Raw genomic sequence first — 54793 nt, forward strand, 5'->3', positions numbered from 1 at the left:
GTGCTTGATGTCTTCCAGTGATGCCCCATCCTTGGCCCGGTGATCCACCACCCCCAGCACGCCACCCGGCTTCAACACCTTGAAGAACGCCTCGAACATCGCCGGCGCCGTATCCGCCATCACCCAGTTATGCACGTTGCGAAAAGTCAGCACAGTGTCCGCCGAGCCTGGCGTGCCCAGCACCGGCGCCTTGGGGTCGAACTCGGCAAAGCCTGCCTTGGAATAATGCACCGGGTCTGCGGCGAATTTCTTCTTCAGGTTTTCCTCTGACGTACGCGCATAGGCACTGCTGCTGGGGGCCTGCACAGCGGCGATGTAATGGCCGTTGTCCTTGAGCAATGGCGCCAGCACTTCACTGTACCAGCCGCCACCCGGGGTGATTTCGATCAGGGTCTGGTTAGCCCGCAAGCCAAAGAATTCCAGGGTCTGTTGCGGGTGACGATAAACATCGCGCGCGCTGTTGGCCGGCAGGCGCCAACTGCCGGCGAGCACGCTTGCGTACTGCTCGGCGGAAACCGGCGCTTCGGCTGCCTGGCTCAAGGCCGGGGCGAGGAGGGCTGCAAGGGAGAAGGCTGCAAGGGTCGCTTTCATGATCATCCTGTAATGGGCCGCTGGTGCCGTCGAGGCTAGCATGGGGCCCACAACGGCTGATCAAACTTTATTGAAGGTCGACCTCACCAACGGTTCTAAGCCCATCGCAATCATTGGCTTGTTACGTTTGTAACGCACCAGGCGCTCGGACAGAGACTGCGGCAGCAACGTGTCCTGGGTAAAACCCAGGCGTTGGTAAAAGCCTTCCAGGTCCGGATGGCACAGCAGCCATACCGTGCCTTCAACACCGGCCACCGAGGCTCGAACCAATTGCGCCGCCAGCCCCTGGCCACGCATCGCCGGGTCGACAAACAGCCCGGTCAACCATTGCCCGCCCACCACCGGCGTCAGGCACAGGCCCGCGATAATCTCGCTGCCTTTGGCCACCCACAACTGGCCGCCCTTGAGGGCCTTCATCGGTGAGTTATGGCTGCGGTAGAACTTGTTCAGCAGCGGCCACAGAGGCTCTGCCAGTCGGTCGATGTGCAACTCGGGCATGGTTTTCAAACACGCGAATTCAGGGGGCGAAGATTATAAGTCGGGCAAAGCGCCTTCTGTTGGGCAATCGGTGTTATACCCAGTGTTACATCCCCTGTAAGTGGAGCACGCATCATGGCCAAAGGTCTGAATTCCAAGAAAGCTGACAAGAAGAAACCGGCAAAGACCGCCGATGAAAAACGCGCCGAGAAAAAGGCCAAGAAAACCGACAGCAATCTGTTCGGTCATTAAGTTCTAAGCTAAGCACCAAACGATCTGCAAGATTTCCCCGCCTCATTGCACAGAGCAGGATGAAGCCGACTTTTTCGTCGGCCACGCCTGCCCTGAGCTGCCGATGTCCAACTATCTTGATGAAACCCACAGCCTCGAAATCGAAGCCCTGGCCCAGACCATTACCGCTCGCACCGAGTGGCCGACCTGGCTGCTGTTGATCGGTGTGTATGCCGGTTGGTTTACGGTGATGCTCGGCAGCCATTGGCTTGGCCTGTGGCTGAGTACCGCGCTGTTGATTCCGCTTGTGACGCTGTGGATGTCCCTGCAACACGAACTCCTGCACGGCCATCCCACCCGTTTCAATGCCCTGAACAAAGTCCTCGGCTACGCGCCGTTTGCCGTCTGGTACCCCTACACCCTGTACCGCAACTGCCACCTGGTGCACCACAACGACGAAGACTTGACGGTGCCGGGTGTCGATCCGGAAAGCCGCTACCTGAATCAATTGCAGTGGTCAGCGAGTTCACCCTTTGAGCGCACCCTGCATTGGCTGACCAAGACCGTCCTCGGGCGCTTCCTGCTGGGTTCGCCGCTGGCGCTGTGGAAACTGGCGCGCAACGAATTCAGGCGTCTGCGCCAAGGCCAGCGCCAAGCCTGGTTGATGTGGCTGAGCCATGGCACCGTGACCGTGCTGATGCTGACCTTCATTGCCCACTACAGCGTGTTGCCGGTGTGGCACTACGTGGTGCTGGTCAGCGTGCCGGCCTTGTCGGTGGCGGCGATCCGTTCCTACTATGAACACCGCCCGCACCCACAACCGGAACAGCGCACGGTGCTCAATGAAGCGGCCTGGCTGTGGACCTGGCTGTTCCTCAACAACAACCTGCACCTGGTGCATCACGATTTGCCGAAGTTGCCGTGGTACTTGCTGCCCACCGTCTATCGTGCGCGCCGGGAACAATGGGTGGCGCGCAGCGGCGGGTTCCTGGTGCAGGGTTACGGCCAGTTGATCGGCCGTCACGGGCTCAAGGCCATCGACAGCCCACGGCATCCCTTTGCTTGAGAGACGATCATGAGTGACCGCTACGCCGAACTGCTGATGTACGTGGCGCCACAAGAAGTGCAACAGGCCAATGAGCGCTGGCTTTCGCGCATCCTTGAACGCCTGGGCCTGACCCGCCGCAATGCCGAACATCTCGACCTGCGCAGCCTGTGGCGCGCCCCCGAATTGCTGCTGACGCAAACCTGCGGCTACCCGCTGATGACCGAGTTGCGCGGGCAAGTCCAGGTGATTGGCCGCCCGCGCTACGAACTGCCCCACAGCAGCGGCGGCCAGCATTGCAGCCTGCTGCTGACCCGCGACGACAATCCACGCACCGCCTTGGCCGACTTCCATAACAGCCGCGGCGTGATCAACGGCCATGACTCCAACAGCGGCATGAACCTGCTGCGTGAACGCCTGGCGCCGCTGCAGCAGGGCGGTCGGTTCTTTGCCGAAGTCGGCATCAGCGGCGCTCATCGCGAAAGCCTGCGCTGGCTGCGTGAAAACCGCGCCGACCTTGCCGCCATCGACAGCGTGACCTTCGACTACCTCGCGCGTTTTGCGCCGCAGGAAGTGGCCGGGCTGCGGATCGTCACCCGCAGTGCGCCCAGCCCGACGTTGCCGTACATCACCGCGCCGGGCTCAAGTGAACACCTGCGGGAGGCCATGAACCTGGCCTTGCAGGACCTGCCCGACGTGGTGCAAACCCTCGGCGTACACGCAGTGCTGCCCGCCAGCGAAGCGGATTACCAGATGCTGCTGGATTACCAGCAACAGGCCGAAGCCCTGGGTTATCCACTCCTCCAATGATCGTTCCCACGCTCCGCGTGGGAACGATAGGTTATATAAAAATGCCTTTTAAATATTATTAAAGAATAAGCAGCCTTGCTAGGATCGCTCCACCGGAACACCGGACATAACGCGCAACCTACTCAGATGGAGCCACTATGTCCGGCGCCGACACTTCTCACAGCGATTACGTGGGCGGATTATTCCGCAGTCATTACGACTGGCTGTGCGGCCGTTTGCACCGCCATCTCGATTCCCGTGCCCACGCCGAAGACATCGCCGCCGACACCTTCGTCCAACTGTTGAGTTCCCCGGGCGTGGCGCCGATCCGCCAGCCACGCGCCTTGCTCACCACCATCGCCCAACGCCTGATGTACCAGCTATGGCGCCGTCGAGACCTGGAGCGCGCCTACCTCGACGCCCTCGATCAGGACGAAACCTCGCCCGCGCCATCCCCGGAAGACCTCGCGCAAATGCTCGAAGCCCTGCAGGCCATCGACCAGTTGCTCGACGGCTTGCCGGCCAAGGTCAAGGCGACCTTCCTGTTGTCGCAACTCAACGGCTTGACCTACCCGGAAATCGCGGCCGAGCTGGGCATTTCCCAACGCTCGGTCAGCGACTACATGACCCGCGCCGTCAATCGCTGCCTGCGGCTGTGCCTGGAATGAGTGACGAACTGATCGACAGCGCCACTCGCTGGGTGGTGTTGCTGCGCTCCGGCGAGGCGAGTGCCACGGACTGGCAGCGTTATCACCAGTGGCGCGCCGCAGATCCGCGTCACGAAGCCTTGTGCCAACAACTGGAAACCCGCCTTGGTGTGTTTCAAATCCCGCAGGCCCAAGGCGTCAGCGGCAGGGTATTGCAGCAGGCACTGGACGCGCCATCCAGCCGCCGCACCGTGTTGCGCGGCGCCCTGGTGGGCGCTGGCCTGATGCTGGGCGCCGGTTGGCTGGCCCGGCCGGTGGTGGAGGATTTGACCGCCGATATCCGCACCGGCACCGGCGAACGGCGCACTGTAGAGCTGGCCGATGGCAGCGAGTTACTGCTCAACGCCCGCAGTGCCGCCGATATTCAATTCGACCCACAACGCCGCGTGGTGCGCCTGCGCGACGGTGAGTTGCTGGCGAAGATCGCCAAGGACAGCCACCGGCCGTTTTTCATCCAGACCGACCAGGCCCGAGTGCGCGCCGATGGCAATCGCCTGCTGTTGCGTGAGCGCGAGGGGCGGGGCCACGTGGTTGCGCTCAACGGCGCCCTGGAGATCGACGGCCAGAACGGCGAACGCCTGCAGCTGGAGGCCGGGCACGAGGTCACTTACGACCGCTTCGGCTTCGGCCCGGTGCTCGCCAGTTCCTCAGGCGCGACCGCCTGGATCGATGGCTTCCTGCAGGTGCGCGACCGCCCGCTGGTGGAGGTGATCGATGCACTGCGCCCGTATCACAACGGCGTGCTGCGCCTCGATCCGGCAGTAGCAGGGTTGCGGGTCAGCGGCCTGTACCGCCTCGACAATCCCGACCAGATCCTCGACACCCTGGCGCGCACCCTGCCGATCCACATCACCCGTCGGACCGGTTTGTGGGTGACCGTCAGTGCCACCTGAAAACGGTTCACCTCGATCAAGGTGGGAGCTGGCTTGCCTGCGATGCGAGCACCTCGGCCTCTCAGATGTACCGCAGAGACACCATCGCAGCCTCGCTAAAGCTCGACAGCTCCCACAGTTGACCGCGTCGTTTCCGAATGTCGGTTCTAACGACATAACCAAACGATCTGCAAGTTTTGCCCCGGCCATCCCACATCACTCCCGTAAGCGCTGCGGGGAGCAGCGCTCAGGAGTTTCCTTGGGGGGAGCCAACGTGAGCCCATTCAACCGTACACCGCTTCGAACCTTTGCCCTGGTGCCGTTGGCCAGTCTGTTCCTGTCTTTCGCTGCCAGCGCCGAAGACGCGCGACAGGTCTACCACATCGCGCCCGGCCCGCTGGACGAAGTGCTGCTGAACATCAGCCGCCAGAGCGGCCAAGTGATTTCCTTCACGCCGCAGCTGGGCAACTATTCCTCGGCCAGGGTCGACGGTTCACTGTCGGCGCAACAGGCCGTAGACGCCGCACTCAAGGGCACCGGCCTGCAAGTCCAGGTCAGCCCGGACGGTGCCTTCATCATCAAGGAAGGCGCCAAAGCCGCGCCCGCCAGCAACAACATCAAGGCGCAAACCGCCGAAGCCCAGGCGCCGACCCTCGACCGCGTGGTCGCCATCGGTACCCGTCGCAGCGATGCCACGGCCCTGACCAGCAGCGCCCCGGTAGACGTGATCAACGCCGAAGAACTCAAGCAAACCGGCGCCACCAGCCTTAACCAGGCGCTGTTCCAACTGCTGCCGTCGTTCAACTTTCCGCAGAACAACAGCGCCACCCGCGGCCAGGATCCGAAAGGCGCGTCCCTGCGCGGCTTGTCCCCGGACCAGACCCTGGTGCTGATCAACGGCAAGCGCCGGCACACCTCGGCGGTGGTGAACATTTCCGGCGGCGTGCCGTTCATTGGCGCGCAGCCGGTGGACCTGGACATGATCCCCATCAGCGCCATCGACCACGTCGAAGTGCTGCGCGATGGCGCCTCGGCGCAATACGGGTCTGACGCGGTGGCGGGGGTGGTCAACATCGTGCTCAAGGAGCGCGACAGCGGTGGCGGCATCAACACCCAACTGGGCAAATACGCCCAAGGCGACGGCTTCAGCAAAACCACCGATGGCTGGTACGGTATCGGCTTGCCAGGGGACGGTTTCCTGACCCTGAGCTTCAACACCCTGAACAACAAACCCGATGACATCGGCGACAAATACGTCGCCGATGGCCAGGTACAAGACCCGCGCTGGGGCGGTGCCGGGCGCGACAAATACAACCTGGCGGCCAACGCCGAGATCGGCCTGAATGACCAATGGCGTCTCTACAGCTTCGCCACCTTCGGCCAGGACACCTCGGTCAACAACACGCCGCCGCTACTGGCCAGCAGCCCTAACAACGTGGCCGGGATCTACCCCAACGGCACCATCCCGAAATACCGCTATCGCTATGAAGACGGCGCCGTCACCGTCGGCACCCGCTACGAAGACGAGAGCATCGGCCGCTTCGATTTGAGCGCCACCTATGGCCGCGACGAGCACGACGAACTGGCCTTCAACACCGTCAACCCGAGCTATGGACTCAACAGCCCGACCAAGTTCAACGTGGCCACGCTGGTCAACGACCAGACCAACATCACCCTGGATTACGCCAAGGATCTGAACGTCGACTGGTCGAGCCATCCCCTCACCGTGTCGGCGGGCGTTGCCTACCGGCATGAACAGTATCGGCTGGAGGCGGGCGACTACGATTCCTACTCCTACGGCGGCATCGACGGCGTGCAGGTTGGTGCGGTGCAAGCGTCGGGCCTGACCCCGGACGACGCCGGCACCTTCAAGCGTGATGTAGGCGGCGTGTACTTCGGCCTGGAAAACCAGGTCACCGACAAGCTCCAGGTGGGCATTGCCGGGCGTACCGAGCACTACTCGGACTTCGGCTCGGCCACCACCGGCAAGCTCTCGGCGCGCTATGACTTCACCCCGCAAGTCGGCCTGCGGGCCACGGTCAATAACGCCTACCACGCGCCGAGCCTGGGGCAGATCGGTACTTCCTGGACCACCACCACCAACCTCGACGCCAACGGCAACCCGGTGCTGACCCGCATGCTGCCGGCCGACAACCCGGCCGCCCGCGCCCTCGGTGCCCAGCCGCTGAAACCCGAGAAGTCCACCAACTATTCCCTGGGCCTGGTGCTGCGCCCAACCGAACAGGCCTCGCTGACCATCGACGCCTACCAGATCTCGATTCGTGACCGCCTGCTGTTCAGCGGCGGGATTTCCGGGCCACTGGCCGAGCAGATCCTCAAGGATGCCGGCTACGGCCAGTACTCCTGGGCGCAGTTCATGACCAACGCCGCCGACACCCGCACCCGTGGCGTCGACATCGTGGGCAAGTACAACCTGGACCTTGAGCAGTTCGGCAACCTGAACCTGTCGGCGGGCTACACCAAGGCCCGCACCACCATCGAAAAGGTCCACGAAAACCCCAATGGTTTCGAAGTGCTGACCCGCGAATCCCGTGGCTTCCTGGAGCACGGTTACCCGGAAGACAAGCTGGTGTTCGGCGCGGTCCACAAGCTCAACCAATGGACCATCGCCCTCAACGAAACCCGTTACGGCAAGTACCGCAAATATGCCTCGAGCGAAGCCAACGCCCAGTACGACCAGACCTTCAGCGCGCAATGGACCACCGACCTGGACGTGAACTACGCCTTCACCAAACAACTGCGGGTGTCGGTGGGCGTCAACAACCTGTTCGACAGCAAGCCTGATGACTACAACACACGTTTGCGCCAGACCCCGGGCCAGCAATACAGCTACCTGTCGCCGACGGCGCCGGAAGGGGCGTTTTACTACACGCGGCTCAGTTATGACTTTTAAACCCTGATCTAGAAAGGTGTGGAGATCAACTGTGGGAGCTGGCTTGCCTGCGATTGCATCACCTCGGTCTTCCTGAAAAACCGAGGTGTCTGCATCGCAGGCAAGCCAGCTCCCACACTGACACTGCCCACTCTGGATCTGTCTTGAATCTCCAAGAGGCTACTTATGAGAACACTCAAAAACCTGCTCGGTAGCTCGCTACTGGCACTGACCGTCCTGGCACAGTCCGCCACAGCCGCCGAACCTGCCAAACCGATCCACTTTGGTGACATCACCTGGGAAAGCGGCAGCCTCATCACCGAAGTGCTGCGCCTGATCGTCGAGAAAGGCTACGGCCTGCCCACCGACACCTTGCCCGGCAGCACCGTGAGCCTGGAAGCCGCCCTGGCCAAGGACGATATCCAGGTGATCGGCGAAGAGTGGGCCGGGCGCAGTCCGGCGTGGGTCAAGGCCGAAAGCGAAGGTAAAGTGTTCGGCCTGGGCGATACCGTCAAAGGCGCCACCGAAGGCTGGTGGGTGCCGGAATACGTGATCAAGGGCGACGCCGAACGCGGCATCAAACCCCTGGCCCCGGAGCTTAAATCCGTCGCCGACCTGGCCCGCTACAAGGATGTGTTCCGCGACCCCGAAGACCCCACCCGCGGGCGCTTCCTCAACAGCCCCACCGGCTGGACCTCGGAGATCGTCAACAGCCAGAAACTCAAGGCCTACGGCCTGACCGACACCTTCGTCAACTTCCGCACCGGCTCCGGCGCGGCGCTGGATGCCGAGGTCGCTTCGTCGATCCGACGCGGCAAACCTGTGCTGTTCTACTACTGGTCGCCGACGCCGCTGTTGGGGCGCTTCAAGCTGATCAAACTGGAAGAGCCACCGTTCAACGCCGAAGCCTGGAAGACCCTGGCCGACGCCAACAACCCGCACCCCATCGGTACTCGCTCGATGCCGGCGCACCTGGCGATTGGCGTGTCGGCGCCGTTCAAGGCGCAGTACCCGCAACTGGTGACGTTCTTTGAAAAGGTCGACCTGCCGATTGACCTGCTCAACGGCATCCTCGCGCAAATGGCCGAGAAACGCACCGCGCCGCGCCAAGTGGCCGAAGCCTTCCTGAAAGAACAACCGCAGGTCTGGCAGCAATGGGTGCCGGCGGACGTCGCAGCCAAGGTCAAGGAGAGTCTCTGATGCACAAGCTCATCGCTGCCACACTGTTGGCGCTGTGCGCCGGGCCTCTGCTGGCGGCAGACCCGGCCACCCTGCGCGTCGGGTACCAGAAAAGCTCGGTGAGCATGGTGCTCGCCCGTGAGCATCACCTGTTCGAAGAAGGGCTGCCGGGCACCAAGGTCGAGTGGATCGAATTCCTCGGCGGCCCGCCGCTGATCGAAGCCTTGAACGGCGGCAGCATCGACATCGGCAATATCGGCGACATCCCGCCGATCTTCGCCCAGGCTGCCGGCATCGACATCCGCTACATCGGCGTCGAACCCAATGACGGGCGCACCGAAGCGATCCTGCTGCCCAAGGACAGCACCGTGCAAAGCGTGGCCGAACTCAAGGGCAAGCGCGTTGCGCTGCTCAAGGGTTCCAGCGCCCACAACCTGTTCCTCAAAAGCCTGCTGCGTGCGGGCTTGCAGTGGAAGGATGTGAACGTGGTGTACCTGTCGCCCTCCGACGGCCGTGCCGCGTTTGAACAAGGCAAGGTCGACGCCTGGGTCGTGTGGGACCCGTACTACTCGGCGGCGGTGGTGGACGGTTCGGCGAAAGTGTTGGGGGATGGCCAGGGGCTGAACCCGGCGGGCAGTTTCTTCATCGCCAGCGGGCCGTTTGCCAAGCAGCACCCGCAGGCGATTGCTGCGATTCTCAAGGTGTTTGCCCAGGCGCAGCGGTTGTCCCTGGACCAGCACGACGAAAGCGTCGCGCTGATGGCCAAGACACTGGGCTTGCAGCCGGCGGTGGTGGAAAGCTACTTCCAGCATCGCTCGCCGACGCCGAGCCGGCCACTGAACGCGACGGACATCGCCACCCAACAAGGCACCGCCGACGCGTTTTTTGCCAATGGCCTGATCCCGAAAAAGGTCGATGTGCAGCAAGTTGTGTTCAAGGCCCCATAACAAGCTCCCTCGCCACATAAAAGCATCTTCAGCGTCGACCTTCGTAACCCATCAGTGAGCAGACCATGCAACCGATCTACATCGACTTCCTTAACGGCCTGGACATCGACGAACTGGCCCTGACCAACGACGAAATCCTCGACGCCATCGAATCCAGCCTGGCGATCCAGGGCCGCAGCGAGGCGGTGATCGAGCCGCGCATGCACCTGATTCCCGGCGGTGAAATCAACGGCCACTTCAACGTGTTGCGCGGTGTGTTGGGCGGCGCAATCGGCTACGCCGGGGTCAAGGTGGTGGGCGACTTTGTCGACAACTACCGCAAGGGCCTGCCCTCGGAACTGGCGATTCTCAACCTGCTGGACCCGGCCACTGGCATCCCCAAGGCTATCCTCGATGCCTCGGCGATCACCGACATGCGCACCGGCGCCGTCACTGCTATCGGCGCCAAATACCTGGCCCGGCCCGACAGTAAAATCCTCGCGCACATCGGCGCCCGTGGCACCGCGTATTGGAACGTGCGGCTGCTGGACCATCTGTTCGACTTCGACGAAATCCGCGTGCACTCGCGGCGCAGCGAAAGCCGCGAAGCCTTCGCCGAGCGCCTGCGCCGGGACCTCGGCAAACCGGTGATTGTCACCGACGATTGGGAGTCTACGGTGCGCGGCGCCGACATTGTGGTGGAGGCGTCACGCCTGGATCAGCCGCAACCCTTGCTGCGTACCGAGTGGATCAAGCCCGGCGCCTTCGTCGTGCCCTACGGCACCATGAGCGCAGTGGAATTGTCCTTGACCGACATCATGCACAAACGGGTGGTGGACGATTGGGGCCAGTGCAAGGACGGTATGTTTGGCGCATTGCGCGCCCATGTCGATGCCGGGAAACTCAGTGCCGAGACCTTGCATGCGGAGTTGGGGCAGATCGTCGCGGGGTTGAAGAACGGCCGCGAAACACCCGAAGAAACCATCCTGTTCTGGCACCGTGGGTTGAGCCTGAGCGACATCGCCTTGGGCTACGCACTGCTGGAAAAATCCAAGCGCCTGGGCATCGGCCAGCGGTTGCGCTGGGCATGATTCGCTTCGACCCCGATGGTTTGGCGATTGAGGATTTACTGTTGATTGCCCGGCAGGATGCACCGGCTGATTTCAGCGGTGCGGCCCGCCAGCGTATCGACGAAGGCCATCAACTGTTGCTGCGCCTGGTGGCTGAAGGCACGCCGATTTACGGGGTGACCACCGGCCTGGGTGCGGCGGTGGATACGCCGGTGTCGCCGGTGCAGGCAAACATTCCACTGGGGCGCGCAGTGGGCGTTGGGCGCCTGGCTAATCGACAGGAGTTACGCGCGATCACGGCAGCCCGGTTGGCCGGGTTGGCCCAGGGGCGCTCGGGCATTTCGCCAAGGGCGGCGCAGGCGCTGTTGGATTTGCTTAATAGCGGCCTCGAACCCGAGGTGCCGTTGCTCGGATCATTAGGTGAGAGTGACCTGGCGCCGTTGGCCCATTTGAGCCTGGCGCTGAACGTACCACTGACGGGCAAGGATGGCCTGGCGCTGGTGTCGGCCAACGCTGCGAGTATCGGCCTTGGGGCGTTGCTGGTGGCTGAGGCCGAACAGGCATTGCAGGCCGTGTTGGCGGGGCTGGCGTTGTCGTGTGAAGGCTATCGGGCCAACCTCAGTCCGTTCCAGCCGTGGGCTTCGCGGTTGCGCCCGGCGCCGGGGCAAAGCGGGCAATCAGCGGCGTTGCTGGAATTGCTGGCGGGCGGCGAATTGGCCGATAACCCGCGTCGGTTACAGGACCCGCTGAGCTTTCGCTGTGCCACGGTGATTCAAGGCGCGGCGCAACAGGCGGTGCAGGCGTTGCGCGAGTTGATCGAACTGGAACTGGCCAGCGGCGCGGACAATCCGGCGTTGATCAGCGAAGACGCGTTGGCGCTGGCCACGGCCAATTTCGACAGCACCCATCTCGCGCTGGCGGCCGAAGGCTTGGGCCTGGCGTTGAGCCGTGTGGCGGTGTGCAGCGCCGAGCGGATTGCCAAGTTGCTGTCGCCGGCCTCCAGTGAACTGCCACGCTTTTTGATCAAACAGCCCGGGCACGTAGGCATGGCCGCCTTGCAGCGCACCGGTTCGGCGTTGGTGGCGGAGATTGGGCATTTGGCCAATCCGATCCCGGCGGTGAGCGTGCCGGTGGCGGATCGAGTGGAAGATTATGCGGGGCAGGCGTTGGCGGTGGTCGAGAAAACCCGGCGGCTGGTGCAGCGCGTGGTGTGGCTGGGCAGCATTGAGTTGATCGTGGCGGCGCAGGCAGTGGACCTGCGCGGCACGGTTCAACTGGGGCAGGGCACCCGGCGTATTCATGAGGCAGTGCGCAGCCAGGTGGCGCATCTGGATCAGGATCGATCGGGGTCGGTGGATGTGCTGGCGTTAAGTGCATTCATCGAAAACGATGGCTTGAAACCCATTCTCTAAGACTATGAAGACCAAATGTGGGAGCTGGCTTGCCTGCGATAGCGGTATTGGATTCACCATCGCTATCGCAGGCAAGCCAGCTCCCACATTTTTGACTGCATTTCAGGTCATGGATTTTCAGCGGTCAGGGCGGCAATTACCGCCGGCCGCTCGCTGATCCGCTGCTGGAACTTCGCCAGCGCCGGCCATTGCTGCAAATCGATATCAAACAACCCCGCCCAGCGCAGCACCACAAACAGGTACGCATCCGCCACCGAATACTGCGCGCCCAGCAGGTAGTCCTGACGCTCCAGGGTCTGCACCAGAATCGCAAACCGCTTGAACAGCGTGGCCTTGAACAGCGCCTTCACCTCATCCGGAATCGCGTCCTTGAACAACACCCCCAGCCCGCCATGAATCTCGCTGGAGACAAAGTTCAGCCACTCCTGCAAACGCACCCGCTCCCAACTGCCATTGGCTGGCGCCAGTCTTGCTGCAGGCACCCGGTCGGCCAGGTATTGCAAGATCGCGGCGCCTTCGGTCAGCACCTCGCCGTTGTCCAGTTGCAGCGCCGCCACGTAGCCCTTGGGGTTGATTTGCAGGAAATCATCACCGTCAGCGGTGAGCTTTTTCTGGTTGTCGACGCGAATCAATTCAAACGGTAGGGCCAGTTCCCGCAGCACGATATGGGACGCGAGGGAACAGGCATTCGGGGAAAAATACAGCTTCATCGGGGCAACTCCGCAGGACAGTTGCCTTCAGTCTCGTGGGCATGGCACCTTGCGTAAAATTAATCTTTCAGAATCCTGCCATAAGGACAGCTACTGCCATGATGAACCTGATGCACTGGCGCCTGCTGGTGGCCGTGGCGGACAACGGCAGTATCACCGCGGCCTCCGAGCGGGTGGGCATGACCCAGTCCGCCGCCAGCCAGGCCATGGCGGCCATGGAGGCCAACCTCGGTGCGCAGTTGTTTGTACGTGAAGCACGCCAGACCTTGCCCACCGCCCTGGGCCTGCAAGTGATCGAGCAGGCGCGGGTGATGTTGGGAGCGTTGCAGGCGATTCGCACCACGGTGGACGAAGCGCGGCCGATGCTGCGTGGGACGATTCGCATCGCGAGTTTCCCCATGGTGCTGGCGGTGTTCCTGCCGCCGCTGCTGCGGCGGTTCAACCAGCTTTACCCGGGCATCGAGGTCACGGCCCTGGAAGTCACGGACGATGAAGTGAACACCTTGCTCGACGCAAATCTGATCGACTTGGGGGTGGTGCTCAACCCGCCTTCCGAGCGCAATGCTGCGGTGCTGGGGCGCGATAACTGGGTGGCGGTGCTGCCGATGGCCCACGGGTTTTCCCGGCGCCCGGCGCAGGCAACCGTGACGCTGGAAGAATTGGTGGAGCAACCCTTTGTGCTTGCCACCGGCGGCTGCACCGTCAACGCCCGCAGCCTGGCGCAGGAAGCCGGTCTGACATTGCGCGAGGTACGGGTGGAAGTGCGGGAATGGAACAGCGCCTTCAGCCTGGTGCGCGAAGGTGTCGGCGTCACCCTGGTACCCGAGATGACCCTGCCGGCCCAGCGCCACGGCTTGCGCATCATGCCGCTGGCGGAGCCGGTGCATCGCGAGTTTGCGTTGGTGACATCACGCCACCAACCGCCTTCCGCAGTGGTTAATGCTTTGTTGCAAATGCTGGCTGACTAGTGGCCTTGCATAGCGCCAACGCCTGTCTATGCTCACCCAGAACCGTTGATGACGCTCGGCATATAAAGCGTTTCGGATAGGTTCCCCCATAAAGGTCTGCGATCAAGATTCAAACCGTGAATGGAATGCGCCCGCGTGGGCGTCGGGAAAATAAAGGGTGATCCGCCATGTTCAACCGCCAACACAAATCCGACCTGCTGGAAATCGAACGTTTCTCCTGTGCGCTTACCGAAGCCAAAGCCAAATTGGCCGCCATCAGCCGTTCCATGGCAATGATCGAGTTTGATCGCGACGGCATCGTGCTGGATGCCAATGAAAACTTCTGCAGGACCATGGGCTACCGCGCCGAAGAAATTCGCGGCCAGCATCACCGGATTTTCTGCGAAGAGGCCTACACCCACACCGACGCCTACGCCAAGCTCTGGCGCGACCTGGCGCGGGGCGAGCCTCTCAGTGGCACCTTCATGCGGTTGAACAAGCATGGTCAGGAAGTGTGGCTGGAGGCCAGTTACATGCCGGTAATCGGTGCCGACAACCAGGTGCAGAGCGTGATCAAGGTGGCCTCTGACATCTCGGCGCGGATTCACCACGAGCATGAAAACCAAAGCTTGATCGACGCCATCGGCCGCTCCATGGCGGTGATTGAATTCACTCCGCAAGGCCAGATTCTGAATGCCAACGACAACTTCCTGAAGACAGTGAAGTATTCCCTCGGTGAAATCGTCGGCCAGCATCACAGTATGTTCTGCCATCGGGGTGAGACCGATTCGCCGGCCTACAAGGCATTCTGGGCCTCGCTCAATCGCGGCGAATATCACTCCCATCGGTTTGAGCGCAAAGACAAATTCGGCCAAACACTGTTTCTGGAAGCCTCCTACAACCCGATCTTCGATGCCAGCGGACGCCTGTACAAAGTGGTGAAGTTCGCCAGTGACATCACCGACCAGGTCACCACCTTGCGCACCGCCGCCGACTCGGCCCACGCCACCTCGGTGCAGAACGACGCCTGCGCCCGCAAGGGTTCGGAAGTGGTGCAGCAGACCGTGCAGATCATCGAAGAAATCTCTCGCGACCTGAATGAGGCTGCCGTGAGTATCGATGCGGTGAGCAAGCAGTCGGACATTATCGGCAGCATCGTCCAGACCATCCGGGGCATTGCCGACCAGACCAACCTGCTGGCACTCAACGCCGCGATCGAAGCGGCCCGGGCGGGTGAGCATGGGCGAGGTTTTGCGGTGGTGGCAGATGAGGTGCGCAGCCTTGCAGCACGTACCAGCCAGGCGACGATCGAGATTGTGGATGTGGTGCGCAAGAACCACGACCTGTCGATCAGCGCGGTGTCGAGCATGCAGTCGAGCTTGAGCCGCACGGGGCTTGGGGTGGAGCTGGCGAATGAAGCGGGGCAGGTGATCCTGGAGATTCAGGAAGGGTCACGGCATGTGGTGGATGCGATCAGTCAGTTCAACTCGACACTGCAACTGCAGTAACACCGCAGATCAAATGTGGAATGAGCTTGTGTGGGAGCGGGCTTGCTCGCGAATACGGTGTGTCAGTCAGCACATGGATTGACTGACACACCGCATTCGCGAGCAAGCCCGCTCCCACATTTGGTTTGTGGTGTTGCTTAGATCGCAGCCAGGGTCTCTTTCACCGTCTGCGCCTGCGGGTCAGCGGTTTTCGCTGCTACTTGCTGCGCCTGCTGGTCCTTCAGGCGTGCGGCCACTTCCTTGGAAATGGCGTCCTGCTTTTCCTGTGGCAGGTTTTTCACATCTTCTTCGGTCAAACCCTGTTCCTTGAGCAGTTGCTCGCGGATGCGCTCGGCCGGGCTTTTCTTCATGTAGTCGGTGAAGTCACTGCGGGCCGACGTGGTGGAGTCGGTCTTGGGCACATCGGTGCTCGACGTGGTCGCGGTGGTGGCCTGCAACTGCACGCGGGTCTTGGCAAAGGCTGCGTCGATGTTGTCAGCCTTGGCATCCGCGGCGGCCTGGGTGGTGGACACGCCGGCGGCACCTTGCGCGTTTTGCGCGGCACCGCTGTACAGCGCGCTGGCGGCAGCGTTGGCCGGGTCCATGTCTGCGCGCTTGATGCGTTGGATCGTCGACTGAGCCTGGGGATTGTTGTTGATCAGCATGATCAGGACACCTGTGGATGTGGGCGGTGCCACAGGTGGAGCAATTAGCGTGCCCAATGGTGTGGCCCCGTGTTTACGGGGCTTTTGGCCGCCACCGTCGGCAAGCCTTGGCATGCCGACGGCCAGGGTTTGCCGCTAGTGGGCAATGTTCTCCAGCGCCAGGTTGCGGGTGCGCGGGCCGAACCAACTGATGGTGATCATCACAATCAACATGCTGCTGGCGATAAACGCCAACACGCCGGGCGTGCCGAGGTGTTCGAGGATCACACCGATCAACAGGCTGCTGAACACCGTCGACAGCCGACTGAACGAATAGCAGAAACCTACCGCCCGGGCGCGGATATTGGTGGGGAACAGCTCACTCTGGTAGGAGTGATAACTGAAACTCAGCCAGGCGTTGCAGAAGGTGATCATCACCCCGCAGATCACCAGCCCCACGGCGGTGGTTTGCAGCGCGAACAAACTGCCAAAGATCACCGCCCCCAGGGCCGAGCCGACAATCTGCCATTTGTTTTCAAACCGGTTCGCCACCTTCACAAACAGCAGCGGCCCCAGCGGGTAGGCGAGGGTGATGATGAAGGCATAACCCAAGCTGTGAGTGACGCTCACGCCCTGGCCCGAGAGCAGCGCCGGCAGCCAGTTGCCGAAGCCGAAAAAGCCGATGGCCTGGAACACGTGAAACACAATCAGCATCAACGCCCGGCGCCGGTACGGCGGTTGCCAGATATCGGCAAAGCGCCCTTGGCCCTGCACGCTGACGGCTTCCGGCTCCGGTTCGTCCAGCGGCTTGCCGTGGTCTTTCTGGCAGCGCGCTTCGAGGCTGTCCATAATCTGCCCGGCCTCGTCGAAGCGGCCTTTTTGCGCGAGCCAGCGCGGTGACTCCGGCAGGCGCTTGCGCAGTTGCCAGATAAACAGCGCAAACACCGCACTGCTCAGCACCACCCAGCGCCAGCCGGAGATCCCGAACGGCGCCTGGGGCACCAGCCACCACGACATCAAGGCCACCGCCGGCACCGACAGGAACTGGATGAAAAACGCGAAGGCAAATGCCGAACTGCGCATGCGCTTGGGCACCAGTTCCGAGAGGTAGGCGTCGATGGTCACCAGCTCGATCCCCAAACCAATGCCCACCAAAAAGCGCATGCAGATGATGCCCAGTGCGGAGGTCTGGATGCCCATCAACACGGTGGCGACGGTGTACCAGATCAACGCAAAGGTGAAGATCGCCCGGCGCCCGTAACGGTCGGCAATCGGGCTGAGCAGGCTGGCGCCGAGGAACAGGCCGAGGAAGGTCGCCGAGGCAAAGGCCGCCTGGTCAGAGAAGCCGAATACACCCTGGCTGCCGGTGTGGAAAATTCCGTCACTGATCAGGCCGGGGCTGATATAGGCAGTCTGGAACAAGTCATACAGCTCGAAAAAACCGCCAATCGACAGCAGCGCCACCAAGCGCCAGACGGTGGCGACGGCGGGCAACCGATCAATGCGCGCGCTGATGTGCGCGGCGCGGATCGGGTCGATGCCGTCTGCGGTAGAAGGGAAAGACATGGGCAGAAGACTCAATAAGTGATCGGGATCTCGAATTCCTGGAACGCATCATCCACCGGTTGGTAACCCAGCACACGGGTTGTTTCGCTGAGGTCCAGGCGTTTGAAGCGGTTGTTGGAGATGCCGTGGGCGATCAGGTGTTTCACACCTTCGGTTTCTACCGAGCGTTGCAGCAATTGCACGGCATCCCGCGGACTGAGCCAGGCGCTGAGGTCGCGGGCGTTGTTCAGGTCGGGGGCTTCCGGGAATTCGAATGCACCAATACGCAGGGCGATGGTGGAGAGCGGGGTTTTGGCAGCGTAAAAACCGCACAGGGCTTCGCCGTAGCATTTGCTCACGCCGTACAGGTTGGCGGGCATCACCTGCATGCCGGGGGTGATTTGCCGGTCGACCGGGTAGCCTTCGATGGTCTGGGCGCTGCTGGCGAACACCAGGCGCTTCACGCCCGCAGCCACGGCGGCTTCGAACAGGTAGGTGGTGGCCAGGATGTTGTTGGGCAGCAACTCGTCGAAGGTGGCGCTGGCGTGAGGGATGCCGGACAGGTGCACGATCACGTCAATGCCGTCGAGCAGGGCGGCGAGGGCGGTTTTGTCGCTCAGGTCTGCGCGGATGAAACGGTGTTCGCCGAGGGCGAAATCCGGCTCGATGCGATCGGTGAGGGTGAAGCGGTAGCGGTCTTTCGACGCTTCGAAAAACGTCTTGCCAATGCGGCCGCAGGCGCCGGTGAGTAGTACGTTGAGTCCGTTCATTGTGTAGTCCTTGTTTTTAGTTATGGCCATCGAGGGCGAAGGTTTTGAAGCCGGGGCGCTGGCTGAGGGTTTCGTAGTAAGCGCTGACGGCCGGGTAGGACGGATGCTCCATGGGCGTCATCCACCAGCGGTGCATCGACAGGCCGATGAGGATGTCGGCGAGTGTGAAGTCATTACCGGCGACGTAGGCGCCGGTTTTGATCAATTGCTGTTCCAGTAGGCCCATCTTGTCGTTCCAGCTTTTTACCCCGGCTTTGATGCGTTGCGGGTCCTGGTAGTCCGGGTTCTTGCGCACCAGGGCGTGGAAGGCGTAGCCCCACGACGGGTTGAGTTCGGTGGCTTGCCAGTCCATCCATTGCTCGACCCTGGCACGGGCGGCCGGCTCGGTGGGCAACAGGTCGTGGCGTTGGTGCAGGCTCACGAGGTAGCGGCAGATGGTGTTGGATTCCCACAGCACGCCGTTGTCGTCGATGATCACCGGGACTTGGGCGTTTGGGTTCAGGGCCAGGAATTCGGCGGACTGGGTGGAGGCGAAGCCGATGCCCCAGTCTTCGCGGTCGTAGGGGATATCCAGTTCCTGGCAGGTCCACAGGACTTTTCGCACGTTGATGGAAGAAGTGCGACCGAGGATTTTCAGCGAATGGCCCATGGTGCTTTCCTGACGAGGGTGAGAAGGCAGGGGGCAATTTAGCAGGGGCCAGAAGGCACGGCGAGGTGTTAAGTGGGCAGGATCAAAAATGTGGGAGCGGGCTTGCTCGCGAATGCGGTGTATCAGTGATGGAACGGTCCGCTGACACACCGCATTCGCGAGCAAGCCCGCTCCCACAGTTTGACCGCGTGCGGTCTGTTAGATAAGTGGTGATTCCTGATCCATCAGCTTGCCCATCAGCAATACGCCCAACTCACTCAACTGGTGAATCGCCAATGCCGTGTCGCGGTCTTTGCCGGTGAGTTCATCAGACAGGTCGAGCAATAATGTGCTGACCGAGGAAAACGTCTCGTAGCTGTTGGCGATCAGGCTTTCGCTGTTGGCGTCGGGGCTGACGGTGAATAAGGCGGGGGGATTTGGAGTTGCTTTGAACATAGGTAGGATCTCTAACTGGGCCACCACCTGATCGCTACTAAACGAAAGGGTGGCGGCTGCACGCAGGTTAGTAGACCGGTAGACCCACACAAAAACCCGGCGCGCCACGAGGGCGCCCTGCGCACAGCCACCATCAAGCACAGACAGGTAAGTCCGACAGATGAAGCTCATGCACATTTGTATGGGGCTGCTCGGGCTACTAAACCCGATCACTGAGAAATTCAGCGACCGGGCAACCTTAGAGAGCCCTACCCAGGCGCACAAGCCGGCGGATTCTGACGTACCTGTAGGTAACGGAGCAAGGCGCTGCCATCAACACCAGCCACTTCCTACAGCTACCGCCTGTATGCGTTCGCGCAGTCTACTCAAGCTGTTTTGGCTTTTACGCTTAAGGGGCCAGTCTGAATATCGAAAGTACCCTTAAATTCCTGTTTCTCCGAGCCTGGCCAAGAACCCTGAAAGTGGAACTCTCCGTCCAGATCTCCAGCTCCTTTAATAAAGGTGGCTTTGTAATGACCGGACACTGAATGCCAATATTGTGGCCTGTCATTGGTTTCGCGGTTGTAATAGCCGGCGGCGTCGGGGTTGAAACCGCCGGAAAATGCACCTGCCTTGTCAGGCAGGACCAGTGTAATAAGCCGAGTTTTTCCTAATCCATCAACGTACTCACCCTGAAACCAGAGATCGTGCCGGCTATAATCAAACCTGATGCTGGTAGCTTCGAAAGGCCCATCTACGGATTGTTCAACCTTAAGTGTCCCTGTTACGGGTATTGCGTTAATTCTGTAATGGTCCATGGTCGAGATGCTCCATCTAACTTGCAGTTGCTATCTCTTATTGCTGGTTGCTGGATAGTTGCTTGATTAAATGAGCCTTTCACAGGTTCGTATACTGTCAGAAGTCACAGTGGATTTTCATACTCGCAAGGGCTAGCGTAGAGCGTTTTACCGATGGCCCGTATGAGTCTCTTCTTATAGGACCGGGCTAGGTACTCTCGCGCACCTTCAACTCAAACCCCATGTCCACCACCGGCCGAGCGATCTTGTTGCCGGCCATCACCGTCAGCAGATGTTCAGCGGCGCGTCGGCCAATGGCTTCCCGTGGCGTACTGATGCTGCTCAAGCGCGGCACCATGAACGAGGACGAGGGCAAGTCGTTAAAGCCCAGCACCGAGATCTGCTCCGGCACCTTGATGCCATGGCGCAACGCTTCCAGCAACGCGCCCTGGGCCAGGTCGTCGTTACCAAAGAAGATCGCGTCCACATCCGGATGGCTGGCCAGCAGTTGCAGGAACAACTCACCACCCAGGCCCACCGACGACGGGCGTGGCGTCAGCACTTCCAGCGCCGGGTCATACAAGCCCGCCTGTTGCAACGCTCGCCGAAAACCCTCGCCGCGCAACAACGTGCGCTGGTCCAGTTGCGCACCGATATAGGCCAAGCGCTTGCGCCCCCGTGAGATCAAATGCGCCGCCGCCGTTTCCCCGGCGTTCATCTGCGAGAAGCCTACACAGTTAAGGCCTGCGCCCGGGTCCAGGTCCATCATGTACACACACGGCACATTGCTCGATTCCACCATGCGCCGGGCACTCTCCGTACGGTCAAACCCGGTCAGCAGCAAACCCCGTGGCTGGTAGGCCATGTAGTTGCGCAGCAGGTCTTCTTCTTCGTCGCGGGAATAGTGGGTGTTGCCGATCAACACTTCAAAGCCCTTGGGCCGCAGCACTTGGTGGATGGCTTCGAGGGTTTCGATAAACAGTAGGTTGGACAGCGACGGCACCAACACCACCACCGACTGGCTCTGGGCGGAAGCCAGGGCACGGGCGGCCGGGTTGACCACGTAGCTCAGTTCAGCCGCAGCTTTTTGCACTTTTTCCACCAGTTCGGTGGCCACGGTGCTGATGCCGCGCAAGGCCCGGGAGGCGGTAATCGGGCTGACGCCAGCCAGGCGGGCAACTTCATTCAGGGTAGGGCGGCCCGTGGTGCGGGTATTTTTATCGTTCTTGGGAGTCATCAGGCGGCTTGCCAAACAAAAATCGAGGCACTAAGGTAGCGCTGTCTCCAAGACCCTGCAAATTCTTGAACGTCGGGATGCCTGTTCCCGTTCAAACCTTTGGAGCAGATGCACGCGTCACTCCATAAAAATGACAAGACGGCGCGGGAAAAGCCTGTTTTTGCACTAGCCTTACAGCGTGCAAAGGTAGCGCTATCTGCGTCTTGAGGTGTTTCATGAGTCAACCTGTTACTGCCCTCGTGATCATGGGTGTTTCCGGCTGTGGCAAGTCCAGCGTCAGTGAGGCCCTGTGCCTGCTGAACGGCGCCACCGCCATCGAAGGCGACAGCTTTCACCCCGCCGCGAACATCGAGAAGATGAGCGCCGGCCATCCCCTTAACGACGAAGACCGCGCCGGCTGGCTTGACATCCTGTGCGATGAACTGCGCCGCTCGCTCAAAGCCGGCGAGCATCCCGTGCTCACCTGTTCGGCCCTGAAAAAGAAATACCGCGACCACCTGCGCGAAGCCGCGCCGGGCTTGGGGTTTGTGTTTCTGGAACTGACCCGCGAAGTCGCCGCTGACCGCGTGTCCCATCGCCCCGGCCATTTCATGCCTGCAAGCCTGATCGACAGCCAATTCGCAACCCTGGAATCGCCGGTGGGCGAGCCGTTGACCCTGGCGCTGAACGCCAGTGAAGACAGCGTTGAAGAACTGGCCGAGCAAACCAATGCCTGGTGGCTGAAACACGGCTTTGAACCAAACAAATAATTTTTTGCCGGACAAGATAGCGCTGTCCGCCTGCACTGAATTTTTTACCGGCTTTAATAACAACAACAAACAGGAGAGACCCCCATGTTTGGCTTGTCCCACGATACCTATCTGCTGCTCGATGCAGTGGTGACCATCATCGGCCTGATCGTGTTGATCACCCGGTTCAAAGTCCACCCGTTCATTGCCCTGATCATCGCCGCAGGCTTTCTCGGCCTGACCTCGGGCATGCCCGTGGACAAGATCATCAAGGCCTTCCAGGACGGCTTCGGCGGGGTGCTCGGCTTTGTCGGGATTATCCTCGCGCTGGGTACGATGCTCGGCAAGATGATGGCCGATTCCGGCGGTGCCGATCAGATCGCGCAAACCCTGGTGCGGGCCTTCGGCAAGGAGAAGGTGCAGTGGGCAATGATGTTCGCCGCGTTTTTGGTGGGCATTCCGCTGTTCTTCGAGATCGGTTTTGTGTTGCTGATCCCGCTGGTGTTTATCGTTGCGCGCCGCACGGGCGTGTCGCTGATCAAGATCGGCATCCCGCTGCTGGCCGGCCTGTCGGCAGTGCACGGCCTGGTGCCTCCGCACCCGGGCCCGTTGCTGGCAATTGGCGTGTTTGGGGCTGACATCGGCAAGACCATTCTCTACGGCCTGATTGTCGCGCTGCCTACAGCCATTATCGCCGGCCCGCTCTACGGTTCGTTTATCGCCAAGTACATCCCGGGCAATCCGTCCCAGGAACTGGTGGACCAACTGGCCAGTGAGCAACCGGAATCCAAGACCCTGCCGAGCTTCAGCATCACCCTGATCACCGTGCTGCTGCCGGTGTTCCTGATGTTGCTGAAAACCTTCGCCGACGTCGCCCTGCCGGACGGCCACGTGATCCGCAACTGGATGGACATGATCGGTCACCCGATCACCGCGTTGTTGCTGGCCTTGCTGCTGTCGCTGTACACCTTCGGCCATCGCCAGGGCATCGGTTCCAAGCAAATCCTCAAGCTGCTCGACGCGAGCCTTGCGCCGACTGCCGCGATCATCCTGATCATCGGTGCCGGCGGTGGCTTCAAGCAGATGCTGGTGAGCAGCGGCGTGGGTGATGTAATCGGCCAGATGGCGGTGACCGCGCAGATCAACCCGATCCTGCTGGCCTGGCTGGTGGCGGCGGTGATTCGTGTGGCTACCGGTTCTGCGACGGTGGCGACCATTACCGGTGCGGGCATTGTGGTGCCGGTGGTGGGGATGATTCCAGGGGTGAACCGCGAGTTGCTGGTGTTGGCGACGGGGGCGGGCTCGCTGGTGTTGTCTCACGTCAACGATGCGGGGTTCTGGCTGGTGAAGCAGTACTTCAATATGACTGTGGCCGAGACGTTCAAGACCTGGACAGCGATGGAGACCATTCTGTCGGTGGTGGCGTTGGGCTTTATCATGTTGCTGTCGCTGGTGGTGTAACAGGCACACCACAAAAAAAATGTGGGAGCTGGCTTGCCTGCGATAGCGATGGTGAATTCAATACCGCTATCGCAGGCAAGCCAGCTCCCACATTGATTGGGCTCCAGCAGTTAGATCGGGTCAGGCCTCAGCTTTCTTGACCAACCCATCCGCCCGGAACATCGCCCGGATGCCCCGCACCGCCTGGCGAATCCGGTCCTGGTTTTCGATCAGCGCAAAGCGCACGTGATCGTCGCCATACTCACCAAAACCAATCCCCGGCGACACACACACCTTCGCCTCAAGCAGCAGCTTCTTGGCAAACTCCAGCGACCCCATCGCGGCGTACGCCTCGGGAATCTTCGCCCAGACGTACATCGACGCCTTCGGGTTCTCGACCATCCAGCCCAGCTCATGCAGGCCTTTAACCAGCACGTTGCGACGCTGGCGGTACTGCTCGGCAATGTCTTTCACACACTGTTGATCGCCTTCCAGCGCCGCAATCGCCGCCACTTGCAGCGGGGTGAAGGTGCCGTAGTCGTGGTAGCTCTTGATCCGCGCCAGGGCGTTGACCAGTTCCGGGTTGCCCACCATGAAACCAATGCGCCAGCCGGCCATGTTGTAGCTTTTGGACAGGGTGAAAAACTCCACCGCGATGTCCTTGGCGCCCGGCACTTGCATGATCGACGGAGCTTTCCAGCCGTCGTAGACGATGTCGGCGTAGGCCAGGTCATGCACCACCAGCACGTCGTACTGTTTGGCCAGGGCGATCACCCGTTCGAAGAAGTCCAGCTCCACGCACTGCGCGGTGGGGTTGGACGGGAAGCCGAGGATCATCATCTTCGGCTTGGGAATCGAGCCGCGAATGGCGCGTTCCAGTTCTGCGAAGAAATCCACGCCTGGAATCAGCGGCACCGAACGCACCTGGGCGCCGGCAATCACGGCACCGTAGATGTGAATCGGGTAGCTGGGGTTCGGCACCAGCACCGTGTCGCCTTGGTCCAGGGTGGCCAGCATCAAATGCGCCAGGCCTTCCTTGGAACCGATGGTCACGATGGCTTCGGTTTCCGGGTCGATGTCCACTTCATAGCGGTCTTTGTACCAGCGCGAAATCGCCCGGCGCAGCCGCGGAATGCCTTTGGAAGTGGAGTAGCCGTGGGTGTCTTCGCGTTGGGCGACGGTGACCATTTTTTCCACGATGTGCGGTGGAGTGGCGCCGTCCGGGTTACCCATGCTCAAGTCGATGATGTCTTCGCCGCGCCGACGCGCAGCCATCTTCAGCTCGGCAGTGATATTGAACACGTAAGGGGGGAGTCGATCTATGCGCGCAAAGCGGCGCGGCGAACGGGGTTCGGCCATTGTTGCCTCGAAATACGTAAGCGCCCGGAACCGTCCGAGCGACGTCGGCCACTGCGGTGGCCTGCGGGGCAGACAATACGGTCGATGATGGCCAATTGTCCAGATGCTGTGGGAAAAATTTCTGCTTGGAGTGCGACGGGGATATGCCCCTATACTCGACGCGGGTTTGTTCCCTCATAAGAAGGAGACTGTTCAGATGGATCAACAGACAAAACTGCCGTTACAGCCGCGCATGGAAGAGGGCAACGCCCTGGTGATCGCGGGTGTGCAGGGGCGTTATTCGAAGGCCACGATTGGCGATATTCCCAAGTTGTGGGAGTTGTTCGACAGCTGCTTCAAAGAGATCAAAAAGCGCGTCGGCGGCGTGACCTACGGCGTGTGCTACAACGCCAAACACGATGAATTCGACTACCTGGCCGGCATTGAAGTGCCGGCCAAGGGCGATGTACCGAGCAACTTCCAGTCGATTGAAATCCAGGCCCATCGCTATGCCGTGTTCCCGCATTTCGGCCCGGTGCAGGCACTGGCGCAGACCTATGAACGCATCATGTTCGAATGGCTGCCGGCCTCCGGGTACAAGGTGGTCGGGGCCGATTTTGAGCGCTACAGCGCCGACTTCGACGTGGGTAAAGGCACGGGCTCCGTGGAAATCTGGATCCCGATCAACGCCGAATCCGCCTGACCGCACCATTGGCAGGAGCGAGCATGTTCGCTCCTGCCACCGCCTCTCAATACAACGTGGCCTTGACCCGCTCCGGCATCTCTCGGTCATAGGCTTCGGCGTCGAACGCCCCATCATTCAAGCGCTTGTGAAATGCCCCGGCGCTGGGCAATGCCGAGCGATCCAGGTGCTTTTCCGGGTTCCAGCAATCGGAACGCACAAAGGCTTTGGAGCAATGGAAATACGCCGCCTCCACCTGCACCAGAATCACCGAGCGGGCCGCTTTGCCATTCACCGCAAAGCTCTCCAGCAACTCGGGCTCGATGGAAATCTGTGCACTGCCATTGACCCGCAACGTCTCGCCAATGCCCGGGATGATGAACAGCAACGCTATACGCGGGTCCACCACCAGATTGCGCAGGGTGTCGAGGCGGTTGTTCCCTGGCCGATCCGGAATCGCCAACGTGCGCTCGTCGATGATTCGCACAAACCCCGGCACATCGCCACGGGGTGAGCCGTCGATGCCGTCCGGGCCGGATGAACTCACCACCACCAAGGGCGACGCGCGGACCATCGCCTGGTAGTCCTCGTTGAGAAACGGGATTTCCTTGCGCACGGCCCGTTCGTGGGGGAGGCCGTAGAGGGTTTCGAGTTGTTCCAGGGTTGTTAGCATCTTCACCAGCTCCTTATTGTTTAAAACACCCACGCCAACCGGCGCTCATACCCAATCCGCCCCTTATACGCCTCCCCGCTGTCCACCCAGCCCTGCTGCAAATACAGCCCCATCGCCGCCACATTATCCGTGTCCACCGACAGCTCCAGCGCTTTGATCTGCGGCCAAACCAGGCGCGCGGCGGCGGGGAGGGCTTGCAGGCAGGCTTTGCCAAACCCCAGGCCTTGCTGGTGGCGATCGACTTGCAACGCATGCAGCGTGGCGCTGTGTTCATCCGCCCAATGGGGCAGGCAGGGCGGGCGTTTGAGCAGCAGGAAGGCGACGGGAATCTCGTCGGCGAGTAACGCAAAGCCTGCCACGCCAGGGTTCGGATTGACCAACAGGGTGTTAAGCGCACAGTAGATATCGCCGGAAAACCCCAGTTGTTCGGGATGCACTTCCAGGGCGTTGAGTTGCCGTTGTTGCAGGGCAGTCAACGTCTGATAGGCGACGAGGCGGGTTTCCATCGGCGTAGCATCCGAAATCCTACAAAGAAGCGCGGATTCTAGCGGGTTTGCGGTCATCGCAATTATTTTTCGCGGGATTGTCGATTAGCCGATATCTCAGTCGACTAAGGGTGTCTTCAGTGATTTTTCCCGCAAGGAGTATCGCCATGAGCACCGAAATCCGCAGCTTGGTCGAGCAATGGAAACAGGCCGTCACCGACAAGGATGTCGAGAAGATTGTCAGCTTTTACGCCGACGATATCGTCGCGTTCGACGCCGTTAGCGCCCTGCAGTTCAAGGGCAAGGCCGCCTATGAGGCGCACTGGAAGGCATGCATGGAGTTCTGCCCGGGGCCCGGGGTTTTTGACTTCCATGAGATGCATATCGTCGCCGGCGATAACAGCGCCTTTGCCCACTGGCTCGCACACTGTGGCGGCACCGGGCCCGACGGCGTGCTCAAGACCTGCTGGATGCGCGTCAGCGCCGGCTACCAGCGCGTTGGCGGCGAGTGGAAAGTGGTACATGAGCATTGGTCGGCACCCTTCGACATGGAAACCGGCGCCGGTCTGTTCGACCTGAAACCTTGACCGCCGCGAACTATAGTCAGTTGTCCGAAAACGGAGAATCCCATGAAATACCTCTGCCTGATCTACAGCAACGAGCAGGTGCTGCACGAGTCGCCCGACAGCCCCAAGGACCCGGAATGTTTTGCCTATGGCCAGTCCGTGCAGGCCAGCGGGCGGATGCTCGCTGCCGAACCGCTGGAGTCGGTAACCACCGCCACCACGGTACGCATGCGCAACGGCAAGCTGTCGATCACCGACGGACCGTTTGCCGAAACCAAGGAGCAGCTCGCCGGGTTTTACCTGATCGAGGCCAAGGACCTGAATGAAGCGATCCAGGTGGCCGGTGGCATTCCGGCCGCCCGGGTCGGCAGTGTGGAAGTGCGCCCCGTGCGTGAATTGAATCTCTGATCACAACAATAAAACTCAGGAGGTTTCCCATGAGCAATCAACCCAAGCCCGCCGAATTTGAACTGTCCATCAGTCGCTTGATCGACGCACCTCGCAGTCGCGTATTCCGTGCCTGGACCGAGCCTGCCTTGTTGCAGCAGTGGTGGGGCCCACACGGCATGACCACCCCGGAGTGCGAAATGGACCTGTGGGTTGGTGGGCAATTTCGCACCCTGATGCGCGCGCCCGACGGCAGCGAATACCCGACCCAGGGCGTATTCCTCGAAATCACCGCGCCCAGTCGGCTGGTGTTTACCGATGCGTTCACCCCCGGCTGGATCCCCTCGGGCCAGCCGTTCATGACCGCCGAAGTCACCTTTGAAGATGTCGACGGCAAGACCCTGTACACCGCCCGCGCCATGCACTGGAGCGCCGAAACCAAGCAGGCCCACGAAGCCATGGGCTTTCACGAGGGCTGGGGCCAGAGCCTTGACCGGCTGGTGACGCTGGTGACCGAAGGCCTGCGCGATTGACGGTGCAGGCCCGGGTCGAAGCGGTTTATCGCAGCGAATCGCGGCGCATCCTGGCGACCCTGATTCGCCTGCTCGGTGATTTCGACCTCGCTGAAGAAGCCTTGCACGAGGCATTCTTCGTCGCGGTCGAGCGTTGGGAGCAAGACGGTGTGCCCGACAATCCCCGGGCCTGGCTGGTCTCCACCGGGCGCTTCAAGGCCATCGACCGTTTGCGCCGCCAGGCCCGGTTTGCCGCGCACCAGAACCAGTTGCTGGCTCAGGCTGATGAATTGGAAGAAGCCGACTGGAGCGCTGAAGACGTGGAAGACGACCGCCTGCGCCTGATCTTCACCTGTTGCCACCCGGCGCTGGCGGCGGATGCCCAGGCGGCGCTGACCTTGCGTGAGATCTGCGACCTCACCACCGAGGAAATCGCCCGAGCGTTTCTCGCCACACCGGCCACCATCGCCCAGCGCATCGTGCGGGCCAAGGGCAAGATCCGCGAAGCGAAAATCCCCTATCAAGTGCCGTCCCTGGCGGAATTGCCCGAGCGCCTGGATAGTGTGCTGCGAGTGATTTACCTGGTGTTCAACGAAGGCTATTCGGCGTCCATGGGCGCTGATCTGACCCGAGAGGACCTGACCCGCGAATCGATTCGCCTGGGCCGATTGCTGATGGAATTGTTGCCGGAGCCGGAAGTGATGGGCTTGCTGGCGCTGATGTTGCTCCACGAATCCCGGCGCCCGGCACGCACCTCGGCGGGCGGTGAATTGGTGTTGCTGGATGAGCAGGACCGTTCGCTGTGGGATGCGTCGTTGATTGCTGAAGGATGCGCCCTGGTGGAGAAATCCCTGACCACACGCCGCTTCGGGCCCTACAGCCTGCAGGCGGCGATTGCGGCGGTACATGCCGAGGCGGCGAGCGCTGACGAGACCGACTGGCCGCAGATTGTTGGGCTGTACGAGGTGTTGCTCGGGCTGGTGCCGTCGCCGGTGATCGAACTGAATCGCGCGGTGGCCGTTGCGATGCGTGATGGGGCGTTGGCGGGGTTGCAATTGGTGGACGGGATTCTGGCGCGGGGGGAGTTGGTCGACTATCACCTGGCGCACTCGGCGCGGGGCGAGTTTTGTCGGCGATTGGGGCGAGTGGAGGACGCGCGGCGAGCGTTTGAACGGGCGCTGGCGTTGACCCAGCAAGAACCGGAAAAGCGCTTTATCGAGCGGCGTTTGGCCGAACTCAAATAGTACAGACGCTGGAGATCCAAATGTGGGAGCGGGCTTGCTCGCGAATGCGGTGTGTCAGTCAACATTTCAGTGACTGACCCACCGCATTCGCGAGCAAGCCCGCTCCCACATTTGTTCGATGTTGTCTTGATGAATGAGTTACGGCTGCTGACGCGTCGCCGCCAACACGATCTCGCGAATGCACACATGCTGCGGCTGCTGGTAGGCATAGGCAATCGCCGAAGCCACGTCATCCGCGCTCAGCACCGTGCCGCCCATGTCCTGTTTCCACGCCTGGTAGCCGCTCTTGATCGCTTCATCGGTGGTGTGGCCCAGCAGTTCGGTTTCCACCGCACCCGGCGCAATGGTGATCACACGCACGTTGTGCGGCGACATTTCTTCCCGCAGGTTTTCCGAAATCCCATGCACGGCAAACTTGGTGCCTACATAGGCGACATGGTTAGGGAAGGTCTTGCGCCCGGCTACGGAGCTGACGTTGATGATGGTGCCGCCCTTGCGCTTGGCCATGCTGGCGGCCACCGCGTGAATGCCGTTCAGCAGGCCTTTCACGTTGACGTCGAGCATCTGCTCCCACTGTGCCGGGTCCTGTTCGCTGACGCTGCCCAGCAGCATCACGCCGGCATTGTTGATCAGTGCATCTGCCGGGCCGAATTGCGCTTCGGCTTCTTTCACCGCCGCCACCAATGCGGCGCGGTCCGTGATGTCGACACCGCGACTCAAGGTGTTCGGCAGCGCCAGCGCATTCAGCCGGTCGATGCGGCGGGCCAGCAGCAACAGCGGGTGGCCGGCAGCCGACAGCAAGCGCGCGGTGGCTTCGCCAATGCCCGAGCTGGCGCCGGTGATGATGATCAATGGCTTGCTCATGGTGGAACTCCTGAAATAAGAAAAACAAATAACTGAACGTGGAGCGCAGTATATTTAGACCTCGGATGGCTGAAAAATGCCTTATTCCTCTGTCTGTCATCGGTATTAACTATGGATGTGCGTCATCTCAAGGCGTTTCTCGCGGTGTTCGAGGAGCGCAATATCACCGCGGCTGCGCAGCGCCTGTTCATCAGCCAGCCGACGCTGTCGGTGACCATCAAGCAACTGGAAGAAGAGTTGGGCGTGGCGCTGTTTCTGCGCCAGCCTCGCGGGGTTGAAGTCAGCGATGAAGCGCGGGTGCTGTACCCGCAAGCCCGGCGCATGGTGGCCGAGGCCGACGCGTTGAGCCGGTTGTTTCGCGGGCGCGAAAACCGCATCGCCCTGGAACTGGGTGTGGAAGGCGATATTGCCGACAGCCAGATCGAAACCTTCCTGCGCATGGCGCACCAGGGCCTGCCGGGTTTGCTGCTGACCTTGCAGGAAGGCTGCGAAGGAGAAGGGCGCCTGGCGGTGGAGGAAATGTGCTGCGAGGACGAATTATTCCTGCCGCTTTGGGAAGAGTCCTACGTGATGGCGCTGCCGGCTGCGCACCCGATGGCGGCCGGGGGGAAAGAACAGGCGTGGGCGCCGATCGAAGACTGGATCACCTGCCCGCAACATGATTCCCATCAGCGCCTGATGGCCCTGTACGGCCGCTCGCCCCAGGCGGTGGCCGGGCATGCCGGTTCGTTGACCCAGGCCTTGCACATGGTGGCGGCCGGTGTGGGCGTGGCGATGTTGCCGCAGTCGCTGGCGGCGGAGCGGGCCGGGGTGGTGATTCGCCCCTGGCACTTGCCGGCACCGACGCGCCGGGTGGGGTTGTGCTTTGCCGCCCAGGCCCTGGAGTTGCCGGCGTTGCGGGCGCTGCATGAGTATTTCCAGAACAACCGCCCGCCGCAGATTGAAGCGGCCTGACTGCGCCTTTGAATGCACTGCAAATTCAATGTGGGAGCTGGCTTGCCTGCGATAGCGATGGTGACTGACACACCGCTATCGCAGGCAAGCCAGCTCCCACATTTGATCTTCATTGTTCCGAAATTTGTGTTCCGGCATTACTCCAGCATCTTGCCCAGCAACCAACTGCCTGCCGGGCCGGGCGGATGCTGGCGTGACCACAACGCATCCACCGCCACCGAGCGCGGCCAGCTGCGGGCCTTGATTTCACACAGGTGGCCGCCACCAAACCGCTCCACCAACCAGCGTGGTAACGGTGCCCAGCCGAAACCCAACTGCGCCATTTCCATCAGCATCAGGTAACTGGGCGCCGACCACACACGCCCCAGGCCCCGGGTTTCGTCCGGGTTGATGATGCTCGCCAGGCGCAGTTCGCGGTGTTGCTCCAGGGTTTGCTGATCGATGTCCTTAAGGTTCGCCAGCGGATGTTTGGGGGCGACAAACAGTGCGATTTCCGTGCGTTCTTCCACGGCGGTGCTGGTGAGGTCCGGCGGATAAACCTCCTGCTTCTCGATAAACGCAATCTGCGCCCGGCCGCTTTGCACCAGGGCGATCAAGTCCTCGCATTCGGCGATCAGGCATTCCAGCTCCAGGTCCGGGTAGCGCAGCTCGAAGGCGCTGAGGGCGGTTTCGAAACGGTCCGACTGGTAGGTATCGGACATGGCGATACTCAGCTTCGGCTCCAACCCTTGGGACAACTGGCTGGCCGCCAACTCCAGGCGGCTGCTGGCTTCCAGCACCTGCTCGGCGCGTTGCAACAGCACGTGCCCGGCCGGGGTCAGCGTGGGCTTGCGGCTGCTGCGATCAAACAGCACCACGTCCAGGTCAATCTCCAGGCTGGCCACCGCCGCGCTGACGGTGGACTGGCTCTTGCCCAGTTTGCGCGCCGCTGCTGAAAACGAACCCTGGGTTGCCGCCTGCACAAACGCTTGAAGCACTTCATGGGAGGCCATGACTATCGCCTTGATCGATGGTTATTGGTTATGAAGTATCGAGTCAAAGGGTAATCATGGCAACCATCGTCACTCACGGAGAACGGGTCATGACACCCACCAAGTCGATTACTGAACGCGTTTGGCAGGCCATTGGTTTTGAAGGCCTGGCCTTGTTGATCTGTACGCCGCTGCTGGCGTGGATCATGGATAAACCGGCGCTGGAGATGGGCATGGTGACCTTGGCCATCAGCCTTATGGCACTGGCCTGGAACGTGATTTTCAATGGCCTGTTCGACCGCCTCAAGGCGCGCCTGCAACTGTCTGGCGGGGTGTGGACCCGCGTGCTGCATGCGTTGATGTTTGAAGGCGGGCTGGTGGCGATTTGTGTGCCGTTGATTGCCTGGTGGCTGAACATCAGCCTGATGCAGGCGTTTATCCTCGACATCGGCGTGCTGCTGTTTTTCCTGCCGTACACCTATGTGTATCACTGGGGTTATGACGCCGTGCGCGAGCGGATCATGCAAAAACGCGAGGCGAAACAACTCGCCTAGAAAATCCCGGCCAACAGCTGCTACGGGGGGAAGTCAGGTGAGTTTTAAGGCGCTGACAAAATCCAGGAACGCCCGCACCTTGGCCGCCGGCAAATGCCGCGACGGGTAGAAGGCATACAACGGAAAGCGCTCATCGGGCCAGTCGGGAAACAGCTCGACCAACGCGCCCGATTCGAGCGCTGGGGCAAGCCCGAGGTCGAGCATCTGCGCCACTGCATGGCCGTGTTCGCAGACGCTGTACAAGGTCCCGGCATCGTTGACCACCAGCCGTCCGCTGGTGGCGACGTTGACGTGCTCGCCGGGCCGGTGGAATTCCCAGCCAAACGGCCGGCCGGTCTGGGAGTCGCGAAAGTCGATGCACACGTGCTGGCCGTCTTCCAGATCCTTCGGGTGGGTCGGGCGGCCATGGCGCTCAAGATAGTCTGGCGACGCCAACGTCAGCACCCGCACTTCCATCAACTTGCGGGCAATCAGTGAGGACGATTGCGGAATCCCAAAACGGATGGCCAGGTCAAAGCCATCCGCCACCAGGTCCCCGAGTTGGTCCCGGGTGTGCAGGTCCAACTGCAACTGCGGGTATTGGCTCATGAATTCACCGAGCACCGGCCCCAGCACCAGCCGCGAGAAGTACGGGTCGATGTTCACCCGCAACCGCCCGCGTACGGTCAGGGCGCTGTCTGCGGCCGAGCTGGCGGCTTCTTCCAGGCCCGCCAGCAGCGGGGCGATTTCCTGGTAGAAACGCCGGCCCTCGTCGGTTAATTGCACCGAGCGAGTGGTGCGGTCGAACAGGCGAATCCCCAAGCGTTTTTCCAGCCGTGAAATGGCCCGGCTGACCCCCGAAGGCGTCATCTCCAGGCTGTCGGCGGCGCGGGCAAAACTGCCGCTGTCGACCACGGCAGCCAGTACGCCCATGCCGCCGGCTAGTCCTGGGTCAAAACTCATGGGTGATTGCCTGTCAGTTATCCGAAAGCATTGATGCTAGCGGAGAATCTGAGCGCGTTACAGAAACATCCCGCCCGACGCCTCGACACGCTGCCCGGTGATCCAGTTGCTGCCATCCGCCAGCAGGGTAGAAATCGCCCCGCCAATGTCATCCGGCAAGCCCGCGCGACCGAGTGCGGTGTTGTTGGCGACCATCGCGTTCACGTCCGGGTTGTCCCGCACCGCGCCGCCGCTGAAGTCGGTGGCGATTGCGCCGGGGGCCAGGGTGTTGACGGTAATCCCGCGCGCGCCCAATTCCTTGGCCTGGTAGCGTGTCAGCACCTCCACCGCGCCTTTCATTGAAGCGTACGCTGAGTAACCCGGCAGGCTGAAGCGCGCCAGGCCGCTGGAGATATTGATGATGCGGCCACCGTCGCTGATCAGCGGCAGCAGTTTCTGGGTCAGGAAAAACGGACCCTTGAAATGGATCGCCACCAGTTGGTCAAACTGCGCTTCGGTGGTTTCGGCAAAGCTGGCGTGGGCGCCAATCCCGGCGTTGTTGATCAGGAAGTTGAAGTGCGCCTGGTCGAACACGTCCTTCAATACTGAGCCGACCTGGGCGGTGAATGCATCGAAGGTGGCGCTTTGGCTGACGTCCAGTTGCAGCATCGCCGCTTTGCCGCCCAGCGCTTCGACTTGGGCGACCACGGCTTGGGCTTCGTCGGCTGCGCTGTGGTAGGTGCCGATGATGTCGACGCCTTGTGCCGCCAGGTGCAGCGCAGCGCTTTTGCCCAGGCCGCGGCTGGCGCCGGTGATGAGTGCGATTTTACGGGTCATGGTGGAGTCCTCGGAGCGTGTGAGTGTTCGTGGGACTGAGTGTATTTGTCCGGCCATAACGTGATAAACAGAGCAATACCGGAATCACTGGCCGGATAAGGCGAACAATCCCATGAATAAACTGGAGTTGCTGCGCACCTTCGTGCGCGTTACCGAACTGTCGAGTTTCACCCAGGCGGGCGAGAGCCTGGGCCTGCCGCGCTCGACCGTGTCCGAGCATGTGCAGGCCCTGGAAGAGTTGCTCGGTGCGCGCCTGTTGCAGCGCACCACGCGCAAGGTTCAGGCGACCCAGGATGGCCGCGTGCTGTACGAACGCAGCAAGGATTTGCTGTCGCATATGGAAGAGCTGGAAGGCTTGTTTCGCCAGGATGAGGCGCAACTGGCGGGGCGGATTCGCGTGGACATGCCCAACGTCATGGCCCGGGAACTGATCCTGCCGCGCCTGCCGGAATTCATGGACCTGCACCCGCTGATCGAACTGGAGATCAGCAGCACCGACCGTCAGGTCGACCTGCTGGCCGAAGGTTTCGACTGCGTATTGCGGATTGGCGCGCAGCCGGACCAGTCGGTAGTGGCGCGGTTGCTGGGTAGCATGACGATGATCAATTGCGCCAGCGCGACTTACCTTCAACGTTACGGCGTGCCCAAGACGCTCGCCGATTTGGCCCACCATCAACTGGTGCATTACGTACGCCCATTGGGCTCACGTTCGGCCGGGTTTGAATACGTACAGGGCAACAAGGTGCACCGGGTTCCCATGGCCGGGCGGGTGACCGTCAACAGCACGGATGCGTATCGGGCAGCGTGCATCGGCGGGTTCGGCCTGACTCAGGTGCCGGTGCTGGGCATTGTCGATCTATTGGCCAGTGGTGAGTTGGTGGCGGTGCTGCCGGACTATCCGGCACCCGCGCTGGACGTGTCCCTGCTGTACGCCGGCCAACGGCATTTGCCGCAGCGGGTGCGGGTGTTCATGGATTGGCTGGCGGCGATCCTGCAATCCCGGCTTTAACGCCGGGCCGACAACTGCTGCGGCGCCAGGAATGCATCGTGGAAGTAATCCCGAAACGCCTGCATCGCCGGGGTGAAGTCGCGCTCGCGGTGCCAGGCCAGGCCGACACTCATGGGCGTGACCTTGTCGGTGACGCTCACGGTTTCGATGCGCTTGCCTTCCAGCGACCACGGGCGATGCACCAGGTCCGACAAAATCGCCACGCCGCTGCCGTTGGCAACCATGCTGCGTACCGCCTCCACTGAACTGGTGCGCAGCCGCACCTTGGGCGTTTGCCCGGCCTGTTCCCAGTAGCGCATGGCGCTTTGTTCGGCCTCGTCGACGGTGAGGAAAATGTACGGCTCCCTGGCCACATCCGCGAGGCTCACGGCCGGGCGTTCGCACAACGGATGATGGCTGGGCAGCCACAGGCGGCGTTCGGAGTTGAAGAGGATTTCCGAGACGATGTCCGGGTGGGTGAGGTTGGCGGTGAGCACCACGGCCATGTCGAACTGGCCGTCGAGCAGGCCGTGTTCGATGGACTGGCGTTCCTGTTCGAAGACCTCGATGGTCACGTCCGGGTGCCAGTGTTCCATGCGTTGCAAATGGTGCGGCAGGAAGTAACCGAGCACGGTGTAGCTGGCGGCCAGCCGCAGTACGCCGCTGGCGCGGTAGTCCGGCAACGGGCTGTTCAGGGCGTCATCGACGCTGCGCACAATCACGTAGGCCCGGTTGAGAAAATGCCGCCCGGCATCGGTCAGGCTCATGCCCTGGGCCGAGCGCACGAATAGCTGCGCACCGAGCATCGCTTCCAGCTCCTTGATCGCGGTGGTCACTGCGGATTGGGAGATATTCAGGTGAATCGCCGCCTGGGAGATCTGGCCGATTTCGGCGGTGGCGACGAAGTAGCGGATTTGGCGCAGGGTCAGGGACATTGGTTTCTCCGCTCGTTCCCACGCTCTGCGTGGGAACGCATCCTGTGACGCTCTGCGTCACGATTTTAAAAGCGGACGCAGAGCGTCCAAGGCGGCATTCCCACGCGGAGCGTGGGAACGATCAGTATCAGGTATCTGATTTTCAGAAGATGGGCCATCTGATAATAGATCTTCCCAAGGGGTCAAGGGGCAGCCTAATTTCCATGGCATGAACTTCAACGGAGCGACCCCGATGCAGGCAGTGGATTTCAATTCGGACATGGGCGAAGGCTTCGGCCCCTGGACCATCGGCGACGGCGTCGACAGCGAACTGATGGCCTATATCAGCTCGGCCAACATCGCCACCGGCTTTCATGCCGGCGACCCGGGCACCATGCGCCGCACCGTCGAGCGCGCCAAGCAACTGGGTGTGGCGATTGGCGCGCACCCGGGCTTTCGTGACCTGGTGGGGTTCGGCCGGCGCCATATCAACGCCCCGGCCCAGGAGCTGGTGGACGACATGCTCTATCAACTCGGCGCCCTGCGGGAGATCGCCCGGGCCCAGGGCCTGACGCTGCAACACATCAAGCCCCACGGCGCGTTGTACATGCATCTGGCGCGGGACGAAGAAGCGGCGCGGCTGTTGGTGGAAAACCTGCAACGCCTGGAGCCCACGCTGTTGCTGTACTGCATGCCCAACTCGGTGATCTGGCGCATTGCCAAGGAACTGGGCCAGCCGGTGGTGCGGGAGTTTTATGCCGACCGTGAGTACGATCTCACTGGCTCCATCGTGTTTACCCGCAATGTGCGGGCGCTGGATCCGGCAACGGTTGCGGCGCGAGTCCTGCGTGCCTGCCAGACCGGCCTGGTGCGCACGGTTGAAGGCGAAGACCTGTTTATCGAGTTCGATTCCATCTGCTTGCACAGCGACACTCCTGGCGCCCTTGAGTTGGTGGAAGCCACCCGTGAAGCGCTGGATCAGGCGGGGATTGAAGTGCGCACACCTCGCTGACCGACACCGGTGCCCAGACACCGGGTCTCTCTGATTTTTTGCCTGCCTTTCTACAATGATTCCAAGAGGAACAGACATGGCCGAATCTTCCCCGATCCGCTACAGCTTTGGCGGTGATGAACACCTGTTTGCCGAGGTCAGCGAGAGCATGTCCCTGGAGGCTTTCTTCAAGGGCATGGCCGTCACCCGCGCGGTGGAGCGCCTGGCCCTGGACGGTGTGCTGGACGTCTGCCTGGCAAATGCCTCGTTCCAGATTCGCTTCGACCCGGACCGCATCGCGCCCCACGTGCTGCTGGACGCGGTGCAAAGCGCCGAAGCCCAAGCCGTGGCCGAACGCACCTTGCACACTCGCATCATCGAAATCCCGGTGCTGTACAACGACCCCTGGACCCATGAAACCCTGATGCGCTTTCGCGACCGTCATCAGGACCCGACCGGCACCGACCTGGAATATGCCGCGCGGATCAATGGCCTGGCAGACGTGGAGGCATTTATCGCGGCCCACAGTGGCGCGCCGTGGTTTGTCTCGATGGTGGGGTTTGTGGCGGGCTTGCCGTTCATGTTCCAGATGGTGGAGCGGGAGCGGCAGTTGCAGGTGCCCAAGTATTTGCGTCCACGCACCGACACGCCGAAATTGACCCTCGGCCACGGCGGCTGCTTCGGCTGTATTTATTCGGTGCGCGGCGCCGGCGGCTACCAGATGTTCGGAGTCACCCCGGCGCCGATCTATGACCCGCTACAGCAGTTGGCGTACCTCAAGGAACACATGGTGTTCTTCCGTCCCGGCGATATCGTGCAGTTCAAACCCATGGACCGGGAGGCCTATGACCTGGCGGTCGCGGAAGTGGAGACCGGGCGTTTCGACCTGCGCATCCGCCCGGTGGAGTTTTCTCTCGACGCCTTTCTCGCCGACCCCATTGGCTACCCAAAAACCCTGCAGGAGGCGCTGGCATGATCAAGGTACTCAAACCCGGCCTAGCCACCTCGGTTCAGGACCTGGGCCGCGAAGGGTATTACCACCTCGGCATTCCGCCGTCCGGCGCGCTGGACCAATACGCGTTGAGCGCGGCCAACCATCTGGTGGGCAACCCCATCGGTGCTGCCGGGCTGGAATGCACGCTGATCGGGCCGGAACTGGAGTTTCAGCAGGACGCCCTGGTGGCGTTGTGCGGGGCGCTGATGTCGCCGCGCCTGGACGGCGTGGTGGTGCATCAGGACACCGCGTTTGAAGTACGTGCCGGGCAGGTGCTGCGCTTTGAATTTCCCAAGGCCGGCGCGCGGACTTACCTCGCGGTGGCCGGTGGTATCGACGTGCCGCTGGTATTGGGCAGCCGGTCCACTTACACCCTGGGTGCGTTGGGCGGGTTTCACGGGCGGCGGCTGGTAGAGGGTGATGAATTGCCTGTGGGCGAGCCCAGCGGCAAAGGCCGGGCGGGGAATAGTTTGCCCATGGCGTTGCGCCAATCGGTGGGCGGGGACGTGACGTTGCGGGTAGTGCCAGGGCTGTATTACGAGCGACTGACGCCCGGTGCCAAAACCAGCTTTTTTGCCGAGCCCTGGACGGTCGGTTCGGAGGCTGATCGCATCGGCTATCGCTTCAAGGGTGGTAGCGCGTTGAGCTTTCAGCCACGGGAACAGCCGTTTGGTGCCGGGTCTGATCCGTCGAATATCGTCGACAGTTGCTACCCCATCGGCTCGATCCAGGTGCCGGCCGGGTTGGAGCCGATCGTGTTGCACCGAGACGCGGTGTCGGGCGGTGGCTACGCGATGATTGGTACGGTAATCAGTGCGGACCTGGATTTGATCGGGCAGATGCAACCGAACCAGCGGGCGGGGTTTGTGGCGGTGACGCTGGAGGAGGCACTGGAGGCGCGGCGGGTGTACAAGAAGCGGTTGAAGGTGATGGGTGGGTTGTTTGATACCTGAGAACGCCGCCGAACCCCTGTGGGAGCTGGCTTGCCTGCGATAGCGGTGTATCAGTCACCACCGCTATCGCAGGCAAGCCAGCTCCCACATTTTTATCGGATTGTGTCAGAACAACTTGGTGAATAGCCAGTACAGGCTACCCGACAACAGAATCGCTGCCGGCAGTGTCAGCACCCAGGCCATCAGCAAGTTGCGGATGGTCTTCATCTGCAACCCACCACCATTCGCCACCATGGTCCCGGCCACACCGGACGACAGCACATGGGTGGTGGACACCGGCAAACCATACATGTCCGCCGCGCCAATGGTCAGCATCGCCACCATCTCGGCCGATGCACCCTGGGCGTAGGTCAGGTGGGTCTTGCCGATCTTCTCGCCCACGGTCACCACAATGCGCTTCCAGCCGACCATGGTTCCCAGGCCGAGGGCGATGGCCACGGCGATCTTGACCCACAGCGGGATAAACCGTGTGGCGTTGTCGATCTGTTGCTTGAACAGTTGCAGCTTGTTCTGGGTGTCGGCGTCGAAGTTGCCGACCTTGCCCTTGTCCATCAGGCGGATGGTTTCGCTGGTCAGGTACATGTCGTTACGCACGTTGCCCACGGCCTCGGCCGGTACGGCGGCGAGGGAGCCGTAGCTCTTCACTTCTTCACCGATATGCCCGGTGATGGAGGCGAGGGCGGGCACCAGTTCCGGCGTGGCTTCCTTGGTGCGTACGTAGGTCGACAAGGTGGCGCGCGAGTCGGCAGGCGCCAGTTGCGGCGCCGCTTTTACCAGGGCTGCCTGGGTCACTTCGGCCACGGCGGCAAACTGCAACGACTCACCGGCCGGCATGGTGCGGTTCAGCGCGTAGGCCATAGGCAGGGTGCCCACCAGGATCAACATGATCAGGCCCATACCCTTCTGGCCGTCGTTGGAACCGTGGGCGAACGATACGCCGGTACAGGTGACGATCAGCATGCCGCGAATCCACCATGGTGGCGGGGTGTCGCCTTTTGGCGCCTTGTACAGCGAACGGTTTTTCACGAAGGCCCGCAGCGCCAGCAACAGTAGGGCGGCGAAGGCGAAGCCGATCAGCGGCGACAACAACAGTGCGTAACCGATCTTGATCGCCTGGCCCCAGTCCACACCGCTGGTGCCGTCACGGCCATGCATCAGAGCGTTGGCCACGCCCACGCCGATGATCGAGCCGATCAAGGTGTGGGACGACGACGCCGGCAAACCCAGCCACCAGGTGCCGAGGTTCCACAGGATCGCGGCGATCAACAGCGCGAAGATCATTGCAAAGCCGGCCGAGGAGCCGACCTGCAGAATCAGCTCCACTGGCAGCAGGGCGATGATGCCGAACGCCACCGCGCCGCTGGACAGCAGCACGCCGAGGAAGTTGAAAAAGCCCGACCACACCACCGCGAAATGCGGCGGCAACGAGTTGGTGTAGATCACCGTGGCCACCGCGTTGGCGGTGTCGTGGAAACCGTTGACGAACTCGAAGCCCAGGGCAATCAACAGCGCCACACCCAGCAGCAGGAACGGCGTCCAGGTGGTGACCACCGTGCCGAGCTCGTGCATGTCGTGCATCAGGCTGTAGGCGGTGAACAACAGGCCCATGGCGAGTACGGCGAAGAAAACGATCACCGTCACCAGGCCGGGTTTCTTGTCCAGGCGCGGTTTGGGATCGTTGGTGACGGAGGCGGTGGAGGCGGTCAGCGAAGGGGTTGCCATGCCGGAACATCCAGTGTTGAGGGAGGATATCCGTCATGATCGTTGCAGAATGTTACAGAGATGCTGCGGTAAATCAGTGTTTCGAGATTTGGGATGGCCGCTGGTCTACAAAACACCGCCGATCAAATGTGGGAGCTGGCTTGCCTGCGATAGCGGTGTATCAGTTACCACCGTTATCGCAGGCAAGCCAGCTCCCACATTGATCGCATTTCAAATTCAATAATCCTTGCGCTTGCGAAACGCCCAACGCCCGGCAATCAGGGTAAACGTCGCCACCAGTGCCACCAGAATCCAGAAGCCTTCAGGGTCAGTGGAAAGCGGCACGCCCCCAACGTTCATGCCAAAAAAACCGGCAATGATGTTGATCGGCAACGCCAGCACCGTGACCACGGTCAGGGTGAACAACGTGCGGTTGCTCTGTTCGTTGAGGTTGGCGGCGATCTCTTCCTGCAACAGCTTGATGCGCTCACCCAACGCCATCAGGTCGTTGATGATCAGCGCAAACTCCTCGGTGGATTTGCGCAGCTCCTTCACGTCTTCCTTCTGCAACCATTGCGGCGGGCGGTTGAGCAGCCGCAGCAACGAGCCCGGCTCCAGCGCCAGCAGCCGTTGCAGTCGCACCAGCACCCGGCGTGCGGCGCCCAGTTCAGCGCGGTTGGTGGACAGGCGCGACGACAGCAACTGGTCCTCGATCTGGTCGACGCTGAGGCTGGTCTTGCGCACGATCTGCGTCAGCACCTCGCCCTGGTCCCGCAGCAAATGCACCAGCAGTTCCAGCGGCGAGCGAAAGTGTTCACCGGCCTTCACCGACGAGCGCAGCTTGTCCACCGAGTGCAGCGGTTGCAGGCGCGCGCTGATCAGCAGCCGGCTGCGGGCGCACACCCACAAGGTGGAAATGTCTGAAGAGACCATGCTGCTGAAGTTGAAGACCACGTCGTTGACCACCGCCAGCAAGGCCGAGTCCACGTGTTCGATGCGGGTGGAACGCGAGCCTTCGTGCAAGGCCTCGAAGAATTCTTCCGGCAGGTTCAGGTGCGCCTGCATCCAGCGCTCGCAGGCGGCGTGGGCCAGATTCAGGTGCAGCCAGAGAAATTCGTCGGGATCACCGGGTTGCTGCAAGGCCGCCAGGGCAGTGGCTGAGTCAATCTGTTCGCCCTTTTCACCGGGGCGAAAACGAAAACCGTAAAGCAAGCCAAACAGGTCGGAGTCCTGGTGGCTGTGGTCGATGCTGTGGTTCATGGAGGCTCGCAGGGAAAGTGCCTGTAGGAGATTTCACAGGTTCACTTGGAGCGCATCATGGCAACTGAATTTGACGCTTTTGTGACGGTTTGAGGTGGCCGTCAATCGCCTGCGGGCAAACTGAAGCTAAACACCGTGCCATCCTGCTCGCTGGAAGACACTTCCAGCCGCCCGCCATGGGCGTCGGCAATCTGTTTGACGATGTACAAACCCAGGCCCAGTCCGGCCTGGGGCAGGGCGCCCGTCGGTCGGGAGTAGGGCTGGAACAGCAGCGGCATGGCCTCATCACTGATCAGCCCAAGGTTTTTCACTGTTAACTCAAACGTGCCGGCGTTGACCTGCGCATTGACTTCAACCGGCCCTTCGGGACTGCCGTGGCTGATGGCGTTGGCCACCAGGTTGGAGAGCAATTGCGCCAGCCGCTCGCGGTCGCCTTTCACACCCTTGAGATTGCCGATGCGGGCGTGAATCAGCCGCTTGGGGTGCACGTGCTGCACCTCTTCCACCACATGCTGCAAAGTGTCTTCAAGCCCAGTGCATTCACTGATGTTCACCGGGATGCCGCTGCCCATTCGCCCGCGGGCAAAGTCCAGTACGTCTTCCACCAGTTGCGAGGCCCGGCGGCCGCTGGCCAGCATGTGCCGTACCAGGGTGTCGGTGGCCGGGTCCGGGTGTTTGCGCAGCAGCCGTTCGGCGCCGACGTTGATGGCAAACAGCGGGTTGCGCAGGTCGTGGCCGAGCACGGCGATGAATTGTTCGCGCAGTTCGGCGGTTTCGCGCTCCTGCTGCAAGTCGGCCTCGGTCTGCTGGAGGCTTTCTTCGGCTTCGATCTGCAGCGACAGCACCCGGGCAAACGACTCCATGGTCGACTGGATGGTGCTGCTGCGCAGTTGCGCCGGATTCGGGTCCAGGGCGCAGATGGTGCCGAAGAAGCGCCCGTCGGTGCGAAACACCGGCACCGAGATATAGCTTTCAAAGTGGTAGATGCGTGGCGTGTGGTGGTCGCGGTACAGCGGGTCTTCGCTGGCTTTGTCGATCACGATCGAGACGTGGGAGCCGCGGATTTCGTGGCACAGGGTGGTGGTCAGGTCCAGCTCGCCACCCACGGGCAGGCCGAAGTCCAACTGGTCGCGCACGGCGCAGGCGGTCCATGAATCATCGGTGACCCGTGCCACGGCCGCAAAACGCAAGCCGGTCATTTCGCTGATCACCTGGAGAATCGCCGGGACGGCGCTGATTCGGCCAATGGTGGCAATGTCGACGGCTTTTTGCCCCATGGCGAACGGTTCCGGTCCTGATGCTGCTGGCGTTGTGCCTTGGCTGATGGTTGGGATTCTAGCGAGCTTGGCGGCGTAAGGTACAAATTCGTTCATGCTAATTAGACTAATTGCTCTTCTGGGCGACGAGCGCGCATAAAAAAGCCGCGCGGCTCGAAAGCGGCGCGGCGTTTTTGCGGTTCAACTCAAGTGTCTTGCTTGTTTTCCAGGACTTCGCCGGTCTTCGCATCCAGCTTCACGTCCCACTTCACGTTGCTGGTGTCACGCAGTTCGGTCTCGTAGACCAGGCGGCCGGCTTTGTCTTCCAGCTCGGTGTCAACGATGGTGGCGCCTTTGTGCTGGGCCACTGCCTTGGCGTTGAGTTTTTCGAAGTCCATGATGGCGCCGGACTTGAGCAGGCTCGGAATGTGGTCCGGGCGAACATCGGCCTGGGCCAAGCCAGCGGTAAGGGTCAAGGCGGCAGCGGCGAACAGAGCAGTCAGGTTTTTCATGGTGTGATCCTTTGGGGTGAGCTGTTTAAGTGGGATCAGGTTAACCAGCGCAACTTAACTCACCCTTAAAATTGCGCCGTTTGTTCAATCGGCGGCGAGTGCGGGGTTTCATGCTGGCGTCTCAATCATGGGAGGCACAGATGAAACAGTTATTGGCCTGGGTGTACGCGCCCTTGTTCTGGGTGGGATTTATCGGGTGGGCGCTCTGGCTGGTGCAGGTGGATGAGCCGCAGTGGCTGGGGCTGGTAGTTGTCTGTGCGGTGGTGGTGTCGTTTATTGCGGAGTGGTGGTTGCCCTATGAGCCGCAGTGGAATCGCAACCAGGGTGACCGTCGTCGCGACCTGATTCATGCGGTGGTCAACGAAGGTCTCAATGCAGCGGGCTTGTTGATCTTGCCGGTATTGACCGCGCTGCTGGCCGTTGATGGTGTATGGCCGCGGGCGTGGCCGCTCTGGGAGCAATTGCTGCTGGCGATCTTCATCGCCGATGCGGGCATCACCCTGATGCACTACGCCAGTCACCGATTCGCGGCCTTGTGGCGTCTGCATGCGGTGCATCACAGCGTGCAGCGGTTGTACAGTTTCAATGGCTTGATGAAGCATCCGTTGCACCAGATGCTCGAAGCCACGGCGGGCTTGTTGCCGCTGATCCTGCTGGGCATTCCAACGGACGTTGCGCTGCTGCTGGCCCTGGCGATTGCCGTTCAGTTGCTGTTGCAGCATTCCAATGTCGACATGCGCCTGGGGCCGCTGCGCTGGGTATTCGCCTGGGCGCCGGTGCATCGTTTTCATCACATGAAATATGGCCGGGCGGGGGATGTGAATTTCGGCTTGTTTTTCAATCTATGGGATCGGCTGCTGGGCACCGCGTTTTATAGCCATGACTATCGAATGGGCCAGGGCGACTTGGGGATTGGCAGCCGGCCGGATTTTCCGCAGGAGTATGTGACGCAGTTGTGCGATCCGTTCAGGACGGTGCGCTTGAGCAGGGAGCCGCCGGTTCCCGTCGGTCTAATCCAGGATTCGTACGTGCAGGTTGCGCAACGACGCCCCGGCCGTGACGCCAAATAGTTGCTTCATGGTCCGTGAAAAATGCGCCGAATCAGCGAACCCGGCGCCATGGGCTGCCTCGGTCAAGGTGCTGCCGCCGAGCGCCAGTCCGAGCGCCACCCGCAAGCGCCGCCACAGCACCAGGCGGCGCACGGGCAAACCCAGTTGGTTGGCGAACAAACGTTCCAGTTGGCTTAACGAAACGTGCGCTGCCTGCGCCAGGGCGTGGGCTGAGACCTTGCCGCTCAGTTGCTGATCCAGCGCCAACAGCGCGCGCTCCACCCGGGCGTCGTCCAGTGCGCGTCTCGGCAACTGGCGCAGCGTGTGCTCGAGTGCTTCCAGGGACAGTTCACTGTCGGCCAGGGCGGCCTGCAAAGAGTCGAGGTCAAATGCGCCGGGTTCGGCATACACCATCAACACCTCACCATGGGCGTGGAGGAGGGCGTGGGGCATTCGTGAGGGGATGAACAGGCGATGGGCCGTGGTGACACGGCCATCGAGGCTGGCCGTGACCGGCCCGCCCGGGGAGAACATCAACTGGTGGGCATAGTGTGCATGGGGCGCGGTGCGCCCCGGTATGCCCAGGATCAGCCCGTAGTCAGGCCCCAGCCACAGGCGACCTGACCATTCGGAACTCACTCAGTAACCGTTGTCCTGCAGCAGGTCGGCCACACTCGAGGACGGCCAGCGTTTGTAGTACTTCAGCAGTTCGGCGGCGCGGTTGGTGAAGATGCCGTCGACGCCGGCTTTCATCACCTTGTCGAAGTCCACCGGCTCATCCACGGTGTACACGTGCACCAGCATGCCTTTGTCGTGGGTCAACTGGTTCATCTCGGGTTTGACCAGGTCGGAATAGCTCTGGTCGCCCAGGTTGGTCAGTTGTGCCGAAGGGCCAGTACCGATGGCGCCCAGGCTCTTGGCCTCGTCGACCCATTTTTCGAACTCGGCGGCGTCCTTCGGTTCCTGCTTGGCGTAGTAGGCGGCTTTGCTCGGCTCGCCGGACTCGGCGAAGGTCACCTTGGATTTCGGCTCTATGCTGCCTTCACCGACCCACAACAGCAGGATTTTCGGGGTGTTGGGCATCTCTTTTTGCAGTTCTTTCAGGCTGTCCTTTTCAAAGGTTTGCAGCACGACGCGGCCCTTGCCCTGGCCGACGCCGATGTTTTTCTGGGCCTGGTTGGAGCCGGTGGAGCTCAACCAGCCTTTGTCCAACAGCTTGTTCTTCAGGTCGGCTTCGATACCCGGGAATTGCTTCGGCTCTTTGGTTTCGATGTACAGGCCGGGTTTGTGCTGCGGGTTGCCTTCGGCGATCTTGATGATTTCGTCCAGGCTGAGGATTTTCAAGCCGACGAAGCCTGGGCGGGCGCGATCCGGGTAGGCGGCGTTGAACCAACTGCCGGCATCCAGGGTTTTAAGCTCGGCCCAGGTGAATTCGTTGGCCGGGCTGTCCTTGCGCTCGGGGAACTTGGTGGCGACGTCGGTGGTGCGTTGCAGGTTGTTGTCATGCAGGGCAAACAGCACGCCGTCCTTGCTGCGTTGCAGGTCCATTTCCAGGTAGTCGGCACCCAGGTCGCGCGCGACTTTGTAGGCGGCGGCGGTGGATTCCGGTGCATCGAAGGACGCGCCACGGTGGGCAATGACGGCAGGGTTTGGAATGCCTTCGTTGGCCGCGAGTTCGGTAGGGCTGATCGGGCTTGCCGCCTGTGCGTGGCCAAGGCCCAGCATCAGGGCCAGCAGCAGGGCACTCTTGGTAAACGTGACAGGCATAAGCGAAGTCCTTTCGTGGAGGTAACTTTGAGAAGGGCTCCTTTTTAACAATTGCTTGCGAATGGCGCTATCACCAAACCGACATTAACGTGTTCACAGGCCATTTTTCTGCACTTTTGTGCCGTGCCATGCAGTATTCTTGCCCTCAGTTGCCCCATCAGAGGGCAGATTATCTGCCATGCGTGTAAACCATCTTTCCAGTCCAAACAGGACTTTTCAGTGAGGTTTACCATGCGCATCACCTCCGAGCTTATCTGCCAGGCCGCCGACCAACTCCACGGTTTTGTCGGCCTGAACCGCAAGACCCACCAGTACATCGTCCGTTTCAGCGAAGACGCCTTCGGCATGGACGTGGCCGACGATGGCATCATCCCGACCGCCGAGTTTGTCTGGCAGCCGGTTGACGAGCAGGCCATGACCCTGTCCCGCGAGCGGATCCAACTGCTGCTGGACCAGAACATCGACGATCGCATCAACATCACGGAACCGCTGCGGGTGTACATGCGCCGGGTGGAGATTCCGCAGATCAGTGCGGTGCGCAGTCTGGTGGGTTGAACGCCACAGAAGCTCCCTCACCACAGAGGCTCCCTTGGCCACATTGAGTGTTTTACACAGGCTGATGGTTCAGCGCTCGAACGCGTAAGACCGCTCCACCTTGCACACCCGTGTATGGCACGCCGAGTACCAGGTGGAGCGCCCCTGTTCGCGCACTTCGGTGTGTTCGGCGTGCTGCTTCCAGGCCAGGATCGCGGCTTCGCTGCTCCAGTAGGACACGGTGATGCCCAGGCCATCTTCCCCTCGCGCCGATTCCACGCCGAGAAAACCAGGTTGTTGCCGGGCCAGTTCCAGCATGCGGTCGGCGGCTTGTCCGTAGCCGTTGTCGCCTTCAGTACGCAGGGAACTGAACACCACCGCGTAGTACGGCGGCTTGGGCGTCTTGGCGATCATACGCAGGCCTTCAGCAGTGCAATTGCCAGCGGCGGTGTGATGCCTGTGAGGGCCGCACGTTCCGGCTGGAACAGGGTGGCGACAAAAAACGGATGGTCCAGCAGCTCCACCGCCCGCAGGTCGCCCGCCGAGTCATGGCCGCTGGCAATCAGGTCGGCTTCCAGCAGTGCGCTTTCGAAGTCGGGATTGATGCCATAGCGGCAACGGTAGCCTTCATGGATATCCAGAGTGGCGTAGGCCTCGGCGATGCGGGTAAAGGCCATCAAGCGGATGGTGTCAGTTGCTTCCACCAGCGCACAGGTCAGGGGCGTGAGTACTGCACGGGGCGAATCGGGAGCCAGTTCGCCGTGTTCTGCGTCGGCCCAGCCCAACACGTTGCGGGCATATTCCAGCACCGCGTGTTGAAAACCGCCGCAGGTGCCGAGGAAAGGGCGCCGCTGTTCTCGGGCATAACGGATGGCCCGCAGCGCGCCGTCGAGGTCACGGTAAGGGCTGGCGGGGACGCACCAGAAGCCATCGTAGTGCTGCAAGTGTTCGGTGGATTTGATCGTGTCGGTGGCCAGCCAGTCGAACCGCACCGTCAGGCCCAACGCCGCGCCGGCCTGTTGCAACGCCAAGGGAATGGCCTGGTGGGCAGTGACTTGTGCATCGTAGTCGCCGATCAGGGCCAGGTGCAGGGTTGTTTTATTCATTGAGGGTATCCGTGGCTTGTTGAGTCCTGGCGCTCACTATAGATTGGCGTTCACGCAATCAATATTGGCGTTAGCCCATATGTTCAATGCAGCGACGCACTATCAGATCGATTACTCCGACCTTTCCCTGATCCTCGCGCTGGTGCGTGGCGGCACGCTCGCCCGTGCAGCGGCGTTGCTGCGTGTGGACGTGTCGACGGTGTTTCGCGCGGTGCGGCGGCTGGAGGCGGCGCTGGGCCAGACACTGTTCGAAAAGAGCCGTGCCGGCTACCTGCCCACCACCCTGGCCACGACGCTGGCCGAGCAGGCCGAACGTGCCGAACAAGCACTGGAGGCGGCGCGCGTGGGGGTGGAGCAGGGCGGTGAAGTGATAAGCGGCACGGTACGCCTGACCTGTACGGATTCGGTGTTGCAGTCACTGTTGTTGCCGGCCCTGGCGCAGTTTATGCCCGGCTACCCCGCGCTGACCCTGGAGCTGAGCACCTCTAATGACTTTGCCAATCTCAGCCGCCGCGATGCGGATATCGCCCTGCGCCTGACCAAGACTCCGCCCGAGCATCTGGTAGGACGTTGCCTGGGCACGGTGTCGTATCGGGTGTGTGCCAGTGCCGACTATGCCCGCCAGCATGCAGGCAAGGAGCTGGCCGCCCTCAACTGGATCGCGCCGGATGACTTTCTGCCGGACCATCCCACCGTCACCTGGCGGCGCCAGCACTTGCCCGGGGTGATGCCGGCCTATCGCTGCAACAGCATGGTCTCGGTGACCGAACTGGTGCGCGCGGGGCTCGGTGTGGCGGCGTTACCGGATTACTTGCTGGGCGCAGGCCTGCAACCGTTGAGCCCACCGCTGACGGGGCACGACACGGCCCTGTGGCTGCTGACACGCCCGGATTGCCGGGCGCTGCGCTCGGTGGTGACGTTATTTGATCAGTTGGGCCAGCATGTGCACTTGCCGGAGCACTGACTGTGGGAGCTGGCTTGCCTGCGATACAGGCGCTGCTGTGCATCAGGCATACCGCGGTGATGCAATCGCAGGCAAGCCAGCTCCCACATTGGATGTGTGGCAGGGTCAGGTTTTGCGCACGAAGTGCTCGTGCATCTCAGTGGTCAACCCTTCGATGCGCTCGGTCAGTTGCTTGGTCATCTCGGTGAGTTTGGTGTTCTGTTCCAGCAGTTCCAGCAATTGCTTGGTGGTCTGCGCTGCCTGGGCCTGGCGTTCCGTGTTGGCCACGGCCAGGGCTTCGCGGTGCTGGGCGTCGGCGTCGGACTGGGCCTTGTCCCGTGCGGCTTGGCGGGTCTGGGCCAGCAGGATCAGCGGTGCGGCATAGGCCGATTGCAGGCTGAACGCCAGGTTCAAGAGAATGAACGGATACACGTCAAAGTGCGTGATGCCGGTCACGTTGAGCACGACCCACAGAATCACGATTGCCGTTTGCGCCCCCAGGAAGGTCGGGGTGCCAAAGAAGCGCGCGAAGGCTTCGGCTTTCAGCGCAAAGGTGTCATTACCGAAGGTCGGTTCGAGATGGGCGTGTTTACGATGAAAGCGCAGGTGGTCAACGTTGGCGTCAGGTTTATCCGGGGTCATGGCGGGCTCGAATCCGTGGTGTAAGACAAGCCACCACTATAGACCGAGCCCTCCACCAGGCACATGAAGAAGCCTGTCGCTTACCTGTTGCCCCGCTCATTGGCAAACGCACTCACCGCCTGCACCGCTTCGCTGGCGCCTTCGCGAATCTGCAGGATCACGGTGCCGGCCTGGTTCGCCAGGTCCACGCCCTGGGCGGCGCGGTCGCGGGTGCCGTCCATGCTGTCGATGGCCTGGCGGGTTTCGCTCTGGATCATCTCGATCATCGACGAAATCTCCGCCGTTGAGCCGCTGGTGCGCGCCGCCAACTGGCGCACTTCATCGGCCACCACCGCAAACCCGCGGCCTTGCTCGCCGGCGCGGGCGGCTTCGATGGCGGCGTTCAAGGCCAGCAAGTTGGTCTGATCGGCGATCCCGCGAATGGTGTTGACGATGGCGGTGATCTGCTGCGAACGCTCGCCCAGCTTGGCGATCAGCGCGGAAGAACCGTCGATGTTGGTGGCAATCTCGCGCATGCCCGTGGCGGTCTGCTGGATCACCTCGGCGCCTTTTTCGGCGAAGTCCCGGGTTTGCAGCGAGATGTGATAAGCCTGGGTGGCGCTTTGGGCGTCGGCGGCGTGTTTCTCCACCATGGCCGTGACGTCGGAAGCGTACTTCACCACCTTGCACAGGCGCCCGCTGGCGTCATACACCGGGTTGTAGTTGGCTTCCAGCCACACCACATGGCCGTTTTTGTCGATGCGTTCGAACTGGCCGTTGAACAGCTCGCCCTGATTCAGCCGTTGCCAGAAATCGCTGTAGGCGCTGCTGTTGGCCAGCTCCGGTGTGCAGAACATGCGGTGATGCTTGCCCTGGACCTGCGCCAGGCTGTAGCCCATGCGATGCAGGAAATTCTGATTGGCGCTGATGATGGTGCCGTCGAGGTTGAACTCGATCACCGCCATGGCGCGATCGATGGCCTGCAACTTGGCGTTGGCTTCGCTCTCCGCCTGCATTTTCGAGGTGACGTCCATGGCGTACTTCACCACTTTCACCACGTTGCCGGATTCGTCGCGCACCGGGTTGTAACTGGCTTCCAGCCAGATCGGCTGGCCGCTGCTGGTCACCCGTTCGAAGGTGCCGGACTGGAATTGGCCGTTGCGCAGTTGTGTCCACAATTGGCCGTACTCGGCGCTGCGGGCAAAGGCCGGGGTACAGAATAGCCGGTGGGACTGGCCCACCACTTGATCGGCGTTGTAACCCATGGCCTTGAGAAAGTTCTCATTGGCTCGCAGGACCATGCCTTGCAGGTCGAATTCGATCACTGCCATGGAGCGGTCGATGGCGTCGAGAAGGCTGGCTTGCTGGGCAAGGGTGGCTTGCAAGGTACTGATGGTTTTTTTATGGGCGTTGAATAGCATGGTCGTGTGCTCGGGGGAAGCAAGCGTCAGGGGTATCCATGGGGGCGCCTGCCACCGTATGGCTCAAGCCTACGGCGAACGTGCTCATTGCCAGCTTCCTTGTGCTGACAGAGGGTGGAACAGCGGGTTCTGAGTCGTATGGTCGGCAAGAAGTTCTACGGCGACCGACCAATGGCGGCATTATGCTATCGGTCGGTGGTAGCTGCGTTTAATTCAGACGAGGTGTAGTTCGCGGGATTCAAGCGCTATGAGCGACCACATAGTCGCTGATATTCACGCGGTTACGGCCAGTGTCCTTGGCCGCATACAGCGCGCGGTCCGCTGCGTTGAGCCACGTGGCCGCGTCGGTGAAGGTGCTTTGAAAAGACGCCAGGCCAATGCTCAGGCTGACCCGCAACTCCGGGATTTCCGGGTTACGGTAATTACTGAACACCTCGCGCATGCGTTCCATGACTTGCGCCGCCTGTTCCATGGGCATGTCCGGAAGAATCACACAGAATTCGTCGCCGCCGTAACGCCCGGCCAGGTCGTTTTCCCGCAGGTTGCGGCGCAGCTCCAGGCTCAGTTGGCGCAGAACCTGGTCACCGATGATGTGCCCGTAGCTGTCGTTGATCTGCTTGAAATGATCGATGTCGATCAGTGCAATGGTGGCGTGGACCTGTTGTTGCTGGCACTTGTGAAACTTCAGGTGCAGCAGGTCTTTCCACGAGCCGTGATTGAGCAGGCCGGTAAGGCTGTCGGTACGGCTCAGGGCGCTCAGGGCACGTTTGTGTTCCGACAGTTTGATCGCCAGGCGGTAGCAGACCATGCCCAGCGCCATGGGATACAGCGTCAGCATGGGCAGGCAGGCGTAGACCTGGACCAGGCTGACGTCGGGGTTGAACTTGATACCGAATAACAGCCATGACACGCCGATGCCCACCAGCTGCGCGACTATCCCGTGGAGGAACAGGCGTTTGCCTCCGGCGGCGACGTTGTTCATGGCCATCATCGACAGGATGGTTACGGCGGTAAGGGGCGTGAATTGGGTGGTGGCCGCCCAGAATCCGCCGAGCAGCGAGTCGTACAGCAGGTTTCGCCGTTCCGCCTTGTAGGGGAAATCGGAGCGAGTGGACAGTTGATACGCCAGGTGCGCCCAGCCAAAACCATTGAACAGCAGCAGCGCCCAGACCCAGCCAGGCATGTGCAGTGGGTAAAGTGCAGCGATGACGCTGATGCAGCCGATGCCCAGGCCGATGATCCTTGGCCTGTAGATACGTCTGGCAAATGACAGCCCTTTGCCTCGTTGGTTTTCCATAAATTCCTGGGTCGATTCTTTTTTTGCAGGTACGACGGCACACGTGATCGGAAAAACCACTGGTCGGATAATACGTGTGAATATTGTCAGTTATTCGCGTGGGAATAATCAGTGTCCTTCCAAGCCATTTGCAAAGGACACAGGGCGAATCAGACAAAAAACGACCTTGGATGTCGTTCCTGTAACAGGTCAGTGCTGCGGCACGACCTCGTAGCCCGCCAGGAACAGGTCGATGGCCGACTCGATGACGTTCGCTTGGGCGTCGGCGTCCAGAGTTGGCTGGCCGAGGGTGATCTGTGGCCAGAAGGCAAAAGCCTTGAGCAGGCTTTGCACCTGGTGGGCGGCGAAGCAGGGGTCGGTGCAACTCAGCCGGCCGTCTTCCTGGGCGGCGCGCACCCATTGGGTGAACCCTTCTTCGCGCTTGCTCAGGCGGTTGACCATGTCCTGGGCGCGTTCCGGCGAGTGGATAGTCGCGGCAATCGCCACGCGGGCCAGGTCGAGGAAGTTGGCGTCCGACATCATCGCCATCTTGGCCTGCAGCAACCCGCGCAGTTGCTCACGCAGCGGGCGGTCGCTGGCGTAGCTGACGTCCAGTTGCGCCACGCTGCTGGCCCACAGTTGATGCAGGATCTCGGCGAACAGTTCTTCCTTGCTAGGGAAGTGGTTGTACACCGTGCGTTTGGAAACCCCTGCGGTGGCGGCAATCTTGTCCATGCTCGTGACCTCGAAACCGTTGTCGCGAAACTCGGCGATGGCGGCTGCCACGATGGCTTCGCGTTTACGGTCGGTGAGGCGCTGAGGTGCAGTCATGGGGGAATTTCGGCTCTGAAGGGAAAATTACACTCGGTAGTTTACTTGCTCCGGGTTTTGTTGCAATCTAGAAACTACACTGTGCAGTGTAATTTCAAGAGCAGTCTGCAGGAGTTCCTCGGTAATGGCCACGATCTCAACCCGTCTCGACAGTTCTTCTTCAGCGCCCAAGTCTTCCGAACAACAGCAAGGTCACTTCACCAATCAGAAGCCCATCCAGCATGGCGGCTTGGGCAAGACCTTGGGCATCATGTGGAAGATGCTTTTCCAGAAGCCCCGCAGCACGCGGCCGGTGGGTGAGATCCCGGTGCAGCCGCTGACCCGTGAGCAACTGTTCGCCGCTCCCGACCACAGCGTGTTCCGCCTTGGGCACTCCACCGTCCTGCTGAAAATGCGCGGCAAGTTCTGGCTGACCGACCCGGTGTTCGCCGAGCGCGCATCGCCGTTCAGTTGGGCCGGCCCCAAGCGTTTCCACCAACCGCCGATCAGCCTTGAAGACCTGCCGCCTATCGAGGCGGTAATCCTTTCCCACAATCACTACGACCACCTGGACCACAAGGCCGTGGTGCAACTGGCGGACAAGACCCGCTATTTCCTCGCGCCCCTGGGCGTGGGCGATACGTTGATCAAGTGGGGTGTGGATGGCAGCAAGGTGCGGCAACTGGATTGGTGGCAGGGCACTGAAGTGGACGGGATTCGCTTTGTTTCCACGCCGGCCCAACACTTTTCCGGGCGTGGCCTGTTCGATGGCAACCAGACGCTGTGGTGCTCGTGGGTGATGATTGACGGCCCGCGGCGGATTTTCTTCAGCGGCGATACCGGCTATTTCGAAGGCTTCAAGCGCATCGGCGAGCAGTACGGTCCGTTTGATCTGACCCTGATGGAAACCGGCGCTTACAACGTCGACTGGCCCCACGTTCACATGCAACCGGAAGAAACGCTGCAGGCGCACATCGACCTGAAGGGCCGCTGGTTGCTGCCGATCCACAACGGCACCTTCGACCTCGCGTTTCATGCGTGGCACGAACCGTTCGACCGGATCATGGCGCTGGCGTGGGAGCGTAATGTGTCGATCACCACGCCGGCGATGGGGCAGGCGTTCATGCTCAATCAGCCGGAGCGCGGGCA

Annotated in this window: 57 protein-coding genes and 2 pseudogenes (2 of these 59 only partly in view); 29 read left to right on the forward strand and 30 right to left on the reverse strand. The window is 61.4% G+C overall.

The features are described 5' to 3' along the window. Together JFU58_RS07910 and JFU58_RS07915 are read right to left on the reverse strand one after the other, a co-directional pair. A protein-coding gene (locus JFU58_RS07910; protein WP_201140187.1) for a class I SAM-dependent methyltransferase crosses the window boundary here: on the reverse strand, positions 1–591 show its 5' portion. 234 nt of this gene lie to the left of the window's left edge; only the first 591 of its 825 coding nucleotides appear in the window; its start codon is at positions 589–591; its stop codon lies off the left edge, out of view. Positions 592–651: 60 nt separating this feature from the next. After that, on the reverse strand, positions 652–1089 hold the full coding sequence (locus JFU58_RS07915; RefSeq protein WP_201140189.1) for a GNAT family N-acetyltransferase: 438 nt from the start codon (positions 1087–1089) through the stop codon (positions 652–654). Positions 1090–1423: 334 nt separating this feature from the next. Between JFU58_RS07915 and JFU58_RS07920 the strand changes: the two genes are divergently transcribed. The 9 genes from JFU58_RS07920 (at position 1424) to JFU58_RS07960 (ending at position 12192) form a co-directional block, all read left to right on the forward strand. Beyond that, entirely contained in the window at positions 1424–2365 is a 942-nt protein-coding gene (locus tag JFU58_RS07920) for a fatty acid desaturase (RefSeq protein WP_201140191.1), read from the forward strand. A gap of 9 nt (positions 2366–2374) precedes the next feature. Beyond that, a complete protein-coding gene (locus tag JFU58_RS07925) occupies positions 2375–3154 on the forward strand; it encodes a phosphate/phosphite/phosphonate ABC transporter substrate-binding protein (protein WP_201140192.1) in 780 nt (259 codons plus the stop codon). Between the two features lie 137 nt (positions 3155–3291). Further along, entirely contained in the window at positions 3292–3801 is a 510-nt protein-coding gene (locus tag JFU58_RS07930; RefSeq protein ID WP_003213062.1) for a sigma-70 family RNA polymerase sigma factor, read from the forward strand. Further along, complete coding sequence (locus JFU58_RS07935; RefSeq protein ID WP_201140193.1) at positions 3798–4733, forward strand: FecR domain-containing protein; 936 nt, start codon at positions 3798–3800, stop codon at positions 4731–4733. Before JFU58_RS07930 ends, JFU58_RS07935 begins: the two co-directional genes overlap by 4 nt. A gap of 253 nt (positions 4734–4986) precedes the next feature. Continuing rightward, a complete protein-coding gene (locus JFU58_RS07940) occupies positions 4987–7626 on the forward strand; it encodes a TonB-dependent receptor domain-containing protein (RefSeq protein WP_201140194.1) in 2640 nt (879 codons plus the stop codon). 165 nt (positions 7627–7791) lie between these two features. Beyond that, positions 7792–8805, forward strand: a complete 1014-nt coding sequence (locus tag JFU58_RS07945; RefSeq protein ID WP_063027727.1) for an ABC transporter substrate-binding protein — start codon at positions 7792–7794, stop codon at positions 8803–8805. After that, entirely contained in the window at positions 8805–9731 is a 927-nt protein-coding gene (locus JFU58_RS07950; protein ID WP_093206902.1) for an aliphatic sulfonate ABC transporter substrate-binding protein, read from the forward strand. The genes JFU58_RS07945 and JFU58_RS07950 overlap by 1 nt, the downstream gene beginning before the upstream one ends. A gap of 65 nt (positions 9732–9796) precedes the next feature. After that, entirely contained in the window at positions 9797–10801 is a 1005-nt protein-coding gene (locus JFU58_RS07955) for an ornithine cyclodeaminase family protein (protein ID WP_063027731.1), read from the forward strand. Further along, on the forward strand, positions 10798–12192 hold the full coding sequence (locus tag JFU58_RS07960; protein ID WP_201140195.1) for an aromatic amino acid lyase: 1395 nt from the start codon (positions 10798–10800) through the stop codon (positions 12190–12192). The genes JFU58_RS07955 and JFU58_RS07960 overlap by 4 nt, the downstream gene beginning before the upstream one ends. A gap of 107 nt (positions 12193–12299) precedes the next feature. Here JFU58_RS07960 and gstA read toward each other — a convergent pair whose 3' ends face one another. Continuing rightward, a complete protein-coding gene (gstA, locus tag JFU58_RS07965) occupies positions 12300–12902 on the reverse strand; it encodes a glutathione transferase GstA (protein ID WP_201140196.1) in 603 nt (200 codons plus the stop codon). 98 nt (positions 12903–13000) lie between these two features. Between gstA and JFU58_RS07970 the strand changes: the two genes are divergently transcribed. The 3 genes and pseudogenes from JFU58_RS07970 to JFU58_RS32580 form a co-directional block, all read left to right on the forward strand. Further along, positions 13001–13870, forward strand: a complete 870-nt coding sequence (locus tag JFU58_RS07970; protein ID WP_063027737.1) for a LysR family transcriptional regulator — start codon at positions 13001–13003, stop codon at positions 13868–13870. Between the two features lie 272 nt (positions 13871–14142). After that, positions 14143–14766 (forward strand): annotated as a pseudogene (locus tag JFU58_RS32575) (PAS domain-containing protein); the annotation flags it as partial. A gap of 165 nt (positions 14767–14931) precedes the next feature. Beyond that, a pseudogene (locus tag JFU58_RS32580) lies at positions 14932–15357 on the forward strand (methyl-accepting chemotaxis protein); the annotation flags it as partial. 137 nt (positions 15358–15494) lie between these two features. Here the strand turns inward: JFU58_RS32580 and JFU58_RS07980 are convergent. From JFU58_RS07980 to JFU58_RS08010, 7 genes are all read right to left on the reverse strand, one after another. After that, complete coding sequence (locus JFU58_RS07980) at positions 15495–16001, reverse strand: hypothetical protein (RefSeq protein ID WP_063027741.1); 507 nt, start codon at positions 15999–16001, stop codon at positions 15495–15497. Between the two features lie 135 nt (positions 16002–16136). Beyond that, a complete protein-coding gene (locus tag JFU58_RS07985) occupies positions 16137–17546 on the reverse strand; it encodes an MFS transporter (protein ID WP_177025691.1) in 1410 nt (469 codons plus the stop codon). Positions 17547–17557: 11 nt separating this feature from the next. Further along, positions 17558–18295, reverse strand: coding sequence for an NAD-dependent epimerase/dehydratase family protein (locus JFU58_RS07990; protein ID WP_093206920.1), 738 nt, complete (start codon positions 18293–18295; stop codon positions 17558–17560). A 16-nt stretch (positions 18296–18311) separates the two neighbouring features. Further along, entirely contained in the window at positions 18312–18944 is a 633-nt protein-coding gene (locus JFU58_RS07995; RefSeq protein ID WP_201140197.1) for a glutathione S-transferase family protein, read from the reverse strand. A 198-nt stretch (positions 18945–19142) separates the two neighbouring features. Continuing rightward, entirely contained in the window at positions 19143–19379 is a 237-nt protein-coding gene (locus tag JFU58_RS08000) for a DUF6124 family protein (RefSeq protein WP_017475955.1), read from the reverse strand. Between the two features lie 365 nt (positions 19380–19744). Further along, complete coding sequence (locus JFU58_RS08005; protein WP_063027750.1) at positions 19745–20176, reverse strand: hypothetical protein; 432 nt, start codon at positions 20174–20176, stop codon at positions 19745–19747. Positions 20177–20363: 187 nt separating this feature from the next. Further along, the gene (locus JFU58_RS08010) at positions 20364–21395 is read right to left on the reverse strand and encodes a LacI family DNA-binding transcriptional regulator (RefSeq protein ID WP_201140243.1); all 1032 of its coding nucleotides are present in this window, start codon (positions 21393–21395) and stop codon (positions 20364–20366) included. A 212-nt stretch (positions 21396–21607) separates the two neighbouring features. Between JFU58_RS08010 and JFU58_RS08015 the strand changes: the two genes are divergently transcribed. Both JFU58_RS08015 and JFU58_RS08020 read left to right on the forward strand, forming a co-directional pair. Next, the gene (locus JFU58_RS08015; protein ID WP_017475953.1) at positions 21608–22141 is read left to right on the forward strand and encodes a gluconokinase; all 534 of its coding nucleotides are present in this window, start codon (positions 21608–21610) and stop codon (positions 22139–22141) included. An 84-nt stretch (positions 22142–22225) separates the two neighbouring features. After that, positions 22226–23581 (forward strand): GntP family permease, encoded by a 1356-nt coding sequence (locus tag JFU58_RS08020; RefSeq protein ID WP_093206928.1) that lies wholly within the window; start codon positions 22226–22228, stop codon positions 23579–23581. A gap of 120 nt (positions 23582–23701) precedes the next feature. Here the strand turns inward: JFU58_RS08020 and alaC are convergent, their stop codons facing one another. After that, positions 23702–24919 carry an alanine transaminase gene (gene alaC / locus JFU58_RS08025; protein WP_093206930.1) on the reverse strand — a complete coding sequence of 406 codons (1218 nt, stop codon included), beginning with the start codon at positions 24917–24919 and terminating at the stop codon, positions 23702–23704. A gap of 196 nt (positions 24920–25115) precedes the next feature. Between alaC and JFU58_RS08030 the strand changes: the two genes are divergently transcribed. After that, entirely contained in the window at positions 25116–25601 is a 486-nt protein-coding gene (locus tag JFU58_RS08030; RefSeq protein WP_201140199.1) for a GyrI-like domain-containing protein, read from the forward strand. Between the two features lie 46 nt (positions 25602–25647). Here JFU58_RS08030 and JFU58_RS08035 read toward each other — a convergent pair whose 3' ends face one another. Both JFU58_RS08035 and JFU58_RS08040 read right to left on the reverse strand, forming a co-directional pair. Further along, entirely contained in the window at positions 25648–26253 is a 606-nt protein-coding gene (locus JFU58_RS08035; protein ID WP_177072042.1) for a pyridoxamine 5'-phosphate oxidase family protein, read from the reverse strand. A gap of 20 nt (positions 26254–26273) precedes the next feature. After that, positions 26274–26759: a GNAT family N-acetyltransferase gene (locus JFU58_RS08040; RefSeq protein WP_063027756.1), complete on the reverse strand. Its 486-nt coding sequence runs from the start codon at positions 26757–26759 to the stop codon at positions 26274–26276. Between the two features lie 146 nt (positions 26760–26905). Between JFU58_RS08040 and JFU58_RS08045 the strand changes: the two genes are divergently transcribed. From JFU58_RS08045 to JFU58_RS08060, 4 genes are read left to right on the forward strand one after another with little or no spacing between them, the layout of a single operon-like run. Continuing rightward, positions 26906–27325, forward strand: coding sequence for a YybH family protein (locus JFU58_RS08045; RefSeq protein WP_093206937.1), 420 nt, complete (start codon positions 26906–26908; stop codon positions 27323–27325). Between the two features lie 42 nt (positions 27326–27367). Next, positions 27368–27712 carry a YciI family protein gene (locus JFU58_RS08050; RefSeq protein WP_017475946.1) on the forward strand — a complete coding sequence of 115 codons (345 nt, stop codon included), beginning with the start codon at positions 27368–27370 and terminating at the stop codon, positions 27710–27712. A 29-nt stretch (positions 27713–27741) separates the two neighbouring features. Further along, positions 27742–28224, forward strand: a complete 483-nt coding sequence (locus JFU58_RS08055; RefSeq protein ID WP_017475945.1) for an SRPBCC family protein — start codon at positions 27742–27744, stop codon at positions 28222–28224. Next, the gene (locus JFU58_RS08060; protein WP_201140201.1) at positions 28221–29447 is read left to right on the forward strand and encodes an RNA polymerase sigma factor; all 1227 of its coding nucleotides are present in this window, start codon (positions 28221–28223) and stop codon (positions 29445–29447) included. Before JFU58_RS08055 ends, JFU58_RS08060 begins: the two co-directional genes overlap by 4 nt. 138 nt (positions 29448–29585) lie before the next feature. Here JFU58_RS08060 and JFU58_RS08065 read toward each other — a convergent pair whose 3' ends face one another. Beyond that, on the reverse strand, positions 29586–30311 hold the full coding sequence (locus tag JFU58_RS08065; protein WP_201140202.1) for an SDR family oxidoreductase: 726 nt from the start codon (positions 30309–30311) through the stop codon (positions 29586–29588). Between the two features lie 111 nt (positions 30312–30422). Here JFU58_RS08065 and JFU58_RS08070 point away from each other — a divergent pair, with 111 nt between their 5' ends. Then, positions 30423–31265, forward strand: coding sequence for a LysR family transcriptional regulator (locus tag JFU58_RS08070; RefSeq protein ID WP_093206950.1), 843 nt, complete (start codon positions 30423–30425; stop codon positions 31263–31265). A gap of 137 nt (positions 31266–31402) precedes the next feature. On the opposite strand, the gene JFU58_RS08075 is transcribed toward JFU58_RS08070, so the two are convergent. Beyond that, complete coding sequence (locus tag JFU58_RS08075; protein WP_201140204.1) at positions 31403–32257, reverse strand: LysR family transcriptional regulator; 855 nt, start codon at positions 32255–32257, stop codon at positions 31403–31405. 89 nt (positions 32258–32346) lie between these two features. Here JFU58_RS08075 and JFU58_RS08080 point away from each other — a divergent pair, with 89 nt between their 5' ends. Further along, positions 32347–32790, forward strand: a complete 444-nt coding sequence (locus tag JFU58_RS08080) for a multidrug/biocide efflux PACE transporter (RefSeq protein ID WP_177025697.1) — start codon at positions 32347–32349, stop codon at positions 32788–32790. A gap of 33 nt (positions 32791–32823) precedes the next feature. Here the strand turns inward: JFU58_RS08080 and JFU58_RS08085 are convergent, their stop codons facing one another. Together JFU58_RS08085 and JFU58_RS08090 are read right to left on the reverse strand one after the other, a co-directional pair. Further along, complete coding sequence (locus JFU58_RS08085; protein ID WP_201140206.1) at positions 32824–33732, reverse strand: LysR family transcriptional regulator; 909 nt, start codon at positions 33730–33732, stop codon at positions 32824–32826. 57 nt (positions 33733–33789) lie between these two features. Beyond that, positions 33790–34548: an SDR family NAD(P)-dependent oxidoreductase gene (locus JFU58_RS08090; RefSeq protein WP_201140208.1), complete on the reverse strand. Its 759-nt coding sequence runs from the start codon at positions 34546–34548 to the stop codon at positions 33790–33792. 112 nt (positions 34549–34660) lie between these two features. On the opposite strand from JFU58_RS08090, the gene JFU58_RS08095 reads away from it, so the two are divergent. After that, positions 34661–35557 carry a LysR family transcriptional regulator gene (locus tag JFU58_RS08095; protein ID WP_063027774.1) on the forward strand — a complete coding sequence of 299 codons (897 nt, stop codon included), beginning with the start codon at positions 34661–34663 and terminating at the stop codon, positions 35555–35557. Here JFU58_RS08095 and JFU58_RS08100 read toward each other — a convergent pair. Further along, the gene (locus JFU58_RS08100) at positions 35554–36471 is read right to left on the reverse strand and encodes a LysR family transcriptional regulator (RefSeq protein ID WP_201140210.1); all 918 of its coding nucleotides are present in this window, start codon (positions 36469–36471) and stop codon (positions 35554–35556) included. The genes JFU58_RS08095 and JFU58_RS08100 overlap by 4 nt on opposite strands. Before the next feature lie 232 nt (positions 36472–36703). On the opposite strand from JFU58_RS08100, the gene JFU58_RS08105 reads away from it, so the two are divergent. The 3 genes from JFU58_RS08105 to JFU58_RS08115 all read left to right on the forward strand — a co-directional run bounded on the left by JFU58_RS08105 (position 36704) and on the right by JFU58_RS08115 (position 39388). Then, a complete protein-coding gene (locus JFU58_RS08105; RefSeq protein ID WP_063027778.1) occupies positions 36704–37462 on the forward strand; it encodes a 5-oxoprolinase subunit PxpA in 759 nt (252 codons plus the stop codon). Positions 37463–37538: 76 nt separating this feature from the next. Beyond that, positions 37539–38417, forward strand: a complete 879-nt coding sequence (locus JFU58_RS08110) for a 5-oxoprolinase subunit B family protein (RefSeq protein ID WP_177072037.1) — start codon at positions 37539–37541, stop codon at positions 38415–38417. Beyond that, positions 38414–39388 (forward strand): 5-oxoprolinase subunit C family protein, encoded by a 975-nt coding sequence (locus JFU58_RS08115; protein ID WP_201140211.1) that lies wholly within the window; start codon positions 38414–38416, stop codon positions 39386–39388. Before JFU58_RS08110 ends, JFU58_RS08115 begins: the two co-directional genes overlap by 4 nt. Positions 39389–39493: 105 nt before the next feature. On the opposite strand, the gene JFU58_RS08120 is transcribed toward JFU58_RS08115, so the two are convergent. From JFU58_RS08120 to JFU58_RS08135, 4 genes are all read right to left on the reverse strand, one after another. Then, positions 39494–41110, reverse strand: a complete 1617-nt coding sequence (locus JFU58_RS08120) for an inorganic phosphate transporter (RefSeq protein WP_201140212.1) — start codon at positions 41108–41110, stop codon at positions 39494–39496. Positions 41111–41326: 216 nt separating this feature from the next. Next, a complete protein-coding gene (locus JFU58_RS08125) occupies positions 41327–42349 on the reverse strand; it encodes a transporter (protein WP_003211449.1) in 1023 nt (340 codons plus the stop codon). 101 nt (positions 42350–42450) lie between these two features. After that, complete coding sequence (locus JFU58_RS08130) at positions 42451–43626, reverse strand: GAF domain-containing sensor histidine kinase (protein WP_063027786.1); 1176 nt, start codon at positions 43624–43626, stop codon at positions 42451–42453. Between the two features lie 185 nt (positions 43627–43811). Continuing rightward, the gene (locus JFU58_RS08135; protein ID WP_017475930.1) at positions 43812–44117 is read right to left on the reverse strand and encodes a PepSY domain-containing protein; all 306 of its coding nucleotides are present in this window, start codon (positions 44115–44117) and stop codon (positions 43812–43814) included. A gap of 140 nt (positions 44118–44257) precedes the next feature. Between JFU58_RS08135 and JFU58_RS08140 the strand changes: the two genes are divergently transcribed. Continuing rightward, positions 44258–45187 (forward strand): sterol desaturase family protein, encoded by a 930-nt coding sequence (locus JFU58_RS08140; RefSeq protein ID WP_201140213.1) that lies wholly within the window; start codon positions 44258–44260, stop codon positions 45185–45187. On the opposite strand, the gene JFU58_RS08145 is transcribed toward JFU58_RS08140, so the two are convergent. Both JFU58_RS08145 and JFU58_RS08150 read right to left on the reverse strand, forming a co-directional pair. Beyond that, entirely contained in the window at positions 45128–45805 is a 678-nt protein-coding gene (locus JFU58_RS08145) for a helix-turn-helix domain-containing protein (RefSeq protein WP_201140214.1), read from the reverse strand. The two genes, JFU58_RS08140 and JFU58_RS08145, sit on opposite strands and share 60 nt — an antisense overlap. After that, positions 45806–46933 carry a glycerophosphodiester phosphodiesterase gene (locus tag JFU58_RS08150; RefSeq protein WP_093206997.1) on the reverse strand — a complete coding sequence of 376 codons (1128 nt, stop codon included), beginning with the start codon at positions 46931–46933 and terminating at the stop codon, positions 45806–45808. A 231-nt stretch (positions 46934–47164) separates the two neighbouring features. Between JFU58_RS08150 and JFU58_RS08155 the strand changes: the two genes are divergently transcribed. Beyond that, entirely contained in the window at positions 47165–47488 is a 324-nt protein-coding gene (locus tag JFU58_RS08155; protein ID WP_063027796.1) for a DUF2025 family protein, read from the forward strand. A 69-nt stretch (positions 47489–47557) separates the two neighbouring features. Here JFU58_RS08155 and JFU58_RS08160 read toward each other — a convergent pair whose 3' ends face one another. Next, entirely contained in the window at positions 47558–47881 is a 324-nt protein-coding gene (locus JFU58_RS08160; RefSeq protein WP_093207001.1) for an antibiotic biosynthesis monooxygenase family protein, read from the reverse strand. Beyond that, complete coding sequence (locus JFU58_RS08165) at positions 47878–48573, reverse strand: CTP synthase C-terminal region-related (seleno)protein (protein WP_201140215.1); 696 nt, start codon at positions 48571–48573, stop codon at positions 47878–47880. Before JFU58_RS08165 ends, JFU58_RS08160 begins: the two co-directional genes overlap by 4 nt. A 79-nt stretch (positions 48574–48652) precedes the next feature. On the opposite strand from JFU58_RS08165, the gene JFU58_RS08170 reads away from it, so the two are divergent. After that, complete coding sequence (locus tag JFU58_RS08170) at positions 48653–49537, forward strand: LysR family transcriptional regulator (RefSeq protein WP_093207010.1); 885 nt, start codon at positions 48653–48655, stop codon at positions 49535–49537. A gap of 105 nt (positions 49538–49642) precedes the next feature. Here the strand turns inward: JFU58_RS08170 and JFU58_RS08175 are convergent, their stop codons facing one another. From JFU58_RS08175 to JFU58_RS08190, 4 genes are all read right to left on the reverse strand, one after another. Next, positions 49643–50158: a DUF1003 domain-containing protein gene (locus JFU58_RS08175; protein ID WP_093207014.1), complete on the reverse strand. Its 516-nt coding sequence runs from the start codon at positions 50156–50158 to the stop codon at positions 49643–49645. An 80-nt stretch (positions 50159–50238) separates the two neighbouring features. After that, the gene (locus JFU58_RS08180; RefSeq protein WP_201140217.1) at positions 50239–51558 is read right to left on the reverse strand and encodes a methyl-accepting chemotaxis protein; all 1320 of its coding nucleotides are present in this window, start codon (positions 51556–51558) and stop codon (positions 50239–50241) included. A gap of 238 nt (positions 51559–51796) precedes the next feature. Then, positions 51797–52855: a diguanylate cyclase gene (locus JFU58_RS08185; RefSeq protein WP_063027806.1), complete on the reverse strand. Its 1059-nt coding sequence runs from the start codon at positions 52853–52855 to the stop codon at positions 51797–51799. A 189-nt stretch (positions 52856–53044) separates the two neighbouring features. Beyond that, positions 53045–53665 carry a TetR/AcrR family transcriptional regulator gene (locus tag JFU58_RS08190; protein WP_063027808.1) on the reverse strand — a complete coding sequence of 207 codons (621 nt, stop codon included), beginning with the start codon at positions 53663–53665 and terminating at the stop codon, positions 53045–53047. Positions 53666–53789: 124 nt separating this feature from the next. Here JFU58_RS08190 and JFU58_RS08195 point away from each other — a divergent pair, with 124 nt between their 5' ends. Next, positions 53790–54793 carry the 5' portion of an MBL fold metallo-hydrolase gene (locus JFU58_RS08195; RefSeq protein ID WP_201140219.1) on the forward strand. The gene runs 55 nt beyond the window's last position, so 1004 of the gene's 1059 nt are visible here — the first part of the coding sequence; its start codon is at positions 53790–53792; its stop codon lies off the right edge, out of view.

Source organism: Pseudomonas sp. TH34 (assembly GCF_016650865.1).
Taxonomy (GTDB): domain Bacteria; phylum Pseudomonadota; class Gammaproteobacteria; order Pseudomonadales; family Pseudomonadaceae; genus Aquipseudomonas; species Aquipseudomonas yamanorum.

Bases quoted from the DNA above. Each gene is read 5' to 3' on its own strand.
- JFU58_RS08085 (WP_201140206.1), bottom strand. From the start codon at position 33,732: ATGAGTTTTGACCCAGGACTAGCCGGCGGCATGGGCGTACTGGCTGCC.
- JFU58_RS07920 (WP_201140191.1), top strand. From the start codon at position 1,424: ATGTCCAACTATCTTGATGAAACCCACAGCCTCGAAATCGAAGCCCTG.
- JFU58_RS08155 (WP_063027796.1), top strand. From the start codon at position 47,165: ATGCGCATCACCTCCGAGCTTATCTGCCAGGCCGCCGACCAACTCCAC.
- JFU58_RS08050 (WP_017475946.1), top strand. From the start codon at position 27,368: ATGAAATACCTCTGCCTGATCTACAGCAACGAGCAGGTGCTGCACGAG.
- JFU58_RS08070 (WP_093206950.1), top strand. From the start codon at position 30,423: ATGGATGTGCGTCATCTCAAGGCGTTTCTCGCGGTGTTCGAGGAGCGC.
- JFU58_RS08080 (WP_177025697.1), top strand. From the start codon at position 32,347: ATGACACCCACCAAGTCGATTACTGAACGCGTTTGGCAGGCCATTGGT.
- JFU58_RS08135 (WP_017475930.1), bottom strand. From the start codon at position 44,117: ATGAAAAACCTGACTGCTCTGTTCGCCGCTGCCGCCTTGACCCTTACC.
- JFU58_RS08105 (WP_063027778.1), top strand. From the start codon at position 36,704: ATGCAGGCAGTGGATTTCAATTCGGACATGGGCGAAGGCTTCGGCCCC.
- JFU58_RS08045 (WP_093206937.1), top strand. From the start codon at position 26,906: ATGAGCACCGAAATCCGCAGCTTGGTCGAGCAATGGAAACAGGCCGTC.
- JFU58_RS07915 (WP_201140189.1), bottom strand. From the start codon at position 1,089: ATGCCCGAGTTGCACATCGACCGACTGGCAGAGCCTCTGTGGCCGCTG.
- JFU58_RS07980 (WP_063027741.1), bottom strand. From the start codon at position 16,001: ATGCTGATCAACAACAATCCCCAGGCTCAGTCGACGATCCAACGCATC.
- JFU58_RS08020 (WP_093206928.1), top strand. From the start codon at position 22,226: ATGTTTGGCTTGTCCCACGATACCTATCTGCTGCTCGATGCAGTGGTG.
- JFU58_RS08160 (WP_093207001.1), bottom strand. From the start codon at position 47,881: ATGATCGCCAAGACGCCCAAGCCGCCGTACTACGCGGTGGTGTTCAGT.
- JFU58_RS08075 (WP_201140204.1), bottom strand. From the start codon at position 32,257: ATGGCCTCCCATGAAGTGCTTCAAGCGTTTGTGCAGGCGGCAACCCAG.
- JFU58_RS07985 (WP_177025691.1), bottom strand. From the start codon at position 17,546: ATGTCTTTCCCTTCTACCGCAGACGGCATCGACCCGATCCGCGCCGCG.
- JFU58_RS08030 (WP_201140199.1), top strand. From the start codon at position 25,116: ATGGATCAACAGACAAAACTGCCGTTACAGCCGCGCATGGAAGAGGGC.
- JFU58_RS08120 (WP_201140212.1), bottom strand. From the start codon at position 41,110: ATGGCAACCCCTTCGCTGACCGCCTCCACCGCCTCCGTCACCAACGAT.
- JFU58_RS07955 (WP_063027731.1), top strand. From the start codon at position 9,797: ATGCAACCGATCTACATCGACTTCCTTAACGGCCTGGACATCGACGAA.
- JFU58_RS08100 (WP_201140210.1), bottom strand. From the start codon at position 36,471: ATGTCCCTGACCCTGCGCCAAATCCGCTACTTCGTCGCCACCGCCGAA.
- JFU58_RS08000 (WP_017475955.1), bottom strand. From the start codon at position 19,379: ATGTTCAAAGCAACTCCAAATCCCCCCGCCTTATTCACCGTCAGCCCC.
- JFU58_RS08095 (WP_063027774.1), top strand. From the start codon at position 34,661: ATGAATAAACTGGAGTTGCTGCGCACCTTCGTGCGCGTTACCGAACTG.
- JFU58_RS07990 (WP_093206920.1), bottom strand. From the start codon at position 18,295: ATGAACGGACTCAACGTACTACTCACCGGCGCCTGCGGCCGCATTGGC.
- JFU58_RS08040 (WP_063027756.1), bottom strand. From the start codon at position 26,759: ATGGAAACCCGCCTCGTCGCCTATCAGACGTTGACTGCCCTGCAACAA.
- JFU58_RS07925 (WP_201140192.1), top strand. From the start codon at position 2,375: ATGAGTGACCGCTACGCCGAACTGCTGATGTACGTGGCGCCACAAGAA.
- JFU58_RS08055 (WP_017475945.1), top strand. From the start codon at position 27,742: ATGAGCAATCAACCCAAGCCCGCCGAATTTGAACTGTCCATCAGTCGC.
- JFU58_RS08090 (WP_201140208.1), bottom strand. From the start codon at position 34,548: ATGACCCGTAAAATCGCACTCATCACCGGCGCCAGCCGCGGCCTGGGC.
- JFU58_RS07950 (WP_093206902.1), top strand. From the start codon at position 8,805: ATGCACAAGCTCATCGCTGCCACACTGTTGGCGCTGTGCGCCGGGCCT.
- JFU58_RS08190 (WP_063027808.1), bottom strand. From the start codon at position 53,665: ATGACTGCACCTCAGCGCCTCACCGACCGTAAACGCGAAGCCATCGTG.
- JFU58_RS08170 (WP_093207010.1), top strand. From the start codon at position 48,653: ATGTTCAATGCAGCGACGCACTATCAGATCGATTACTCCGACCTTTCC.
- JFU58_RS08110 (WP_177072037.1), top strand. From the start codon at position 37,539: ATGGCCGAATCTTCCCCGATCCGCTACAGCTTTGGCGGTGATGAACAC.
- JFU58_RS08175 (WP_093207014.1), bottom strand. From the start codon at position 50,158: ATGACCCCGGATAAACCTGACGCCAACGTTGACCACCTGCGCTTTCAT.
- JFU58_RS08035 (WP_177072042.1), bottom strand. From the start codon at position 26,253: ATGCTAACAACCCTGGAACAACTCGAAACCCTCTACGGCCTCCCCCAC.
- JFU58_RS07970 (WP_063027737.1), top strand. From the start codon at position 13,001: ATGATGAACCTGATGCACTGGCGCCTGCTGGTGGCCGTGGCGGACAAC.
- JFU58_RS08180 (WP_201140217.1), bottom strand. From the start codon at position 51,558: ATGCTATTCAACGCCCATAAAAAAACCATCAGTACCTTGCAAGCCACC.
- JFU58_RS07935 (WP_201140193.1), top strand. From the start codon at position 3,798: ATGAGTGACGAACTGATCGACAGCGCCACTCGCTGGGTGGTGTTGCTG.
- JFU58_RS08130 (WP_063027786.1), bottom strand. From the start codon at position 43,626: ATGGGGCAAAAAGCCGTCGACATTGCCACCATTGGCCGAATCAGCGCC.
- JFU58_RS08065 (WP_201140202.1), bottom strand. From the start codon at position 30,311: ATGAGCAAGCCATTGATCATCATCACCGGCGCCAGCTCGGGCATTGGC.
- gstA (WP_201140196.1), bottom strand. From the start codon at position 12,902: ATGAAGCTGTATTTTTCCCCGAATGCCTGTTCCCTCGCGTCCCATATC.
- JFU58_RS07995 (WP_201140197.1), bottom strand. From the start codon at position 18,944: ATGGGCCATTCGCTGAAAATCCTCGGTCGCACTTCTTCCATCAACGTG.
- alaC (WP_093206930.1), bottom strand. From the start codon at position 24,919: ATGGCCGAACCCCGTTCGCCGCGCCGCTTTGCGCGCATAGATCGACTC.
- JFU58_RS07960 (WP_201140195.1), top strand. From the start codon at position 10,798: ATGATTCGCTTCGACCCCGATGGTTTGGCGATTGAGGATTTACTGTTG.
- JFU58_RS08005 (WP_063027750.1), bottom strand. From the start codon at position 20,176: ATGGACCATTACAGAATTAACGCAATACCCGTAACAGGGACACTTAAG.
- JFU58_RS08125 (WP_003211449.1), bottom strand. From the start codon at position 42,349: ATGAACCACAGCATCGACCACAGCCACCAGGACTCCGACCTGTTTGGC.
- JFU58_RS08185 (WP_063027806.1), bottom strand. From the start codon at position 52,855: ATGGAAAACCAACGAGGCAAAGGGCTGTCATTTGCCAGACGTATCTAC.
- JFU58_RS08150 (WP_093206997.1), bottom strand. From the start codon at position 46,933: ATGCCTGTCACGTTTACCAAGAGTGCCCTGCTGCTGGCCCTGATGCTG.
- JFU58_RS08140 (WP_201140213.1), top strand. From the start codon at position 44,258: ATGAAACAGTTATTGGCCTGGGTGTACGCGCCCTTGTTCTGGGTGGGA.
- JFU58_RS08115 (WP_201140211.1), top strand. From the start codon at position 38,414: ATGATCAAGGTACTCAAACCCGGCCTAGCCACCTCGGTTCAGGACCTG.
- JFU58_RS08165 (WP_201140215.1), bottom strand. From the start codon at position 48,573: ATGAATAAAACAACCCTGCACCTGGCCCTGATCGGCGACTACGATGCA.
- JFU58_RS07945 (WP_063027727.1), top strand. From the start codon at position 7,792: ATGAGAACACTCAAAAACCTGCTCGGTAGCTCGCTACTGGCACTGACC.
- JFU58_RS07930 (WP_003213062.1), top strand. From the start codon at position 3,292: ATGTCCGGCGCCGACACTTCTCACAGCGATTACGTGGGCGGATTATTC.
- JFU58_RS08015 (WP_017475953.1), top strand. From the start codon at position 21,608: ATGAGTCAACCTGTTACTGCCCTCGTGATCATGGGTGTTTCCGGCTGT.